This is a genomic window from Pleionea sp. CnH1-48 (assembly GCF_024124665.1).
GTDB lineage: Bacteria > Pseudomonadota > Gammaproteobacteria > Enterobacterales > Kangiellaceae > JAMXSB01.
The window spans coordinates 57,672-115,342 of the sequence record NZ_JAMXSB010000019.1; the positions used below are offsets into that span (position 1 = coordinate 57,672).

A 57,671-nucleotide genomic window follows, 5' to 3' on the forward strand; every position below is an offset into this window, starting at 1 on the left:
TGGATAAAGTGTACCTTGTCAGGAATCATTGTGGGTTTGATTGCTATCGGTATACCGCAAGTCATGGGCATCGGCTACGACTCTGTTAACGCCACCCTGCAAGGCAGCTACGGCTTTGTCATTATCGCTTTATGTCTGGTGGGCAAATTTATCGCGACTGTCTGCTGCTCTGGCATGTCGATGCCAGGGGGGGTTATTGGCCCAACGTTCTTTATCGGCGCGATGACCGGAGCGCTGGCAGGCATTATCGGTAACTGGCTGTTCCCTGAATATGCGTCTATTTATCCCTTCTATGCCATGATCGGTATGGCCACCATGATGAGTGCCTCACTGCAAGCACCATTGGCGGCACTGATGGCACTGCTGGAATTGACAGGAAACCCAGGCATCATTTTGCCAGGTATGCTCTCGGTGGTTATCGCAAACCTGATGGTGAGCCAGGTATTTAAACAAAAGTCGATCTTTTTAACGTTAATGACTGCCCGTGGAAAAGAACTCAAGATCAGTCCATTAACCCAGTTTTTGCGTCGTGTTGGTGTCGCTGGTGTGATGGAGCGGTCTATCGCCGTTCACGATCGTCAGACCAGCATAGCCGAGGCCGAAAAACTGCTGGAAGAAACACCTCGCTGGGTACTCATTCGCGAAGACAATGTCCCCATTGCACTGATGTCAGCCAATGAGCTGGCCATGTACCTGGTAGAGCTCAAAGAGTCCGAAGAGGAAGTGCCCAAACAACTCGACCTGCTGAAAATACCCGCTAATCGTCAAGAGCTCAGCTCGGTCTATTTGCAAGCCACGCTGGAAGAAGCACTGGATACCATGGACCAGAAACAGGTAGACGCGGTTTATGTTTATCGTACAACCGCACCTTTGACCGAAAAGATCTATGGCTTGCTGACACGAGAGTCCATTGTTTCTCATTACAGCTACCGAAAATAATATGAAGCCCCTTATATCCAGAGCATCTCAAAATGGGTGCAGCCAATACCGCTGCACTTTGAAAAGCGGCGGATTATAGAGGTTTTCATTTGCTTCGATATAAGCTAACGTGACGAGAATCTTTGGTTTAAGAGTCTGAAAACACTATGTACTTTTGGGTAAAAGCCTTCCATCTTATTTTTGTTGTTAGCTGGTTTGCAGGGCTATTTTATCTGCCACGACTGTTCATTAATATCACTCTGTCCGATGAGCCAGCGGTGAAAGATCAGCTCAATATTATGAGCCGAAAACTGTATCGGTTTGTCACCCCCTTTATGTTCCTTACGATCATTTTTGGTGTCTGGATGGTTTGGCTTAATCCACAAGGCTATATGGCGTCTGGATGGTTTCACGTCAAAATGACTCTGGTTTTGCTGGTGGTGATCTATCACTTTATTTGCGGTCACTATCGTAAGCAACTTGAGCAGCATACTTGCCAGAAATCCTCGCTTTTTTTTCGTATATTCAACGAAGTATTAGTGCTGTTATTGTTCGCCATCATCATATTGGCGGTAGTGAAGCCTTTCTAATGATCTAGCCACCGGCAGCAGGTGTCTTAAGCACACCTGCTTTTACTCTCTACTCAACCGAGACAACAAGAGCCAAAATCATTACAATAGCCGCAGTTTTAGCTAACAAGGTGTCTCTCGTGAATCTCGCAGGCCAACACGTTCTTTCCGTCAAAGACTTTTCGCTGGATTTAATCAATCATCTTTTTAATATCGCCGAGCAAATGCGTCCTTATGCGCGCCGAGAAAAAATCACCCGCGTACTCGAGGGTGCCATATTGGGCAATATGTTTTTCGAACCAAGCACACGAACCCGTGTCAGCTTTGGTTGTGCCTTCAATCTGTTAGGTGGCGAAGTACGAGAAACAACGGGGATGTCTAACTCAGCTTTGGCCAAAGGCGAGTCTTTGTATGACACCGCAAGAGTACTATCCGGTTATAGCGACATCATCGCTATGCGCCACCCAGAAGCAGGCTCTGTTGCCGCATTTTCTGAAGGCAGCCGTGTTCCGGTGATTAACGGCGGCGATGGGCCCAACGAACATCCCACGCAGGCGCTACTGGATTTATTCACTATCCAGCAAGAACTGGCCTCTCAATCACTCAGTATTGATCAGCTACACCTAACCTTAATGGGTGACTTAAAGTTTGGACGAACCGTCCACTCACTGTGTCAGCTGTTGGCGTTATACAAAAACCTGACTATCAAACTCGTCTCGCCAGAAGCGCTGTCCATGCCTACCAAGTATGTGGATATACTGGAAAATGCCGGACACAAAGTCACTCAAACTCAAGATCTGGAAGCCGGTTTAAAAGATTCTCACATTGTCTATCAGACTCGTATTCAAGAAGAACGCTTTACCGATCAAGAAGAAGCCGATAGGTATCGCGGCAGCTTCCGTCTAAACAAACACATTTATACCGAATTTTGCCAACCTAACACGGTCATTATGCATCCATTACCCCGAGATTCTCGCAGTCAGGCCAACGAGCTAGACAACGACTTGAACCAGACCGAAGGCTTGGCTATTTTCCGCCAAACAGATAATGGTGTTCTGGTTCGCATGGCGCTGTTTGCGGCCATTCTTGGTGTCGATGGACAAATTAAAAACAGCGAAAGAAATGTTAACTGGTTTACCGGCCTTGCCAACCAACGCTCTTAATTTAAAGGATGTCTCATGAGTTTGTCTAAATCTCTCTATCAAAGCGCTGCGAATGTTATTCCAGGCGGTGTTAACTCCCCCGTCAGAGCATTTAATGGCGTTGGTGGAACGCCTCTGTTTATTGACAAAGCCGACGGCGCTTATGTTTACGATGTCGATGGCAAAGCCTATGTTGATTATGTGCTCTCCTGGGGCCCCATGTTACACGGCCATAATCACCCGGACATTCGCGAAGCAGTGATCACTGCGGCAGCCAATGGCCTGAGTTTTGGTACACCGACAGCGATTGAAGTCGAGATGGCCTCAGCCATGACTCAGTTCATTCCATCGATGGAACAGGTGCGCATGGTGAACAGTGGAACAGAAGCCACCATGTCGGCCATTCGTCTTGCCCGAGGTTTTACTGGCAAGCAGAAAATCATCAAGTTTGAAGGGTGTTATCATGGTCATGCAGACTGTCTGCTGGTAAAAGCGGGTAGCGGTGCACTTACGCTTGGAGAGCCAACTTCACCAGGTGTACCCGAAGACTTTGCTAAGCATACTCTTACGGCCACATTTAACGATATCGACAGCGTCAAAGCCTTGATGAGCGCCCATGCTGAAGATATTGCCGCGATTATCGTAGAACCCATTGCAGGTAATATGAACTGTATTCCTCCTGTTCCTGGCTTTTTGGAAGGATTACGTTCTTTGTGTGACGAGTACCGCTCGGTTCTTATCTTCGATGAGGTCATGTGTGGATTTCGAGTGGGTGCTGGCAGTGCTCAGCAGCTCTACAAGGTGACACCAGACCTGACAACACTCGGCAAAGTCATCGGCGGCGGCATGCCCGTTGGCGCTTTTGGTGGGCGCAAAGACATTATGCAACACTTAGCGCCTGCAGGTCCGGTTTATCAGGCAGGCACCTTGTCGGGTAATCCAGTGGCAATGAGCGCTGGCCTGGCATCATTGGAATTACTGCAAGAAGAAGGCTTCTATGAGCCGATTTACCAACATACCAACACTTTGGTGGAAGGCTTCCAACAAGCTGCACAAGAAGCTGGCGTTCCACTAACAACCAACCATGTTGGCAGTATGTTTGGTTTGTTCTTTAGTGAAGAATCTCACATCACAGGTTACCAGCAAGTTGCTAACTGCAACATTGAACGTTTTCAGCAGTTCTTCCACGGCATGTTAGATCATGGTGTGTATCTGGCGCCTTCGGCTTTTGAAGCAGGATTTACTTCGAGTGCGCACAATGATTCGACACTCAATAAAACGCTTGATGCGGCACGTAGTGTCTTCAAATCTCTTAAATAAATATCAGAACACAATCCACGGCGACCATGGAGTCGCCGTCTTCTCTCCCTAGAGCTGGCATTCCACCTCACTCATCTTTTTGCCTTCAATAACAATATTTTGAAAATAAATACTAAAAAAGTGACATTAAGATCATAAGAATTTCATCAAAGATTCAAATAATAGGAAGCACCCACTTCTATCAAAACCGTTATTAAATCTAACTTCTTTGTTGTTAATTTTATTTTTTTGCTCAAGAGTCACGTATTACAAGTAATTTGAAAAAACAGGGGCTTTTGACTATATCTAGATACAGACCAATGATAACAAACTGATCCACACGGGCTTTTTCGATTGTGACAAACACTATACGGCATTATCTTTTACTGAGCTTTATCGTAATCAACAATCTGCTCCTAATTTTATACATCACCAGCAAGGTAGAGTCCGTTTCTTGGATACTTATCATGGGTGCGCTGGTGTTGGCGGGCGCAGCGATTGGTTTAGCGGTATTGACCTTTCAACGCCGCAAAGACTATTGTCGCAAAAATATCGAGGTACTGGATCTTTTGGCCTCCAAAGAGTCCAACTTAAATGTACGTGTAGAATTGTCTGACGAAAGTGACTTTAGAGAGCTTGATGAACATCTAAATAATACCTTCAACAATATGCAAAATCTGTTGATGGATACCAGCCAAATTGCCGAATTAGTTAACAAGAAAATAGCCGAAGCCGAACATAATATTGGTGCTCTCACCGGAAACACCCAAACCAGCTATCACTTAAGCAAACTGACCATTAAATCGGTCAAAGAAGTGTATGAAGTCAGTACCGAAATTGCCAGCCGCGCCGAATCAACCGCCGCCGCAGTTGCCGATGCAAGACAAGGCACCATTGATGGCAATCAACTGATGCATGGCACTTCTGATATCGCTCGTACGATGGGCACCCAAATGCAAACCCTCAAAGAAGACATGGGTGTATTTAATGATAAAAGCAGTTCAATGCTAAATGCGGTTGATGTGATCAAGACCATCAGTGATCAAACCAATCTACTGGCTCTTAACGCTGCCATCGAGGCCGCCCGCGCCGGAGAAGCTGGTCGAGGTTTTGCCGTGGTTGCCGATGAGGTACGACAGCTGGCTTCAAAAACTCAAATGTCCGCCGAAGAAATCACAGCAGTTCTCTCGGAGAACGTGACCCTTAACGAAAATCTGATGGCACAAATCGACTCGGCAGCAACAACGACGTTTAATATGCTTGATAGTCTCCAACAAACCCAGTCGTCCATGGAACACATTGCTCGCAATATAGAAACCATCAATGCTATGGCTACCAATATCGCCGAATCATCTCAGAAACAGTCTGACGCTACTCGCAATGTAAATACCATTGGTGAAACCATTGAGCGCTTATCAGGTGACACCAACGAGAAAATTCAGCAATTGCTGCAACACATGGAAGGCTTGATGATGTATTCACAAACACTGGATGAGCAGGTGAGCCAATTTAAAGCCGAAGAAGGACCGACCAGTGACGCAGAAAGCCTCGGTGCGGCCGATGACGACGACGAAGATACCGTCGAGTTATTTTAATAACTTCTGGTAAGGATACCACTCTGGATTTGTCACTCAGTTTCCGACAGAATAGCAGCCCTAAACACTTCATAACTCACCACTGACTGCCGGATTGGCAAGACCTGTCCCACAAAACACTCGCATCAGTTGGTGATCTATATAATGATAAAAAAGAGATAACTCCATGATGAATTTAGCACTCACAGGTAAACGCGCACTGGTTTGTGGCAGCAGTCAGGGTATTGGTCGAGCCATTGCCATTCAGTTAGCTAAACAAGGCGCTTCGGTCACTCTCTTCGCTCGTAACAAAGACAAGCTCACCAATGTTTTGGCCGAATTAGATAACTCTCAAGAACAACAACATCATGTATTGTGCGCTGATTTCAGCCAGCCAGAGCAAGTCTGCTCAGTCCTCGATGAGCATTTAACACAAGTGAGTGATTATCACATTCTTATTAACAACACCGGTGGACCAGCGCCAGGCCCAGCCAATCAGGCAGAAAGCGATGCCTTTGTGGCTGCTTTTAATCAGCATCTGATTAATAATCATAATATTGCTCAGCGCCTGTTGCCTTCGATGAAAGCCGCAAGCTTCGGTCGCATCGTTAATGTCATTTCGACTTCCGTAAAACAACCACTGCCTAATCTGGGTGTTTCTAATACTGTAAGAGGCGCTGTTGCAAACTGGGCCAAGACCATGGCAAACGAACTGGGTGAGTTTAATATTACGGTCAACAATGTACTGCCAGGAGCTACTAATACCGTTCGTCTTGAAGCCATCATTCAAAACAAAGCTAAGAAACTGGATAAATCCATCAGTGAAGTAGAAGTCATGGAAAAATCCATTATTCCGATGCGTCGTTTTGGTGAAGCAGAAGAATTTGCTAACGCTGTAGGCTTTTTGGCATCTCCTGCCGCCGCTTATATTACCGGTGTTAACTTACCCGTTGACGGTGGTCGAACGGCTTGTCTCTAACAGGAGTCGGTAATGGAAGCCTTATTAAATTATATTGACGGCGAACTCATCGCTCCGGCCAGTGGCGAATATCTGGATAATATTGAACCAGCGACAGGTGAAGTCTACTCCAAGATCCCACTGTCTTCCGAGCCGGATCTAGAACAGGCGGTTGCCGCTGCAGAAGCGGCTTTTCCTGCCTGGTCAGCAATGCCGCAGGAGCAACGCTCACGACTATTAATCAAACTCGCAGATGCAGTAGAAGCGGCCAGTGATCAATTAGCCATTGCAGAAGCTAGAGATAACGGTAAAGCCGTCACCTTTGCTAAAGCAGTTGATAGCTATCGAGCCTCCGCCAATATTCGTTTCTTCGCTAATGCTTGCACGCAGTTTTCTAGCGAAAGTCACGGCATGGGTGATGTGGGCGTTAATTATACCTTACGCGATCCAGTGGGTATTGTCGGCACCATATCTCCCTGGAACTTTCCACTTTATCTTTTTACCTGGAAAATAGCGCCCGCTCTGGCGGCAGGTAATGTAGTAATTGCAAAGCCGTCAGAGGTGACTCCGATGACAGCTTATTTGTTTTCACAAATCTGTCAGCAAGTGGGATTGCCTAAGGGTGTATTGAACATACTACATGGTGCTGGCGCGCAAATCGGTCAGGCTATTGTTGAACATCCTAGAATAAAAGCCATCAGTTTTACTGGTGGTACAGCAACCGGCAAAAAACTGGCAGCCACAGCAGCTCCTATGTTTAAGAAGTTATCACTGGAGCTTGGTGGGAAAAACCCGACGCTGGTTTTCGCAGACTGCGACTTTGAAACAACTGTCAAAGAAGTCGCTCGAGCAGCCTTTTCTAATCAGGGTCAAATCTGTTTGTGTGGTTCTCGAATTTATGTAGAACGTTCTATTTATGATCGCTTTAAAGAAGCCTTTGTTGCCGAAGTTGAGCGTATCAAAATCGGCGATCCTCTGGATGAGTCAACACAGCATGGCGCGCTGGTATCCGAAGCACACATGAATAAAGTGCTCTCTTATGTTCAGCTAGCTCTGGAAGAAGGTGGAACGCTACTCACAGGCGGAAAGCGTAGAATACTTGAGGGTCGCTGCGAGCAAGGCTACTTTGTCGAACCCACCGTCATCGAAGGGCTCAGCTTGCAATGTCGTACCAATCAGGAAGAAATTTTTGGCCCCGTATGTACATTGCAACCTTTTGATACTGATGAAGAAGCTGTAGCGCTTGCCAACGGCACTGACTATGGTTTGGCAACATCAGTGTGGAGCAGTAATGTGCAACGCTGTCACAAACTTTCTAAACAATTGCAGTTTGGTATTGTCTGGATCAACAGCTGGTTGTTGCGCGATCTTAGAACGCCTTTTGGCGGAGTCAAAGCTTCTGGTGTTGGCCGAGAGGGTGGCGAAGAAGCTTTACGCTTCTTCACCGAGCCCAAAAACGTCTGCATTAAGTACTAGCATCATAAGCCGATGGTGATACACCAAAGTGTGCTTTAAAACACTGTGAAAAATAGGTTGGCGATGCAAAGCCAACCTGTTCTGCCACATCAGCAATAGGGAGTTTTGTCACCAGCAGCTCCCGCGCTTTTTCTAAACGATAGATGCGGATAAACTCAACGGGTGTTAAACCGAGCACCGCTTTCATTTTTCGTTGCATCTGTCGCTCACTCATGGCCGCGGCCAGATATAACGACTTAGGGCTAAACTCTGTATCTTGGTAATTCTCGCTAACAATCGCTTTTATCCTCAAAACAAAAGCCTGCTCGGCTTCATCTTCTGAAGAATGAGCGGTGATTATGGAGCTTTTACTCTGCAACATTTCGTTGCTGACTCTTGATTGCAGCAGTTTTCTGATAGTTAAAATATTTTCTAGCCGAACAATAAGTTCTTCTTTATTAAAAGGTTTCGTCAGGTAGTCATCGGCCAGATAACGCAGTCCTTTTATCTTGGACTCAGAGTCATTAAGTGCCGTTAGTAATATCATAGGGATATGGCTGGTTGTTTCATTGCTCTTTAATTGCTGGCAAAATTCAAAGCCATCCATTTCTGGCATCATCACATCACTGATCACCAGATCAGGAATATACTCTCTAGCATAGGCAAGCCCTTCTGCACCGTCGTAGCAGCAGTGGCTACTAAAACGCTCATCCAATAACAACTGTATATAGCTGCACATATCTGCGTTGTCATCAACAATGAGCACATGGAACTCCGCCAATGGATTGTTTTTTGACTGGTTAAACTCAGCCGACAAATCAATCGTATCAACTTCTAGTTGAATAGCTTTAACATCAACAGTCTCTTGTCTTTGACGATCATTGTGCCGCTTCTCCAGCGGCAGACTGACAGTAAACTGGCTTCCTATGTCGATATCACTTTCAACCATAATACATCCCCCTTTTGCTTCAACAATTTCTTTTACCAGAGCCAAACCTAAACCCGTTCCTGATATTTTTTCCTGATAACTGTCAGTTGATCGACTAAAGCGTTCGAAGATACGTGACAGATCTTTTTGATGAATACCAAGTCCAGTGTCTTTTACCTCAAAACGCCAAGTATCTTTTTGAATGTAGGACGAAACATCAACACACCCACCTTTTCTATTGTACTTAATCGCGTTAGAAAGCAAGTTAACAACAACCCTCTCTAACTCTTCTGATGATAAAGGCACACACAACTCTTCTTCGCTGCAAGATAAAGAGAGTTCAATGCGTTTCGATTTGGCAATGTCTTCAAAAGGTTCAACGATAACCTTTACCAGTTGGTTTACATCTCCAACATACTGCTCCTCACTCGATAAAGGTTTTGAGAAGTCGAGAAGGTGCTCAACTAAACGAGTCAATCTTAAAGCACTGCGATTGATCATACTCAACTGTCGATTAAGATAGCTCTCTGGCTGACTTCGTCCTACTAAGTCGGCTACCGGACCTAAAATTAGCGTAAGCGGTGTCTTAAACTCATGAGTGACATTGGCAATAAAGGTTTCTTTCGTTTCTAATAGCTTCGAAATTTCTTTATTCTTCGATGCAATTTCCTCGGTTCTATCGACAACCATTTTTTCAAGAGTCATCGCTCGCACAGAGAGACTCTTCAGTCGTAAGCGAAATAGCATAATGACGGTCAGGATAACAACTACGAAAATGGCCAGCTTAAACCACCAGGTTTGCCAGAAAAAAGGTAAAACCTGAACATCAATACTGACCGTATTATCAGACCACACACCATCTCGGTTTGTTGATCGCACTTGCAGCTCATAATCACCGGGAGCAAGGTTGGTAAAATGTAGATTACGTTCTTCAAACGAAAAGGGCTGCCACTCTGATGAGAAGCCTTTTAAAAAATACTGATAGTGAATTGTGTAAGGATTTACATAGTCTAGTGCGATCACATGTGTCGAGAATCCGGTACGCTCTGGTTCCAGAGTCAGTCTAAACCGAGGTGACTCTCTGCCTATGTAGCCGCCTTCCAACAAATCATTTTTGCTGCCATCTTTTTTTATATTTCTAAAAATAATAGGAGGGCTGTATTGGCTAATGTTAGGTTCATGCTTATTAAAGAAGTAGACACCACTAATACCACAGAAGTAGACAGTTCCATATTGATTAGAATCACTACAACCCATCCAGAAGCCTGCGGTCTTCACAGATGATATTTTCTTTTTATTATCACCAAATGCCACATACATTGAGTTGATGTCGGTATACCAGATTTTGTCATCATCCACTTCGTATATGCCGGCCTCAAAGCCTTCACCGCCAGCGGTAATCTTTTCGTATTGCTGGATCTCAGGGAAGTATCGATACAAAGCATCAGAAAAAAACAGGATATTTCCTTTACCATCAGATTTAACCAGATTAACTAAAAAATTAACAGAGGTTTGATGAAATGAGTCGCAGACTGAGTCATACTGATAGAGTCCATTTTTATTACCAAGATAAAACTCATTTCTTTCTCGGTCATAATACATAGAAACCATTCCGCCATCCTTTAACAGCGGTAAACTTTGAGTATCGTAGTAGGTTACTTCCTCTGTTCTTTTATCAATAGCAATCAGATTTTCTTCTGCTTGCATCCATATATCAGTCGATGTTTCTTCGATGTCAAAAATACCTTCATTAATCGAAGAAACGGCCCCTTCTCCTAAACCTGATTTATCAATCACACCATAGTGATAAGGATTGACTAAAGTCAGCCCACGCAAACTGCCTATCAATACAGAGCCAGAATCAAGTTGTGCAATTTTCATAACATATCCAGGGGCCAGATTGTTTTTGCCATATTGCTCATTGGAGATATGCTTTAGCAGCTGATGATCTTTTCCATATATATAAACTCCGTTACTTGTTCCTACCCATAAATTATCATTGATGACTTTGACCGAAAATGCTTGAGATGTTGAGCCAGTATTGGAGCTAAAAGTCTCAATATGCCCAACGTGTGGTTCGTTTAAATCCAACCGACTTAAGCCTCCAGCAGTGCCTATCCAGACAACACCATCTTCTGTTTTATGCAATGATAAAATTCGATTACTGTACAAAGGAGAGTGCTGACTTGACACATCAATCATTCGTGTTTTAGTACTACCATCAACAGAACATAGAGTGAGGCCTTTTTCTGTTCCTACTATTAAAAATTTGTCGCCGAGTATGGATGCTTCGAGAGTCGCACTGGGCCTGCCGTTTACTCCACAAGTGAGATATTTATTTAACCCATAGGAACTCCCGAAAGAAGCTTCGCTGATTAGTAGGTGCCAATAAAAAGCCAGGCTTTCATTGTAGCTATGATATTTCTGCCGTTCGATATCATGACTTTTTTTGGAGTAGTTAAATACTCCTCGACACATAGCAAAGGAAATATCGTTTTGAGTCTCAAAAAACGCACGAATAACAGGGCGGCCACAGTGTTCTTGAGCATCTGTGATCTCAGGATTTAAATAGGCGAATTTTTCAACAATGTGCTTGCTAGTGTTGAAGCGATAGATATATTGTTCGTCCGCATCGAACCACAACATACCGTTATCATCCAGATGCATTTTCATTCGATACTGAGGAGGAAGAAACTCAAAGGAAATGAGCTTTTTCTTATGCGGATTCAATAGCTTAATACCAGCGTCGGTATTTAGCCAGAGCGTTCCCTGACTTCCTTTTTGAATACCACGGATAATCCGCTCACCGACGGCATTATCACTATCTTGAAACTGAATAAAGCGCTTTCCGTTGAAATACCAAAGCCCTAAATTTAGCCCGACCCAAAGAACGCCGTTTTCGTCTGAACCGATTGCTCTCACGTAGCCTCGACCAAAACTGTCGACCACTTTCTCAATACGGGCACTGGTTATACTGCTGTGTCCAATGGTATAGACCAAGCAGATTAGAATAATAATGCGAATCACTTACAACTTGCCTCATCAGTTTATCGAAACACTGCGAACTTCGTAATGACAAACTTATAGACTGGACTCTATGAGTATTGACCATAAAAAAGTGTCCGCCCACCTGTAACTAGACGCACACCAGATAGAAAAAGACGCACATAATGAACAAAAAGTATCCCGTCAACCATGGGACGGATCTTTGTCGCATCGAAAACAGGAACCTATGATTGCTCGATGAGCTCTCATCAATACACTAACGTTTGAACTCAATCGTTATTCCAATTTAGAACACAATAATGACTACGAGGGATATAGAAACAGGAAACTTATGGGCGGTAGGCGATACTACTTAGCCACATTAGGTAGACCTCTTTTGAGTGAAGCGAAACTCTATACACGCGACGAAACACCTTTTTATTAGAAGTTAGAATATTTGGTAAATAGAACAGGCCTAACTTAAGTAATTGAAATATAAATATTTAATTATTGTGATTCTTTATCTTAAGAATTCCTTCATAAAATTTCTAACAAAGCTCTTTTTTAAGATCACAGACAGGGCACATTAAAATCACGCTTTCTTGCGTGATCTGTCTATAAATCAACCACATTTAATAAGGAATATAGATAGGAAAAACTTGGTTCATGTCGCTCGACATGAACCAATAAATGAGCTCAGCTTATCAGAGTAATTACAACTGTGCCTTAATCCAACTATCCACTTTCTCTTCAAGTACTCGCATAGGCATCGCACCACCAAGCAGCACCAGATCGTGAAATTGACGGATATCGAACTTATCACCAAGCGCTTGCTTTGCCTGATTGCGCAGATCAACTATTTTTAACATGCCGAGTTTATAGCCCAGTGCCTGACCAGGCCAAGCCATATAGCGCTCAATTTCGGCCACCACATCAGAGCGCGCGGTTCCTGTTGTTTTCTCCATGTAGTCGATAGCTTCTTCTCGTGTCCACTTTTTGTAGTGAAGTCCTGTATCGACAACCAGGCGAACCGCTCGAAACAGTTCGGCTTTTAATCGCCCAAGATCACCGAATGGATCATCCTTGTACATCCCCATTTCCCAGGCTACCAGCTCAGAATAAAGTGCCCATCCTTCGACATAAGCATTATAAGGTGCAATGCGCCTTAATACTGGCAGACTATCTAACGACATATTCAATGCAATTTGCCAGTGATGCCCAGGATTGGCCTCGTGATAAGTTAAGGTTTTTAGATCGAATCTAGGGTTGGCTTTCATGTCTCGCAAATTAATCCAGTAGATACCTGGAACACTGCCATCTAACGTTGGTGGTGTGTAACGTCCACCAGCTTCACCGTCCTGTGTTGCAATTGGGATGCGACGAACTTCTACAGGATAAGGGGGTTTGGTAGCAAACAACTCCGGCATGCGTACATTAATTTCTTCAATCATGGTATTGAGATCTTTTAACAGCTGCGCACGTCCTTCGTCGGAATCTTCATACAAAAAACGCGGCTCTTCATTGAGTGCTGTCATACGTTCGCCAACAGTACCCTCTTTATAACCTTGAGCCAGTAAAATACGATCCATCTCTGCCGTGATTCGTTTTACTTCATCCAACCCAATTTGATGTATAGCTTCGGGTGATAGATTGGTATCGCCTAATTGCTTAACCGCATCACGATAAAAAGTTTCACCATTAGGTTGCGCCCATATCCCCGCTTCAGCTCTTCCTTGTGGCAATAGCTTGCGCATCGCTTCTGCCACCAGACGATAGCCTGGATAGACGGAATGTTCTACTTCGTGCTCAGCGAGCTTGATAAGCTTCTGCTTATCTTCAGCAGAGATACCCTCGACCTTGCTTAATTTTTCGACAAAGTTACTTACAAGTCCATGCTCACTCACCTTGGTTTTGGTAAATCCGTCAAGAAAGTGTAATGCCTTTTCGATAAGCACTTTTGGCGGCAACCAGTTTTGTTTGGCATCAGCCATCAACTTGGCTCGAATGCTTTCCATGAGTTGCTTAAAACCATGCAAGCGTTGAATGTAGTCTTCTGCATCTTGCAGATTGTGAATCACGTGACTGTTCTGCATGAAGTTAGGAATATCAATCGTTGGGCCATTAATTTGGTTCACAATAAAAGGCGAATGCCCCATCCAACCATCAATGTAACCTACGTCAAAGCCCGGTGCCCCAGAGTAATAACGAGCTAGATTAGCCATCACACGAACATTATCTGCAAGTTCGGTGTCAACATTTTGCAAAGCCACGTGTTTTAACTTTTGTTCATAACCCTGTAGAGCGGCGCGAAACTGTTGTTCTTTTTCTGGCGTATAGTCTTCTAAACGATGACTGAACTTTCCACCAGCATCTTCGGCAGACAAACCAAATAGCGTTGCGGTCAAACTTCGATCGCCAAAAAAAGCATGCGTCGTTTGCTTAAATAATTGCTCAATATGTTGAGTTGATGACGAGTCTTTATTCTCTACAGCATTCTCTGCCGTTTTATCTACTACAGGTTTAGTGGTACCTGACTCAGGCGTTGATGGTTCACAAGCCGTCAACATTAGACTGGCTAAACCAACCCCCACCATATAATGCTTTTTCATTACCCAAGCCCTCAGAATTTGAATGGTCGCAAAATTTAACATCCTAGTCTGTCATAATGAGATAAATAAATCGATATGACGAATTTCCGGTTTCACCAAAGATAATCTCATTAACGAGATTCATATCCACCCAAATCCTCTGGATGCCTGTTCAATCCAGCTATTGCTCGACTCCTCTGACAAGCACTTGCAACTGAAAATAATTGCTTTATCCTTGTGTCTAGTCCTAATAACTAGAGAAAAACCATGCCTTCTTTTGATTTAGTGTCAGAAATTGAGTTGAGTGAAGTTCGTAATGCTGTTGAAAATGCAAACCGAGAACTGGACACCCGATTTGACTTTAGAGGGATAGAAGCCAGCTTTGAGTTCAACAAAGACAGTGTCAAACTAAAAGCAGAAGCCGAATTTCAATTGAAACAAATGTTGGACATTTTGCGTTCAAACTGTGTGAAGCGAAAACTAGATCCACGTTGCCTGGATACTTCAGAAATCGACCATACGGGTAAAACCTTTAGTCGTAACGTAACTTTTAAACAAGGCATTGATAAAGACACCGCAAAGAAAATTGTTAAGATGATAAAAGAATCTAAATTAAAGGTCCAAGCGGCCATTCAAGGTGAGCAAGTTCGAGTAACTGGAAAAAAGCGTGATGATCTGCAAGCTGTCATGGCATTAGTAAGAGATTCGGATCTTGATCAGCCATTTCAGTTTAATAATTTTAGAGACTAAATTAAAAGTTCAGCCAACTCTTATTTTATAGAGTTGGCTGGTCGAGCTGTTAAATATCTTCAACGACTACCGCAGTGCCGAATGCGAGCAATTCTGCAGCACCCTGCGCCATCAAGCTGGTAGTAAAACGAGTCGAAACAATCGCATTAGCTCCCATTGAACGAGCTTCATCGACCATACGATCCAACGCCTGTTCACGACTTTCTGCCATAAGCTTTGTGTACTCATGAACTTCACCACCAACAATGGTGCGTAATCCAGCGAGAATATCTCTTCCAACATGGCGAGCTCTAATAGTATTGCCTCTCACCAAGCCCAATGTTTTTACTATTTTTTTGTTTGCAATGTCATCAGTGGTAACCACTAGAATATGACTCATAAATCTACCCCCTTATAACGATCCGTTTTTCGAGCAATAAGACGCTGCCTTAAAACACTGATAAACAAAAAGAACAATCCGCCAAAAATGCCACTGTAAATAAGCTTCAAAAAGATTGGAATGTCGCTGCTAAAGAAAAAATGAAAACCACAAAAAGCAACAAGAAAAGAGCAACCAACACTCAACAAAAACCAGCCAATGGTTTGCATCGAACGAGCAGGTGCATCTTGCATGATTTCATCCAATATTTCTTCAGGCATCGCGGGTTTCTCCATATTACCAACATTAACTTTCAGTTGTTTTAGTTCCTCTAACATCTTCCTGCAATCGTCGCAGGACGATATATGCAAATGAACTTTCTGTGACTGCTGCTGAGTCAACTCGCCATCTATATAACCCGATAGTAAGGTTTCAATTTGTTTACATTGCTCAGTCATAGTTTTAGCCTTTCAACGTCTTGTGATCGGACAACATAGCCAGCTTTTCTCTCAAAGCCATACGTGCTCTGTGCAGTCGCGACATCACAGTGCCATTTTCTACCCCTAAAATTCTGGCAATATCGGCATAACTAAAGCCTTGCCAATCTTTTAATAGAATAATTTCTCGCTGTGCTTCGCTTAATTCGCTTAGCGCCTGTTGAATCTGTAGCTGTACCTGCTTTTGATGCAAAGAGGCCTCAGGCTCGTTGCATTCGGCCGCAGTCAAGGAGGCTTCCTCTGCATCGACGGTTGGACGGCGCTTACGAGTACGTAATCGGTCAATCACTTTATTACGCACAATCGTATAAAACCAAGCTTTAAATTGACCCGATTCTGTCGGTACCGCCGAGTGCTTCAAAATGGTATGCAGACTATCCTGAACAACATCTTGAGCATCCTGCTGGCAGCCCAGCATTTGGGCTGCTAAAGCATAAGCCCCTTTTGAGTGCTCAATGTAATATTGATTCAGTTGCACCAACGAAATACTCCTGCTTCTTATATTTAATCGTTACTAATAAAACGCAGCCGACACCATTTTATTCCCTTATTTATGGATTTTTTTTCTGTTCATCATTCAGCTTCAATTGCTTGCGCATTTTTTGTACATCTAAATTTGCCAAGAGTTGGGGCAAATTGTCATAGATCTTATGGAAGCCATAGCTCCCTAGCAACATCTCCTCAATGGCTTTCTCTTTACTCCAACCCTGCACAACAATACGGTAGGCAGCGGCCACAGCCCCGGTACGATCAGAGCCATGCCAGCAATGCCACATGATGGGTTGCTTGCGTTGAGTAATTACCTTTAAAGCCTGTAATAGCTGTGCTTCGCTTACTGTTGCAGCATTCATCTTGATGCGGTGCAAATTAAACGCAAATTTTTCTGCCTCATCATCGTCAGAATGGAATTCGCGCAAATTAAGGACTTCACGTACTCCCAGACGCCAAAGTTCATCAAATCCCTTTTTATCAGGCTGGCCGCAACGATACACTCCCTCATCCAGTTGAAAACAATTTTCCAGCTCTTGTGTCACTAAAGGCTGAGCCCACTCAGCGGGTCTCACAAACGGCTTGCTAACATCATCTTTTGACCAGCAAGATGCAGTAAAGGTCGTTAAGACCATTAATATCAAAGCAAAATTCTTAATCTGGGGAAAGTTCATCTAGCTCTCCAAACGACTCTATTTAGCACAACCTTAGATCGATGAGATAGGAATAGCAAATACGGTATCGCAGAGCCAGAACGCCCTTAACTCGCGCTTTGAATGCCCTTTCTGCTCCTGGTCAAACCTTAATCGAGCCACAACTCAAATGCTTTACAAAAGCTCGTTTTCGCAGTATAAAACCGCTATGAATATGTTTATGTCAATCAACAAAACATCCAGCTCTATTTTTGCCAGCCGCAACGGCTGCAAAAGCGTACTGAGCTAACCCCATTCATACGGCAATCTTGCTGTAGATATCTTTTTGCAATATCGAACGGCTAAGTTCGACTTCTGCAACTATTCTTATTTTCCATAACAACAAATAATGTCTGGTAGTTAATGTGCCAATCACTTTACTGAGCACAGCTATCAATAACATCTAAGGAATCCATTATGAGTCACAGTGATCGATTTGATTCGCAAAAAGCCCCAGAACCCGTTGGACTTTACCCCCATGCACGAAAAGTCGGAGACTTGTTGTTTTTGTCTGGTGTCGGCCCACGTCAACGAGGTACCAAAGACATTCCAGGCGTCACTCTGAATGAGGCTGGCGATATTGTTGATTATGATATTGAAGCTCAATGTCGTAGCGTTTTTGATAATGTACGCATGATTCTTGAAGAGTCAGGATCAAGTTGGGACAAACTGGTTGATGTCACTGTCTTTTTAACCAATATGAAAGATGACTTTAAAACCTACAATAAAATTTATGCCGAGTATTTCCAGAGCAACCAACCTTGCCGAACAACGGTAGAAATCAACTCGCTTCCAACGCCTATCGCAATCGAATTAAAGTGCATCGCCACACTTTAAGCCAGCAATAAAAAGGACCAGAACCATGACAGCACCGATGCAAGTAATAAACTTTCAACAGTGGATTGACGATAACCGCGACAAACTCAAGCCACCCGTATGTAACAAAGAAGTTTATCGTGAAGGCGACATGATCATTATGGTCGTCGGTGGGCCCAATGGCCGTCGAGACTATCACTTTAATGAAGGTCCAGAGTTCTTTTATCAACTAGAAGGCGAAATGCTGCTGAGAACGCAACAGAATGGAAAAATTGTAGACTACCCCATCAAGCAGGGAGAAATCTTTTTACTCCCTGCCAAAATTCCTCATTCTCCCATTCGCTATGCAAACTCTATTGGTTTGGTGATTGAGCAAGTTCGACGTCCCGAAGAAAATGATGGGCTTATGTGGTTCTGCGAAAACTGCAATCACAAACTGTATGAGGAGTACTTTCATCTTACCGATGTCGAGAAAGATTTTTTCCCCGTGTTTGACCGTTTCTTAAATAGCGAACAGCATCGCACTTGTGATCAATGCCAAACGGTTATGCCAAAGCAAAATAAACTACAGCTTGAAGGCGTCGCTCCAGGGACTCCAATCTAATGCTAACTCTTGATAGTCATGCCTTACCGAAATGGTCGGGTATCGATAGATCCATATTGATGGAGAGCAGACAATGAAACTGCAACTAGAGCTGAACCAACAGCGTTATCAGATTCGCTGGGACCAGGCACAGAGTCTTTCGATCCCATTAGCCTTTAATGGTGAACAGCCGAATCATTTTGGTGTCCCTCCTGCTACAGCCAAAACTCTTGAAGCCGTAGGCTTTGTGGGTGACACAAGCCGTGGTGGTAGCTGTAATGTGCGCACTCTTGAGCTGATACCTCACTGCAATGGTACTCATACAGAATCGGTTTCTCATATCGTAAATGATGATGTCATGGTTGGAGATTTGGCCACAGAGTTAATGCCCGCCACGCTTATAACCGTGACACCTCAAGTAGCAAGCTCGATTGATGAAAGTTACCAGCCACCGTTGCAAGATAATGACTTAACAATTTCTCGTGCAATGTTGGAACAGGTTTTAGCAACTACATCATCGTCCTGGCAAAAAGCACTTATTGTACGAACACTTCCCAATCCAACTGAAAAACAAAGCTGGGTATATAACTCTGATCGTGAACCGCCCTTTTTTACCAATGATGCCTTATTGTATCTATTAGAACGCGGTGTAGAACATTTGCTTGTCGACTTTCCTTCTATCGACAAAATGTACGACGATGGAAAGCTCTCTAACCACCATCACTTTTGGCAGGTAGCAGCAGAAACTCATGCTCTAAGTGCAGACTCAAAAACTCAACGAACGATTACCGAGTTGATTTATGTGTCCACTGCCGTAACTGATGGCAACTACCTGCTTAGCTTGCAACTACCACAATTTTTGTCAGACGCCGCTCCTAGCCGTCCGATTATTTATCCTCTGGAGTTAATAGAATGACTTTCGAAAATAGTTTAGCTTACGCAAAAAAAATGGATACCAATGATCCTTTGGCACCGATGCGTGAGCAATTTCATATCCCTAAGCACAGCAATGGTGAAGATGAAATTTATCTTTGTGGAAACTCTTTGGGCTTACAGCCATCAAGAACACAAGAGTATTTAAATTACGAATTATCGCAGTGGCAAAAGCTGGGAGTGAAAGGACATTTTTCTGGCGACTTTCCCTGGATGCCCTATCACGAATTTCTCAGTGAAGGCTTTGCAGATCTGGTAGGAGCCAAGACCAGTGAGGTGGTTGCCATGAACTCGCTCACTGCCAACCTGCACTTTATGATGGTAAGTTTCTATCGACCAACGGCAACACGACATAAAATTCTTATCGAAGATCATGCATTCCCTTCTGATCATTATGCGGTTGAATCACAGATCCGTTACCATGGTTTTAATCCTGACGAGTCGATGTTACTGATTAAACCTCGAGAAGGCGAAGAGCTGATCCGTGACGAAGATCTCATGGCCTTAATCGAAGAAGAAGGTGATTCCATTGCATTAATTATGCTACCTGGTGTTCAATATTACACAGGGCAGGTGTTCGATATGGAAGCCATTACCAAAGCAGGACATAACAAAGGGTGTAAAGTGGGTTTTGATCTGGCTCATGCCGCCGGAAACATTACCATGTCATTGCATCAGTGGAATGTAGACTTTGCTTGCTGGTGTACTTATAAATACCTCAACTCAGGGCCCGGCTCTGTTGCAGGATGTTTCGTACACGAGCGCCATCACAGTGACAAATCTTTGAACCGTTTTGCTGGCTGGTGGGGACACGATAAAGAAACACGCTTTAAGATGGCCAATCACTTTATTCCTATGGAAAGCGCCGAAGCCTGGCAAGTATCTAATCCCCCCATCCTTTCTTTAGCGGCTATTCGCGCCTCGCTGGATACTGTCAAACAGGCTGGCGGTATCAAAGCGTTGCGAGAAAAATCCTTGCAGCTCACTGGGTTCTTGCGCTTTTTGTTGGAGCAGGAGCTAGGTGAAGACATTAATATTCTGACACCGACAGAAGACAAAGCCCACGGTAGCCAATTGAGTTTAACAGTCGATACTCATGGCATTGATGGCAAAGTGGTTTTTGAGCGTATTGAAGCGGCAGGAGTCACCGGTGATTGGCGCTATCCGAATGTTATTCGTGTCGCTCCGGTGCCTCTTTATAACAGCTTCGAAGATTGTTATCGCTTTGTACAAATTCTTAAACAAAGTCTGCAACCAGAATAAGCCGGAGCCCATAACATGTCAGATAAAAACATTACGCTCATTGGCGCTGGCTTGGTAGGAAGCTTGCTCGCTGTTTACCTGGCGAGAAGAGGTTTTAATGTCGAAATATTCGAGCGCCGCCCAGATATGCGCAAAGAAAACATTTCTGCTGGCCGTTCCATTAACCTGGCGCTAGCCAATCGAGGCATTTATCCATTGCAACAAGCAGGTTTGATGGATCATGTTAGCCCTATGCTAACACCAATGAAAGGACGCATGATTCACGATAAATCAGGAAACCAGAGCTTACAGCCTTATGGGCAACGTCCTGAAGAGGTTATCTATTCTGTCTCCCGAGCCGACTTAAATAAGCTTTGTATGACTCAGGCAGAGCAGTTAGGTAACGTATCCATTCGTTTTAATCAACGCTGCGAAAGCATCGACTTTGATAACAACGAACTGCTACTTGTGGATGAAGAAAACGGCAACCAATATCGACATACTTTTACGCGTGTTATCGGAACTGATGGCAGCGCTTCGGCCATTCGAGAATCTATTCAGCAAAAACAAAATGGCAAAAATAGTGTTGAGCCTTTAGACCATAGCTACAAAGAACTCTGTATTCCACCATCGCCCAACGGTGACTTTCAGATGGAACCGAACGCCTTACATATATGGCCTCGTGGTGGTTATATGGTCATTGCCTTGCCGAATATAGATGGCAGTTTTACAGTGACCCTGTTTATGCCTAACGAAGGTCCCGTAAGCTTTGAAAGTATTAAAGATAAAACCTCTCTGGAAACCTTCTTCGCCGAGCAGTTCCCCGATGCAAAAGCGTTGCTTCCTGACTTAGAGTATGACTACTTCAATAATCCAACAGGTCGTTTGGCTACGGTACGAACTTCTCCCTGGTACTATCAGGATAAAGCACTGTTACTTGGCGACGCGGCTCATGCGATTGTACCTTTTCATGGCCAGGGAATGAATTGCGGTTTTGAAGATGTCTGGGACTTCGATCAATGCATTGAGCAATTTGGTGATGATTGGCAGCAAGTTTTTGCCGAAACAGAAAAGCGACGTATTGATAATGGCAACGCCATTGCCGATATGGCTCTAGAGAACTACATAGAAATGCGCGACTCTGTTAACGATGCTCGTTATCTATTAAAAAAGCAACTTTCTTTTGAGTTAGAAAAGCGCTGGCCCAATCACTTCATCCCAAGATATTCAATGGTGATGTTCCATCGGCTTCCCTACTCAGAAGCTTTTCAGCGAGGGAAAATTCAGAATAGAATTTTAGATGAGCTAACTGAGAATATAACAGATATTAAACAGTGCGATATGGAGAAAGCTCAACATTTGATAATGAGAAAGTTACCAGAAATAATTAGCTAACCTCTTTGCGGCAATGTAAGCAACAGTTTACATTGCCGTAAAAAAAGAAGTAAGCATCCCTTGTTCAGAAGCCCCTAAAAATCTCTTTCATCAATTCAGCACAAAAGTAGTAATAAATCACTGAGATTTACTCAGCATTTTTTGTTAGTAACTAAAAAAATAAGTTGATTTTGCGCACTTCCTAGGTATTTTGCTACTTCAAACATTAAAGATCACTCTTAACAAAAGGAAGTAATATGCGCATATCAATAGTTACTCTATTTTTCCTATTGGCATCCAATCTCTATGCATTAGATGACAGCAGAATGAAGTCTCTGACCGAGCTGATGGTTGTAGGGTGTTCGCTGGGACAAACTCTCGAGATAGAAGCAGGATTAAATGGGAAACTGTCTATTATAAAGCAAGGTGCTAAAGCGAACTTCAATGCTCGGCAATCAGAAATCCCCAGTATTATTCGTTTTATTGCATCCGACGAACTCAAAGGGGAGCAAGCAAATCAAACCAGGCAATGTATGCAGCATTATATGGATAAAATTTTCGCAGTTGTACTTAACAAAACCAATACTGAGTTCGTTTTGTCCAACAAGAATGGAGTTCTCTACAAACTCCATTCTTGTAATAAGATTGAGAGAAACAACCTTGAATGCCAGCTGACAATTACAAGTTCCTACCAAGATAGAGAACTGTCTACATTGGGAGAAATATTTGATGACTCTGGAAATCAATACTTTGCATCCAGTATTGCTATTGCCAATCATAAAAGGAGCGATAAGAAGATAAGTCGAGTCCCCCTTATCGCAGATGTACCGATGAAGATGTCTCTGACATTTAATAATGTTTCAACTAACGCCAAGGCGCTTTCTTTACTTAAAATATCAACAACGACTAAAACTAACGGAAAATTAGAAAGCAGTAGCGTTAGCTTTCGAGAAATAACGATCAATCAATAATAGAAAAAGCCAGCAGAGCCCTCCTCTGCTGGCACACCTATTTACTTAGCAGCCTGCCGAGTTAAAGTTTTAGACCAGTCAATGTTTCTTGTAAAGATCATCACTGATGCCAAAGCAAAAAACAGCAACATAGTTCCCGACAAAAAGGCATAGTCTTCCGACTGAATAATAAGATAAAGCGTTGAGTCTAATCCCGCCAACATGGCAATAAGAGAACTAAGCTGTTTGTTACATAATTTTGCCTTCATATAGAATGCGATAAGACTAATACAGGCAATGGATGAAATCACATAAGCCATGAAGAAGTTTGCTTGTTCCGAAATGGCTATCAACAATAAGTAAAACAAAGACAGTGCGAAACCTACCAGCAAATATTGAACTGCATGGATATGAATTTGATACATTAATTCAAATAAAATAAATACCACAAATGTCATTACGATCACTAAAAGACTGTACTTGATAGCTCGTTCGGATTGCACATAGCTATCAATAGGATTAATTTGCCTCACAGCTAACTCAAGGTTATTTAGATATTCACAATGCCCACCTAAACATGAGGTCAACGCATCGCTAATGGCAGAAGAGTACTCTCCTGTCTCCCAGGAGGCTTCATAACCGGATGCGTCAATGCTTCTGGTTTGGGGCAAAAAACGTCCGACAAAAGAAGGATGTGGCCAATTGGACTTCACTGCAAGTTGGGTGTGTTTCGCAGAAGGTATCCAGGCAATTTTTGACATACCTTTTAGTTTGAAAGAGGCGTCTATACTAAAAGAGTCAGAGTTGGGATTATCTAAGAAAACGTGGAGCCCAAATGGTGAGTGCGCTAGTTGACTCCCTGGTAAAAAATTTTTTTCTCTCTCATTAATCACTATTTTAGGGATATCAGAAAACCCACGTTTATCTGTCACGGCTATTGCTATAAATGGCTTTTTAATTTGGACTCTCTCGCTATTTTTTGCATCCTTTATAAACTGAGAATTTATCTTTCCGGATATATTTATATCGGCCATATAAACAGGAACATTAAAGATCCCTCGTTGCTGAGTCTCAGAAACCAGTTCGGTTGTTACATCGAGCATATCAAACGCTTCGTAGTGCAGTTTATGCTCAACAACTTTCTGTAAAGTATATTTTTCTAGCTTATTGTCCCAGCTTTTCTTTTGAGAAATGATTTTGTGAGGAATGACTAAAATAGGGAGCAAGATACTCTGTTCATGAGTCCAGCTTTCGGCAATTGACTGACGAGCTTCTTCTTGATATCCAGAGCGCTCATAGATTGTGCTTTCAATACTGCTCAGTAAAATACTTAATAAAATAAAGATTGCTAATAAAGCGCCAGCTTTAATAAAACTGATTTTGCTCACCACTTTTCTCCCCCAAAATAAAAACTAAAGATAGGGAGAAAAAGTGGCGAAAATATGGCAGAAAGAAGGGTAATCTATGATGAATCAGGCAATCAGATTTTGAGCCTTTAATTCTTGAATAATATTATCTATGGTCTTTTGCTGATGTTCTTGCTGATAGGCCAATGTTGGATGGGCTCCCCAAACAGGCCCAGGCCACGCTTTATCATCGGTGTTTCTGGCAATAACATGAATATGTAGCTGACGAACAATATTACCTAAAGCACCAATATTAAGTTTGTGGGGTGAAAAAAGTTTTTTCATTAATTGGCTGATTAATGCAATTTCTTCCCATAATTGGCGCTGATCAGATTTTGATAGCTCATACATCTCAACAATATTTTCTCGACGTGGTACCAAAATAAGCCAGGGGTATTGTTCATCATTCATTAATTGCAGACGACACAGGGTCATATCTGCAATAAATGCAGAATCATTGTCTAGCTGATTATCCAGTATAAATTCCATTATAAATATCCTTTTAAGTCACTCTCTATTCATGACGCCATAATTACCTTAATCCCAACACGAGTTCAAGAAAAAACAACGGTTTCATGCGGTTTTTCCCTGAATTTTGCAGAAATACGGCACTCTGATTAGATTTTACTCATAAACCTCCACAGGGCTGAGTCGCCGTAAAACTCCCTCCTTTGACATGAGGAATACAAGCCTCATCTGCTCTCCCCTTACGCCACTCAATAGCTCCAGGAGGCTGCAATATCAAAGCTTCTTGTTCTACTTCTGCAATCAAATCTCCCCAAACCTTCATTGCTCCGGTAGCACCAGTAAGCCCAGTACTTTTATTATCGTCTCGACCAACCCACACCACCGATAAAAAGTTTTCACTCATCCCGGCAAACCAACTGTCCTTCGTGTCATTGGTAGTGCCTGTTTTGCCAGCAAGATTAAGTTGCGGCAAACGCCAGTGTAGACTTTTGGCCGTTCCACGGCGCACCACTTGCTGTAATGTATGATTGATCAAAAATACACTGTCTTCTGATAGCTTCTTCTTTGCAATAACAGGATAACGACTCAGCAATTGTCCCTGGTTATTCATAACCGAGCTGATCACCGATGTGTCTAGAACCAGCCCACCCGAGGCCAACGACTGATAAAGCTTTAAAACTTCCCATGGCGACATCTCTTTCGCTCCTAGTGCCAAAGAAGGAAAAGCGATAAGCGGACGGGTATAACCCGCCTGACGCAGCAACTCAATCACTTCATCAACACCGACGGATAGTGCCAGATGCGCGGTAGCCAGATTGTAGGATTCAATCAAAGCTCGCTGTATTGAAACTTCGCCATGCTCTTTCCGATCATAATTTTGTGGTCGCCAGACACTGCCATCCGTTGCCGTCATACTAAAACTCTGGTCACTAAGAGATGAACTTAGCGAATACTTATCGGATGCTTGCAGCGCCGTTAAATAAACGAAAGGCTTAATCACAGAGCCTGTTTGGCGATACGCATGTAATGCTCTATTAAATCCCTGATAATTAGGCTGACGATCGCCCACTACAGCTAACACTTCACCACTAAATCGGTGGCTGACAACGACAGCCCCTTGTAATTGTTTCTGGCTATTGGCATCCAGTTTATTAAGACGTGATTGAAGTGCTTTTTCTGATTGCTTTTGTACAACAGGATCTAACGTTGTAAAAACCTTTAAACTGCCGTGTTCAAGTTGCTCTTGAGAATAATGCTCGCGCAACTGTAATCTTATTAGCTCCATCGCGGCGGGCATGCGTGATGACTTAATAGGAGATTTTTGACTAATCGCCAAGGATTTGCTTGTAGCTAATTCCCATTGTTGCTGATTGATGCGTTGTTGCGACAACATTAAATCTAGAATCAAGTTACGCCGCTTTAATGCCCGTTCGGGATGACGCCTGGGTTCATAATATGAAGGGCCTCGCACCAACGCAACCAAAGTGGCTGCTTGCGCCAAGTTGATATCTTCCAACTTACGATTAAAAAAGAATTCGCTGGCTTTGGCAAAACCATGAATGCTCAAGGCACCATCTTGCCCCAGGTACACTTCATTAATATACGCCTGAAGAATTTCGGATTTACTATAACGCCATTCTAGAAGCACAGCCATAATGGCTTCGGTTATCTTTCGAGTAAGCTTTTTCTCATTAGTTAAAAAATAATTCTTAACCAACTGCTGAGTGATGGTGCTTCCCCCTTGAACCGCTTTACCTTCGGCAAGGTTGCGCGAGAAAGCTCTGAGGATACCTGTAATAGAAAGTCCCCAGTGATGGTAAAACTGCCGGTCTTCAGAAGCGATTAAAGCTTCCATTAAATAAACAGGAACCTGCTGTATATTAACTACTTCTCGCTGTTCTTTAACCAACGGGTTAATCGAACCTAATAACAAAGGATCAAGACGCTGATAAGCAAGCGGTTGGTTAGTATCTAGAGAAGTCAGTTGAGAAATCTGCCCTGACTCTATGACCAGCGAAAAGCGTTGAGCTTTTTGTTGGCGATCAAAAAAATGAAAGCCTCTGCCATAAATAGCAAAATAATTATCGTAGCGCTCGTATTCCCCTGGACGAGTTGCTTTTACCTTTTTTCGATAACCCAACAACTGTAATTCTTGCTCTAGGTGCTCTGTCTGAATCAATAACCCAGAATAGAAAGTAAGAGGTCTTGCATAGACTTTGGCAGGTGCAACCCAACGATTTTCTGCAAATCGACGTTCAATCAAAGCATCACAATAGATAACGAAAAAAGAAAAATAGAGAAAGAAAATAGCCGCAAGACGCTGCATAAAACGCCGGAACGGACGATCTGTTGGGTGGCTCTTTGACGATTTTGCCATAGCGTCGAATTAATGAACTACGATAATATGGCTATTGTACTGTGTTATGGAATATTGTGCCAACGATTGCCTTAGCCTCCCAGCGAGATAAAACTTTGCTTAAATATGCTATTGTGAAGAGCTAGAGGTGTAATGCAACTATTCTGTGGTACCATAAAATACAGAATGATAGTTAATGCTCTGGTAATGAGCCACTGGCAACCGTTGCAGTGTTAGTTTTTTAAGGTAGTATCATGAGACTGAGTTCACGGGGTAAGCATCGCCTTTTTTTTGCATTGGATTTTGAACCTTCCTTTAAACAATCTCTGGCGCAATGGGCTCAAAGCATCGCTTATGATGGACGAGCAGTAGACACTTATAATTATCATTTGACTTTGCAGTTTTTAGGCACTGTAAATAACCATCAAGTGTTTGACATTATTGATGCCATTGGTGATAACAAGATTCGTTCCTTTTCTCTCAGTGCGAATAAAACGGGTTACTTCCCTCGCAATGAAATACTCTTTGCAGATATAGAGCAAGGCCTGGGTTCTATTAATGAGCTGGCCTCTTTTTTACAGAGCCAACTAAAATCGATCGACTTTATTAAACGTGAGAAAAAATCCTTTCATCCCCATATCACTCTATTTCGAGATGCTCCACCACCTAGCGAGAGCTTTGTAACCACAGAACTATCAACTCACATCTCTGATTTCGTATTGATGGAATCTATTAACGTAAAATCAGGGGTTCATTACGAAGTTGTTGAAGCTTGGCCACTCTACAAAGGCAGTATTAAAGAACAATTACTTGGCCGCTAACACTTTACCCTCTAAATAATCTTCTGCGCTTAAAATGTATTGGTGCCACTCATCGCCCTTATCGAAAAAATGATGGGAGTAACGAAACCCCAGCTTTTTTAGCAAATGAATAGAAGCAAGATTTGCATGGTGAGCTCGTCCGACAATGGTCGATAACTGATACCGACTAAACCCTAGTTGCAAGCACTGCATCGCAGCTTCTGTAGCAATTCCCTCATTCCATCGATGATGAACAACGCGAAATCCAAGATCCGTTTCGCCATTGGATTCTGAGAACTTTAGTCCACAGAATCCAAGATACTCTTTGGTCGCTTTATCTCTTAATGTCCAGCGACCAAATTGATGGTGCTGATAATGCGCATACTGTTGCAAAAAATCTCGGCAGGCTTGCAGCGATGCAAAAGGCTCATCCCCCGTATACTGCAATACCTGCGAATTTTGATTCATGGCAAAAAAACCTTCAGCGTCTTCTTGAGCAAACTCGGTTAAGATTAAGCGCTGAGTTGTTGCCACGATTTTCAATCCATATTACTCCTGCTCTAACAACGCTCGCGCCAAAGTTCGTATACCATGGCCACTGCCACCTGCCGCTAAATAGGCAGAGTCAGAAGCATTCATAGCAGAGGCTAAATCAACATGTAACCACTGGCAATTCTTGCCAACAAAGCGCGAAAGGAAACCAGCAGCATTACTTGCACCACCCGGACCACCACCTTTAACTGGACGACTATTAGCCGTATCCGCGTAAGAAGAAGGACAGTTTGTTGCGTGATGTGGATCCAGTGGTAAAGGCCAGTGTGCTTCGCACTCAGCAGCGGAGTAATTTAAATAGGCTTCTCGTAATGCCACATCAAAACTGAAAACCGCATTGTACTCATCACCCACCGCCGTGACAGCAGCACCGGTAAGTGTCGCGGCATCAAAAATATTTTTGGCTTTTGACTCTGTTGCCAAAATTAATCCATCAGCCAAAACTAATCGTCCTTCAGCGTCAGTATTAACAACTTCAACAGAAACGCCATTTTTATAAGTTAAAACATCACCCAGTTTATAGGCATGCCCACTCACCATATTTTCGGCACAACATAAATAAAGTTTCACACGCGTATTCAAACCACGAGCAATGGCTAATGCCAATGCAGCGGTTACGGTAGAGGCGCCACCCATATCGGCTTTCATGTGCAACATGGACTCGCTAGCCTTTAGACTGTATCCACCGCTATCAAAAGTAATCCCTTTACCAACTAAAGCCGTGACGGGTGCCTTATCTCCCCAACCAACGGGCGTAAAGTCCAACTCAAGCAACGCAGGAGGACGGTTGCTGCCACGTCCAACACCGTGAATGCCAACCCAGCCCTCAGTGGCCAAGTCATCCCCTTCAACAATACGATACGAAACCTGATCGGGAGCAAAACTCGATACAAAATCTGCAGCGTTTTGTGCCAGCACCACAGGTGATAAATCTTCAGGCGTGTGATTGATTTGCTGACGGCACCAATAGCTGGTTTTGATTAATGCCTGCAAGTCATTCGCTTCTTCGGCTTCTAACTCAGCCCATTCAACTTCAGGTACAAAACGGGCACTATACATAGCCTGCGCAAACGCAAACTGATGCTCTTTGTCCCAACCTTCTCCCACCAATTTAAATTGCTGAAATCCCATCCCCAAAAGTCGTCGACCAGCAGCCTGAATACATCGCAGACGCATCGCCTTCTTTAAATGAATAATGCCTTCATCCGCATCAAAGGACAGTAAAGAGCTAGCAGGCCAGATACCTTCTGGTGCCGATTCAGAGATTCGTAAGTGTAATTTTTGATTCATGGGATTCCATTTTATTTGTGTGATATCAATCAAGTTGATAATAGGGTAGAAAGACATCCTACCCTGATGTTTCCAGTCAATTTATAACAAATGGCCTAATTTGCCTGTTTTGGTATTTAAGTATTTTTCGTTATGAGGATTGCGGCCAAACTTCATAGGTACGCGCTCTGACACTTTGAGGCCAGCATCCACCAAAGTTCCCACTTTACGTGGATTGTTCGTCATCAGTTTCACTTCTTTAACCCCGAGAGCTTCTAATGTCTCAACGGCAATAGAAAAATCACGTGCGTCCGCATCAAAACCAAGACTCTCGTTAGCCTCAACGGTATCCATTCCCTTATCCTGCAAAGCGTAGGCTTTTATTTTATTCACCAGGCCAATGCCGCGTCCTTCTTGGCGTAAATACAAGAGCACGCCGCGACCTTCTTCGGATATCTTCTTGAGAGCAGCTTCTAACTGAGGACCACAATCACAACGCATGCTAAACAAAGCATCTCCAGTCAAACACTCTGAGTGGATTCGCACTAATACTGGCTCTTCGCCGGATAAATCGCCCATCGTCAGAGCAATATGCTCTTTGTCAGAATCATTATCTTCTAATGCGTGAATTTCAAATTCCCCCCAGGCTGTGGGTAATTTTGCGCTTGCAGCATCAACAAGTGACATAGTTTGTTCTTCATACAACATCATTAATGTCCCTATTCTACATCATTCAACCTCAGGGCTACAGTTTTTGGGTATTCGGTATAATGAATGCCATACTTTCTGAACCCCTAGACATCGACATTGCTATGACGCTACACCCACTTTGCCAAGTGACTGACATTGAGCCTGATCAGGCGATTAAGGTGCTCTATCAAGAGCAAGAAATCATCGTGGTTCGACGAGGTGAGCAAGCATTTGCTTACTACAATCGCTGCCCTCACGCAGGAGCTAAGCTGGATATGAATTCAGAAAACCTGATTTCTTTTGACCAATTTCATCTATTTTGCTCGGTCCACGGCGCTCTTTTTCATCCAGCAACCGGTTATTGTGTGGCAGGCCCATGCAGCGGTCAAAGCTTAACCCCATTGCCCGTGACAATCAGAGAAGGTAAGGTGTGCGTTTTTTCTGACGGCACCCATGATGAAGTTTGAATCAGGTTTGATTAAAGCCCGCTTAATTAAGCGCTATAAACGTTTTCTGGCAGATGTGGAGCTAGAAAATGGCGAGCAAATTACCGTCCATTGCCCCAATACAGGCTCAATGAAAGCATGTTGGGAGCCCGACTGGACAGCCTACCTACTGGATTCCAATAACCCCAAACGTAAATATCGTCATACTTGGACATTGGTTGAGAACTTTGCTGGAGAGAGGATAGGAGTAAATACTCACTTAGCAAATACTCTTGTCGAGGAAGCCATTGAGAATGGTACTATCAAGGAACTTGAGGGGTATCAGCAACTTCAGCGAGAAGTTAAATATGGTAACGAAAATAGCCGTATCGACTTTCTGGTGCACGATAAAGACAATCAGCCCGTCTATGTCGAGGTAAAAAGCGTCACTCTTAAAGAAGATGACGGCATTGGCTACTTTCCAGATTCCGTGAGTACTCGAGGACAAAAACACTTGCGCGAGCTGACCGAGCTGGCACAAACAGGCAGCGCGAGAGCCATTTTACTGTTTTGTGTTCAGCATACCGGAATAAACCACGTCAAGCCCGCGCAGCATATTGATGCTAAATACGCCGAACTCCTTGCTATTGCTATCGAAGCGGGAGTTGAAGTGATTGCTTACGGTTGCTCTCTCAGCTCAGAATCAATGGTTATTAAAGGCCCGCTTACCTTTACTCTGTAACAATTATTTTATGGAATAAGCGAATATGGCACTTGAAAGCTACAATTAAGTCCCCATAATGCCTGTTTACCGTTTATTGTTAAATATGGTATACAATCGACGGTTTGTAGCAAGCATAAACCGGACAGGCAGTCCAAACGATGACCTGTATTCAGGTTTAAGACGCAATTGACTATCGCAACTAAATGCTGGGAGCAGTAAATGGCTCGAAAATTTGAAACCACAGCAACCTCAACGACTTTGGGGAATTTAGGTATCGCGCCTTATGAAGAAAAAGAAGGCGAAGAATATATGAGCGAAGGCCAGAAGGTGCACTTCCGCTTAATATTAGATACTTGGAAAACACAGTTAATGGAAGAGGTGGACCGAACGGTTAACCACATGCAGGATGAAGCGGCAAACTTTCCAGATCCTGTCGATCGTGCTAGCCAGGAAGAAGAGTTCAGTTTGGAGCTTCGAACTCGTGACCGAGAGCGTAAGCTACTGAAAAAAATTGGTGAATCCATTCAAACTCTTGACGACGACGAATACGGCTACTGTGAGTCTTGCGGCATCGAAATCGGTGTTCGCCGTCTTGAAGCTCGTCCTACCGCAACTCTTTGTATCGACTGTAAAACACTGTCAGAAATCAAAGAAAAACAGTTAGGCAAATAACTTCTAATAAAGGGCGGAGCAGCGCCCTTTATTTATGACAGAGCATCTTGTGACTCATCAAGCAAATGGTGAGCCCCTAATGTGGCGGGGCCGTTTTGCGCCATCTCCTTCTGGCCGATTACACTTCGGCTCTCTTGTTGCAGCCTTAGCAAGCTACCTTGAAGCCCGTTCTCGCAATGGTGAGTGGCTGTTGCGCATTGAAGATTTAGATCCCCCAAGAGAACAACCTGGTGCAGCCGATGACATTTTGACGACATTGGAACACTTTCACCTACACTGGGACGGATCAGTCCTTTACCAAAGCCAACGTCATCAACGCTACGAGGAAGTTCTGCAACAACTTGCAGCTCAGCAGCAGATCTATGCTTGTGATTGCACCCGCAAACGCATCAAAGAAGCAGGAGGACTTTATCCTGGTTTGTGTCGATCACGCCATCTTGCTTTAGACTCAGCAAACACCTCCATCCGCTTAAAAATAGACAAGCCAATGACCTCCTTTAAAGATCGGATACAAGGTGAAGTATCCGTCTCTGCCCCTATAGCGGCCGAAGACTTTATTATTCGACGTAAAGACGGTTTGTTCGCTTACCAATTAGCGGTAGTCGTTGATGACATCGACAGCCAGATCAATCATGTAGTACGGGGAGCCGATTTGCTGGATTCCACTCCTCGTCAATTACAGCTATACCATTTGTTGGACGCAAACCAGCCGGATTATTTTCATGTTCCGCTGGCTTCTAATGTAGATGGAAGCAAATTCAGTAAGCAGAACTTCGCTACAGCTATCGATCCAGAGCAAGCCAGCAGTCAATTAACCAATGCTCTGATATTTCTCAATCATCCACCACCGACCGAGTTGCACAACGCATCCTGCGAACAACTTTTAACCTGGGCCCAAACCAACTGGAATCATCAGAATGTCACTGCAAGCTATTCTCAGACGGTAGATTCTTCTGGCAAAAGGCTTCCAAATAAACAGTGAGCTGGTATGATCCGTTTCTTTCGCTACAAGATAAGGGTGTTATGCTGAAGCAGTTCTGGCAAAAGCTATTTGGAAATTCCTCTGCAACGGAGAAGCAACGGGAAGTGGTTGTTGTTCCACGCTCAGAGCACAATATATCGCGCCAGGATATCAGCGTTAATGCGCTTAAAGTGCTTAATCGCCTACGAAAATCCGATTACGATGCCTATCTAGTCGGCGGTGGTGTTCGTGATATTTTGCTCGGTTTTCATCCAAAAGATTTTGATATCGCCACCAATGCAACACCTGAGCAAATCAAGCGCCTGTTCCGTAATTGCCGTATTATTGGTCGTCGTTTCAAGCTTGCTCACATTCTTTTTGGTCACGAAATAATCGAAGTGGCCACCTTCCGTGCCAGTCACAATGAAGCCAGCCCACACGGCGAGCAAAGCGAATCCGGTATGTTGGTGCGCGACAATGTTTATGGCTCAATAGAAGATGATGCCTGGCGCCGAGATTTTACCGTTAACGCTCTGTACTATTCTATCAATGATTTTAGCGTGATCGACTTTACCGGAGGCTTAGAAGATCTACGTAAAGGTCAACTACGTCTGATTGGCGATCCCATCACTCGTTATCGAGAAGATCCCGTCAGAATGTTGCGCGCCATCCGACTGGCCGCCAAGCTTGGCTTAAAGATTGAAGAAAAAACAGCAGAACCTATTTTTGATCAAGGTCAGCTTCTGACGAATGTTTCTGCCGCCAGATTGTGGGACGAAAGCCACAAGCTACTGCTAGCAGGCAAATCTCATGACACCTTTTTAGAACTAAAAAGATACGAGTTATTCAAACAACTCTTCCCAGCAACTCAAAGCGCTCTGGATGATGATCCTAAGCAGCGTTTTATTCGCTTTGTTGAAGCTTCATTACAAAGTACCGACAAACGCATTGCAGAAGAAAAGCCAGTCACACCTGCTTTCTTGTTTTCGGTATTTTTATGGGCTCCACTTAAGGTGCGCGTTAATGAGCTAACTGAACAAGGCATGTCAAAGAACGATGCTTATCACAAAGCTATGACTCAGGTGCTCACCGAACAAAGCCAATTCATTTCTATTCCGCGTCGTTTTTCTATTGTGATCCGTGAAATCTGGTCATTACAGCCCAGGTTAGAAAACCGCAGCCATCGAGCCTATAAGTTACTTGAGCATCCGCGCTTTCGCGCAGCTTATGACTTCCTGGTTTTGCGAGCTGTGGGTAACGAGCAATTACAATCGACTGCCAGTTGGTGGACACGCTATCAAGAAGCACCACCCGAAGGTCAACGCAAGATGACTCAGGCTCTGACGAAGTCCAATAAGCGCGGTGGTAAACGACGCTACAACCGCAAGCGTAAACCCAATAAGAATCCAACGGCACAATGACAGCGATTGCTTATATTGGTTTAGGTAGCAACTTGAGTGACCCAATAGCTCAAGTTAATAACGCTTTACAAGCATTAGAGACACTTCATGATAGTAAGTTACTCAATGCATCTGCTTTATACCGAAGTGCTCCCATGGGACCACAAGATCAAAATGATTACATTAATGCCGTTGCCGAGTTGTCGACATCTCTAGCGCCCATTGACTTGCTGGATGCATTACAAGCGATAGAGAATGAGCAGGGGCGCGTGCGTATTGGAGAGCGTTGGGGTCCAAGAACACTAGATTTGGATATACTCCTGTACAATAATAAGATCATCGAACATCCTCGATTAACCGTTCCGCATTATGGAATGAAAGAACGTAGCTTTGTGTTAATACCTCTGGCAGAAATTGCTCCAGAGCTGGTTTTACCCGATAACACTCCATTGTCCGATTTGGTTGCCAACCTAGCAAAAGATGACATAGAGAGAATAACGTGACTGAAACCTCTGCGAAAAAACTGATTGCCATTGAAGGCCCTATTGGTGTCGGAAAAACAACATTAGCCAGGCGTCTGGCAGAACACTATCAGGCAGAACTCCTTTTGGAAGGGGCAGAAGATAATCCCTTTTTGCAACGCTTCTATCAAGATCCAGAAACCGGAGCATTGCCAGCACAATTATTTTTTCTTTTTCAACGAGCCCAGCAGCTTAAAGACATTAAACAAAGTGATATGTTCATCCCTGCTCACGTGGCTGACTTTTTAATGGAAAAAGATCGCCTGTTTGCGCGGGTAACATTAAATGATGATGAACTTTCTTTGTATGAAAAAGTTTACGAAAATCTTACGATAGATACTCCTCAACCCGATTTGGTTATTTACTTGCAGGCACCCGTCGATGTTTTGTTGGAACGCATTCGCAAACGCGGACGAGCAATGGAAATGTCGATAGCAAAAGATTATGTACGCAAAATCAGTGATGCTTATATGGAGTTTTTCCATTACTACAACAACTCTCCATTACTAATTGTTAATGCTTCCGGTATTGATCTGGTCGCTAACGACAATGACTACCAGCAATTGCTGGAGCAAATAGAAAAAACCACGAGCGGTCGGCATTACTTTAATCCATGTACGATTCCGCATTAGATAGAGAGTGACCATTATGAAAAAAACGACTCTGCATACGCTTCATAGTTTAAAAGACAAAGGGGAAGCCTTTACAGTATTAACGGCTTACGATGCAACGTTTGCTCGTTTATTAGATCAGTGCGGCGTCGATGCCATTTTAGTGGGAGACTCCTTGGGCATGGTCATTCAGGGTCACAATACAACCGTACCTGTGGCCATGGAAGATTGCATCTACCATGTAGAATGTGTGGCCCGAGCAACTCAATCGGCTTTGATCATTGCCGATATGCCTTACATGAGTTACGCCACACCAGAACAAACCTTTCACAATGCAGCTGCTCTTATGCAGGCTGGTGCCAATATGGTAAAAGTGGAAGGCGGAGAGTGGTTGATGGAATCTATTGAAGGACTGGTTCAACGTGGTATTCCTGTATGTGCTCACCTTGGCTTAACGCCGCAATCGGTTGACGCTTTGGGAGGCTTTAAAGTACAAGGTCGTGACGAAGAAGGCGCGACAAAGATATTAAACGATGCATTAGCCCTCGAAAAAGCAGGCGCAAGTTTGCTTGTTCTTGAATGTGTCCCGGCAGAGCTGGCGCAACAAATCACTACAGCCCTTTCTATTCCGACGATTGGAATCGGCGCGGGCTCTGACTGTGATGCTCAGGTGTTGGTGCTACAAGATATGTTGGGACTCAATACTCAGTTCACCCCTAAGTTTGTTAAAAACTTTATGCAACAAGCCGGTGGCAGCGTGCAGGATGCAATCGACCTTTACATAAAAGAAGTTAAGGAGCGAAGCTTCCCAGCAGCGGAGCATACATTTGAGTAACCCCTCAGATAATCCCTATCAAGCGCCTTCTAGTGAGGGCGTTGATTTGGCCGATCAACTATTGCTCAACCAAAACTTGCTGGGTACTGCTGTTGGTACCGTTTCAGGTCTTGTCCCAGGTTTAATTGTCGCAGCACTATTGGCCCAATATCCTTTTGTCGCTTTTTTAATTCCTGGTATTGCAGCCGGTTTGCTGGCGCGTTTTTGTGGACGCGGCATAGAATTTAAACATGCATTACTCTGTGCCCTGCTAACCTTTTTTGTTTCTGCCGCTTTTCAATATTATTTGTTCCAAGACTTAAGCTCGATATTGGTGCTAATCCCTTCTGCCATTGTTGCCGCCTATTTGTCTAAGCGACGATTAAAAAGAGATGAAAGTGACGCCATCTATCGACGACTGACTCTTAAAAAATCTGAGTAACTTTATTCAAGCGATACACACTATGCTGATATTTAACAAAACACTCGAACTCCAGAATCATATTCACCAGCTTAAAAAAGCCGGAAAAACCATTGGCTTTGTTCCAACGATGGGTAACCTCCACCAAGGCCATTTGAGTCTGGTAAAACAAGCTAAACAGCATGCGGATGTAGTGGTTACCAGCATTTTTGTTAATCCCTTACAGTTTGGACCTAACGAAGATTTTGATAGTTATCCAAGAACAGAAGAACGGGATCAAGAGTTACTCAAAGCGGAATCAGCCGATGTTTTATTCTTACCTACCGTAGATCTAATTTATCCTCAGGGGCAAGAAGTTCACACTAAAGTTGAAGTCCACTCTTCACTTACGAATAAGCTATGTGGTGCTAGCCGCCCTACTCACTTTTTGGGTGTGACCACTATCGTCAATAAGTTATTTAATATTGTTCAGCCAGATGTAGCCATTTTTGGAAAAAAAGATTACCAGCAATTAATGGTTATCAAACGCATGGCTTCGGATCTTTGCCTACCAATAAACATTCTAGGCGGTGATATAGTACGTGAAGACAATGGCCTGGCGATGAGCTCAAGAAACCAATACTTAACCACAGAGCAAAAAGATGAAGCCTCACTATTGCAAAAAACTTTGCAATCTATGAAGCAAGCACTCGAATCAGGCAACCAAGATTTTGGTGCGATAGAAAACAACGCCAGACAGCAACTGGAAGAGCATGGTTTTAAAGTCGACTATCTAACGGTCTGTCGGCAGTTTGATTTGGAACCAGCCAGTAAGGAAGACAAAGAACTTGTTATTGCTGCGGCAGCCTGGTTAGGCCAACCAAGATTGCTGGATAATTTGGAAGTGAACTTAAGTTCTTAATACTCGAAAAGTAGAAAAGCACAAAAAAAGGCGCTTAAAGCGCCTTTTTTAGATTAGCTAGTGTAGCGAATCATTACTTCGCACTGCTAATCATATACTCGATAGCACCTTTGATCTCATCATCAGAACAATCGCTACAAGTACCTTTCGGTGGCATCGCATTGATACCGCTGATAGCAGTAGCAACCAGGCCGTCTAAGCCTTTGCTTGCCTCAAGATCGGTCCATTGCGAAGTGCCATATTTAGGCGCGTTTAGCAAACCAGAGCCGTGGCAGGCTGCACATTTGGTATTGTAAACATCTTCACCGCTACGAGGGCCTGTCGCTACAGGAGCCGCAGGAACTTTTGCTGCAGGAACATCATCACCCGCAACGTAAATTTTGCCAACAGGGCGAGTACGCTCGGCCACTTTTTTGTCACCAAGAAGCATATTTTCTTTTTTCTCAATATACGCTTTGCTCTTTTCTTCTTTTTTCTCTGCTGCAACAGCTGATCCGACTGTTATTGCGCTGCAGATTACTGCTAACAACCACTTGTTTTTCAAAGATTTCATCTCTAAAAGTGCCCTCAGTTAAAGCCTCAATTCAAAGGTCAAAAATTGTTCTATTGTCTCAACTGCCTCTATTATAACGCGAATTACGTAGCCCTTACAAAGTTCTGTACAGCAAAGCAGCAAAATCAATTTAATGAGCTTTGCAGGGCAACTAAGCTCTTTATGTCGGCTATGATTCAAGCGTGACAGAAACTTGCTCGATTTTAGCACTTCTGGCCGCATCCATAGCCGAAAGTACTCCCTGAGTGCTCGTATTTTCATGCACTTTCACAATGATCGTGGGATTTCTCTTATTCGCTTTCCAGCCCTCAATTCGAGCCTGTAACGCATCAATATCCGTCATCTGTCCAGCAACGCTGATTCCATCAAGTTCATCAATCTGAATCACCAAAACCGCGCTTTTCTCTTCGATGATATTTTCTTGGTGATTGCGACTACTCTTCAACAACTCAACACTCGATTCTTTAACAAAAGACGTCGTTACAATAAAGAAGATCAACATGATAAATACAATATCTAACATAGGCGTCATATCAACATGATGACTCTCTTCTTGATGCCTTAATCTCATACAACCCTCCAAGCTAACTTATTGTTATTCAGTCAAAATCATTCCTTTTATGCTGCAGTGCAATTTATTATCACTAGCTCACAAACCTCTCTTTCCCTCAATAAACATAACGAGTAGAGATGAACAAAAGGTCTAGCGCGACCAATACTTCCTGCACCGATTGCATTGGAGAGCCAACAAAACTATCTATAGAGCAGATAAATAAAACAATGTCATTTAGCCCCCCTTTAAGCCGCAACAAAATTGCATTAAGGTAGACCCCATCTGCTTATGTCTTTCCCCAGATAAAACACAGGGCCAATACTCAACGCCCTTAGAAAGACACTCATAATACAAAAAGAATCGGCAAGGAGATCGAATCAATGTCAGAAGCAAAACTCTATCCAGTTTCAGACGATTACCAACAACACACGCTGACGACAAATGCTCAATATCAAGCAATGTATCAACGCTCTATAGAGTCACCAGAACACTTCTGGGCAGAGCAGGCAGAATCTCTTATTGACTGGTTTGAGCCTTGGCAAAATGTCATGGATTTCGACTATTCAAAAGCCCATATTCGTTGGTTTGAAGGTGGCAAGGTGAACGTTTGCTACAACTGTGTCGACAGACATCTAGCAACTCGAGGCGACCAAACAGCACTGTTATGGGAAGGCGATGATCCTGGCAAAAGCCAAGCAATCACTTATAACGAACTGCACGAAAAAGTCTGCCGTTTTGCTAATTTATTAAAACAACGCGGTGTTAAAAAAGGTGATCGCGTTTGCATCTATATGCCCATGATCCCTGAAGTGGGATTTGCGATGCTGGCCTGCGCGCGCATCGGTGCCGTGCATTCTGTGGTTTTTGGCGGATTCTCTCCAGAAGCGCTTAAAAGCCGCATCCTGGACTCAGACTGCCAAGTGGTCATCACAGCCGATGAAGGCATTCGTGGTGGAAAAACCGTTCCTTTAAAAACGAATACAGATACAGCCATCCAAGACTGTCCTGATGTTCATTCAGTGATTGTTGTAAAATACACTCAGGCCGATACAACCTGGAATGACCAACGAGATGTCGATTACTACGCCGAGCTTGCAAAGCAATCGACAGATTGCGAACCCGAGGTAATGGATGCCGAAGATCCACTCTTCATACTTTACACCTCCGGCTCAACAGGTAAGCCCAAAGGCGTACTCCACTCTTCTGCCGGCTATATTCTTTATGCAGCAATGACTCACAAGTACGTTTTTGATTATAAAGATGGCGATGTCTACTGGTGTACCGCTGATGCAGGTTGGATCACAGGTCACTCCTATATTTTTTATGGTCCTCTGGCCAACGGCGCTACTACCTTAGTATTTGAAGGAGTTCCCACCTACCCTGATGCAGGGCGTTTCTGGCAAGTAGTCGATAAACATAAGGTCAATATCTTTTATACGGCTCCGACAGCCATTCGCGCGCTGATGGGTCAAGGCGATGATTTTGTGAAACAGGCTAAACGCAGCAGCTTACGTCTGTTAGGAACGGTTGGAGAGCCAATTAATCCAGAAGCCTGGGAATGGTACTATCATACCGTTGGTGACAGTCGCTGCCCCATTGTCGACACTTGGTGGCAAACAGAAACTGGGGGCATTTTGTTAACGCCATTACCAGGCGCAACGGACCTAAAACCAGGCTCTGCCACTCGCCCATTTTTTGGTATCAAGCCTGCGTTGTTGGATAACGATGGCAACGAAATCGAAGGCGCTGGTGAAGGTGCACTGGTAATGACCCAATCCTGGCCAGGACAAATGCGTACGGTTTACGGCGATCAGCAACGATTCTTTGATACTTATTTTTCTCAATACAAAGGCTATTACTTTACAGGTGATGGGGCACGTCGTGACGAAGATGGATACTACTGGATCACAGGACGTATGGATGATGTATTAAATGTATCAGGGCATCGTCTGGGAACCGCAGAAATCGAAAGTGCTCTGGTGCTGCATGATAAAGTGGCCGAAGCAGCTGTGGTTGGTTTCCCTCATGATATTAAGGGGCAAGGCATCTATGCCTACGTTACTCTGATGACAGGCGAGCAATCCAGTGATGACTTACAAAAAGCCTTAATCGATTTGGTAAATAAAGAAATTGGCCCCATCGCAAAACCTGAAATCATCCAATGGGCGCCAGGGTTGCCAAAAACACGCTCGGGAAAAATCATGCGTCGTATCTTGAGAAAGATAGCAGCCAACGAGTTAGATAACCTGGGAGATACTTCAACTCTGGCAGATCCTTCTGTTGTTGATGAATTAATAAAAAATCGAAAAAATCAATAATTCGAACAAGAGCCATGCAGCCAAAAAGTGGTAGCATGGCTCTTAATTTTGTCAATGATGTAAGACTGAATTGAGTTTTTCCGATCTGCACCATCAATGATTGTTGCAATTTATTAAAATCTTAATAAAAATCTGGTAGTCTCAGTCTGTAACAAAGCAAGCGAGCTATGTTATTGATTGATAGAGTTTAGTTGAAGAAGGAGCCTTTTTACTTAGCTATGATTATGCGCAATACCTTATAGAAACGAAGTATTTGGCACTAAATATGCAGTGTCATTTCTAACCAATAAATGGATGAGCAGTGCTGGAATGCAGCAATCTATCCTGATACACTGGTCAAAAAACAACAATAAACAAACGGTTGGGATGAGTGAATATGTCGGATGTACGCATTATAAAAAAGTACCCCAATCGCCGACTCTACGATACGGCGATCAGCAGCTATATCACACTAAACGATGTGAAGGAGCTGGTATTAAGTTATACATCTTTTAAAGTGATTGATGCTAAGACAAACGAAGACTTAACACGCACCACTTTACTCCAAATCATTTCTGAACAAGAAGACAAAGAAAGCCCTATTTTTACTGCAGAAATTCTCCAGAATGTTATTCGTTTTTACGGAGATTCTATGCAAGCCATGATGAGTCGTTTTTTAGAACACAGTATGAAGCTTTTTATGGAGCAACAAGCTGGATTCAAAAGTCCTCTCAACACTTTCCTTGGCACAAACCCAATGACGATGATGCAAAACATTGCCGAACAGAACTTGAGTATGTGGAAGTCAATGCAAGAAAACTTTTACACTCCTCAAGGTGAACAATCTGCTCCAGATGATAAAGCACCAACGCAAGAATCTACGACAACATCCGAAGATCAAAAAGAAAAGCAATAGTTCTATTTTTCTTAGCTCTCAGAATACTTGAGAGCTTTCTCTTCCCACTGACTATCGACAATAAAACCTCTCACTATTTCTTTATTATTTTTAATGGCAGCAATAGCAACAGGATAATCGCTATAGCGAGGTTCAATGGATCTTAAGGAAACACTTTCTTTCGGTTTCACAGGATAAGGTGACAACCACATACTTTTATCCAGTTCGATCCAATCATAGCTTTGCTCTTCAAAAATATTTAACCAGACATTTTTTTCTGCCCAAAAATGATGACCGCTTGATGGCATTAAACTAGAAGCTAACTGAGTAAATAGATTTCCTCTAATGATGCTATAAGATTCAATATCATTCCAACCATGGGATAACATCATCTGTTGGCTCTGTTCCATTTGCAGCAATGATAACTGATGATCTTTTAACTTACTCAGTTTATTGTCCAGACGATCTTGCAGACCAGGTCCAACCCAATGCTGGTGAGACGATGCGCTACCAACGCCCAAATAGAACTTCACTGCAAGTTCAAGGTGAAAGTGGCGCTGAGAAGGGATATGCAAAACCAGCAGATCCAACTCTCCTAACGTTCGTTCTTGAGTACGGATAGCAAAGTTGTTTGTTAGAATTGTGTAATCAGGATGCCAATAGAAAGCTAATTGCCAAAAAGCTTCAAAACGCTCACCTAGTCGTAGAGTTTTTAAAGCGGCTATAGCTTCGAGCAATTGCTGCAAACACGCTGCTTGATTCTTTTCGACAAAACGCCATAAGACATAAACAAAGTCTTCGAGACTCTGTCCGCTATCCGAAAAAAAGTCCTGACACATAACTGGTGGTGGAGAAGTTATACAGTGGCGCCACTGCGCCCATAGTAATTGTTGTTCGTAAGGTGTCGCTGTATCTAAGTAAAATAGCGTTTCGCTCATCAAGGGGTGTCCTTTATGACTAATTCCCATACCTGCTTTAATACATCAAAAACTTCAGTCGCAATGCTACTGCTAAAAAATACAATCAAACACATCAGAGCAATCATCATATACAACATGGAGTAAGTCAGAGCGGTGCGACCCGATTCGTTCTGACTAGATTGAGCGCGATACTTTCTATATTGCCTAATTGCCATCCACGTAAAGCCAATCACCGCACCGACAATAATAAGCAACGATTCTCGGCTCCCCTCAGGTAAAACTAACGCTGCTCCAACAAAGATACCGGGTAATAAATACAGGGGTGCCCACAGCAATCCAGATATAACATTAATACTCCAGAAAGTGGCAGGACGCATACCACTCACCCCGACCACAACGGGCAACAATGCCCGCACAGGGCCAATAAAGCGTCCAATAAACAATCCCATGATGCCATAGGTTTCAACTAATCTATCGGCTCGACTCAATACACTCTGATGTCGCTGAAACCATTTCCAATGACGAATAGAATCACGCCAATAATAGCCTAAACAATAACTGACGCCCTCACCAATCACCGCGCCAGTAAACATCGCAATGACAACGGTATCAAAAGGCAGCACCAAGGTGCCAACCAGAGAACCAATCCCCACCAATATCAGCCACCCAGGAACCAGAACGCCCACAACAGCCATCGATTCAAGAAAAGCAACGGTAGCGGTAACAATAAATGCCATTTCTGGGTTGGCTTCGATCCAACCTAATAAATTATTTGCCCATGTTTGGAGCATAGTAACCTGTATCCTACACAACACTGCTCCAGTTAGACAAATTGGAGTCAGCCAACCAAATAACACCCTTATTACGTTAAAATATGAGGTGACCTTGCGCTACTATTATCGCTAATATTTAATGAATGGTGTATCTTTTGATTCCATAGTTGGGCAAGTTGATAGAAAGCCTCTGATATATGAACGAAAATCAAACAAATCTGCCGATGGACAAGGGGATAGAAGCTTCTCCAAATACAACCAATTCCGTGACATCTCGTTGCAAAAATTGCAATACCCCGCTCACAGGTCCGTTTTGCCATCAATGCGGACAACCCAACAAAAGCGTGATTCGTTTTTGCGGCGAACTCATCAAAGAGCTGCTGGAAGATGTAATCAGACTCGATTCAAGAGCGGCGCGTACTCTATTTGCTCTGCTCTTCAAGCCAGGTTTCTTGACGCTAGAGTATCTGAAAGGGAAAAGATTCAGCTACATTCCCCCATTACGTCTATTTATTATCACCAGCGTTCTCTCTGTATTTGTACTTTGGGTGCAAAACAAAGTCAGCCCGCCCGACTTTAACATTGAAGACAGTGATAAACAGGAACAAGTAGAAACCAAAGAGACGCCAGAAACACCAGAGCCACCCGACGATCCACTTAAAACCGAGACTCAAGAAGCGGCATCAGTGGCAGAAGACTCGTCATCAAAAAACGACAAAGAAGCTAGCACCCCGAAAAATCAGTTTATCGGACTTCATATTGATGAGGACGGAAAAGTTACCACGGGCTTATCTGGCACTTCTGCTAATAGTGATGGCAAGGCAGAAGATTCAAAAAAAGAAGCTTATGAGGAAAAACAGCCTAAGAAAAAAGACGAGCCAGAAGCCAGTGACGATGAGTTTATTGGCGTACATGTCGACAAAGAAGGCGAAGTTCGCTCCAACATTCCGCTGCCATTTGTCGATGACGAAGATGCAAAAGAAATTAACGATAAACTGCGGGATAAGATAAAAGAAAAGATAGAAAAAGCGAAGCAATACCCTGACGATTTTGTCGAAGAGATGCTGGCCATGATCCCAAGAACTACGCTACTCATGATCCCATTTTTCGCTTTGCTAATGAAGTTATCCTATCCCTTCTCTCGTCGCTACTACATGGAACATATTATTAATGCATTGCATGGCCACTCGTTTTTATTTTTGGTCATCCTGATTTCTGCGACGGTCGGAGAATTAGGAGAGTCTCTCATTGACTCAGAAAGTACCGCTCTGAGCTGGTTCGGTAGCTTACTTAGCTTTGCTGATTCACTGCTTCGTATTTGGGTGCCTATTTATTTTCTCATTGCAATAAAAAGAATTTACCAGCAGGGTTGGTGGTTAACGACCTTCAAATGGCTCTGGCTGGGTATTTTGTACATTTTGATGTTTTCAATGTTTGCTTTGTTAATGTTTATTGTCAGCGTACTTCTTGATTAACAGAGCGGAGCAATTTCGGGATTTATTATGAACTTATATCACACTAGACAACAAGCTCTACGAGAGCACTTAAAACAGAATCAACTGGATGCAATTTTGGTATTCTCTCTCGAAAATCTTCGCTATTTGACAGGCTATTCGGGCGAAGCGGCTTATGGTCTTATTTCTCAAAGCGAGAGCTTTCTAATCACGGATTATCGCTTTATGGAGCAAGCCGAAAGAGAGTGCAATAATACTCAAATCATCTGCCGGGATCGTAAGAAACAGAGTTTAGGGGAAGCCATTGCCCAGCTTTGCTCTCAAGAAAAAATTAGTGCGCTGGCCTTTGAGTCTGCACACATTACCGTGCAAATGTGGCAAAGTATTTCTGACGCTCTATCAAACGTTAAGATAAGTGAACTTAACGGCCTTGTTGAAACCGCAAGAATGCGCAAAGATGCTCATGAGATAGAAAGCATGCGTTCGGCAGCAGCGATTGCCGACAAAGCATTGGCAAACTTACTCCCACAATTTAAAGAAGGTGTCAGCGAACGTGATATGGCCCTTGAGCTTGAATTTCAAATGCTGCGTCAAGGTTCTGAAGGACTCTCCTTTCCAACGATCATGTTATTTGCCGAACGCAGTTCTTTGCCTCACGGAATACCCGGTGATAAAAAGCTCCAGCGTGGAGATATTATTCTTATCGACTTCGGTGCAGTACAAAATGGCTACCGCTCGGATATGACACGCTCTTATATATTTGGCGAAGCGAACCAGCAACAGCATGAAGTTTATCATCTGGTACTTCAAGCCCAGCAAAACGCGATAGAAACGCTCACAGCGGGCGTGTCCACCAATATTGCCAATGAAGCCTCACAACAAGTCTTAACTCAATCAGATTATGCTCAATATGCAGGAGAAGGACTAGGCCATGGTGTAGGGCTTTATTTACACGAGCAACCACTGATTGGGATGGGACCAGAGCATGTTCTTGAAGCCGGTAATATAATTACGATAGAGCCCGGTATTTATATTCCTGACTGGGGTGGAATACGTCTAGAAGACGATATGCTAATCACCGAAAACGGTTGTGAGTACTTAACTCACTCTCCAAAGCCTTTTGAACTAGATGTATGAAGTCGTTAAAAAACTGTCTACGACTGAATAAAAAGATTCGAGTCATTGGTTTCGATGACTCTCCTTTTGATAAGCACCAATCAACAACGGTTAATGTATCAGGTATTGTTTGCTCCAATACACGCTTTGAAGGCATGCTCTGGAATAAACTGACAAAAGATGGAATGGATGCAACATCCGTCATCGCATCAACAGTAAAAGAAAGTAAGTTTTATGACCAACTCCATCTGGTATTAATTGATGGCGTTACAGTAGGAGGCTTTAACCCCATCGATCTGCCACTTTTAGCCAACACACTTAATATCCCCTGTATAGCAGTGATGCGCAAAGAGCCCAACCTGGATGCCATAGCCAATGCTTTAAAGCACTTCCCAAATACAGAGGAGCGCCTGGAAACTATCTTAAAAGCAGGAGAAATTTACACTCCCGAACCTTTTGTTTATCAATGCGCAGGATGCACCTCTGATGAAGCACACCAGGCACTGATAAAATTAACAGACAACGGAAACGTTCCAGAAGCGCTGCGCTTAGCTCATTTGATTGGCTCAGCGGTTATGACAGGACAAAGCAGTAATCGCGCTTAAAAAGGCTACCTAAGTAGCCTTTTTTGTCGGCTAGTGCAATCTACGCTGACGCATTCCAGCTAGCATGCCTAAACCCAGTAAGCAGAACATCCCTAAGGAACCACCACCGCCAGGGGCAGCATTGACTTTCAACCTCAATACAGCCTGTGACTCAGCGCCTTTACTATCTTTAGCATTAACGAATATCTGATAATCGCCAGTTGAACTAACCACTCCTTTCAATTGACTTCCAGCTATAGACAGACCATTTACGGATGCCATTAATTCGAAACTCATGGCATCGCCTTCAGGGTCAGAAAAAACTTGAGCCAAGTCGATTTCAATAGTCTCATTAACTGTCATAGTAAACGATGAGGAGCCTTCCACTGCAGGACTACCATTTACCAGAAACGGCACTTCAACCATTTTCTGTGCGCCTAATTCATCTTTCACCAATACTGACAGAGACTGTTGGCCAAAAGTTGTAAACTTGTGCTGTAGCACACCGTCAGAAGATAAAGAAAGGTTTTCGTTACCAGTCTCAAAATGAATACTGTGGCTCTCAATATCCTCAAACATAGGCTTTAACTCAACAACACTTTGAACGCCTTGATTCACATTGATTGAATCGATATCACTTTTTAACACCGGAGCGTTATTAAAAGTGATGTCAAAGAAAACCTGTGACTCTAACTCATCAGTTGATTTTGCGTTGATGGTTAACACCGCTGAAGCTTCTTTTTCACCAGAGAAAGATAATGAATCATCAACCAGCGTCATGGAAGCTGGCATCTCAACTTCTGAAAAGCTGATGGAGTCATCTAAATCAAAATCAACAACCCAGTCGCTAAGTAACCACTGCTGTTCCTGACCTTCGCTCAAGGTGATGTTCATATCTTTCCCAGACTCAACGACAGGTGCTCGATTGAAACTGAGCTTTCCATAAACACTGTCACCGGCTCTAAAGAACATAGACTGGCTATATACCGACCAATCAGAGACTTGATTATTGATAACGGGTAAGTTTAAATCACTAATATTATATGCTTTAAGGAAGTTGATTTTCTCATTTTTTCCAAGAGAAAATACATGAACTTTATTATGATCTATCACACCCAAATTAACTGAGTCGAAAGCAACGAGTTTTATTGAATGTCCTTGAACATCATGAATTGGAGTTACTGCTAACAGCTCCAGCTTTCCCTCATCATCAACGGTAACAGTATTCAAAAGCCAATTATTTAAGTAATAAAGATTATTATTAATAGCAACACGATTGCTATGATTTCTTAAATATGGGTGATTTTCAATATAATCTGTTTGCTTTAGCTTAGAGTCTAGAATTTTAAATACTGCACCACTATTGTTATTACCAAATGCAACAAGGTTATCGTCAATCAAGTAAGCTTGAAAAATATTATTGATACCTTTTACATCATCAGCACCATCAACTAGATAGTATTGAAAAACAAACTCATTACCTTCATTGAGAAGATATACAGCAAGTTTATCTCCACCTACTTTCGCTACCCACAAATCACCTTCAATATTATGAACACCAAAGTCAGATCTTAAGTATACATATTGACTATTTGCTCCACGAGTAACACCTTGATTTACTAATGATAACGACAGTTCTTCTTTATTTACCCTAAAAACATAGTAGTCGTTACTACTAAAAACAATAACGTCAGTATCATTTATTCGCTTCATTGTACTATTGCTATGTGAGTGCAACGAAAAAATTTCAACCTGAGAAACAGCTCGATAATCATTTTGAGGCTTAGATTCAACTAAAGAAACTTTTCGGTCTAAAATGACCAACTCAAGATTTTCATCAATCACAAGTCGATTATTAGACCTGACAAATGCATCAATATCTTCGTCTCCGAGTGTCAACTCATTGTTTAGAGACAAGTCACTTCCAGAAAAATGAATACTAGCAGCTTTATCGCTATACATTTCAACGAAAATAGTACCATCATTTAGAAAGTGCATAGTATCAATACAACAATCAACAATATCTCTTGCCGAGTACTTATTACGGCCAGCTATGGTATTGTCAGGGTTCAAATCTATCTTGATAAATGCATTACGATCATAGGACTCTCTAAGTATCAAACTATCATTATAGTAGAATGCACTATTGATATGATAACTATCAATTAGTTGATCTTTGGTATGTTGAACTTTATCAGTGACACTATTTGAGTTTATGTTGAACAAATATAGATTGTTATTATTCCCAACTAGAAGCTTATCTTCCGTTAAGTCAATATATGTATAACTTTCTCTTGTATTACTACAACTTACCTCTGATACTAATTTATAAGTGCTATCTTGTTTAGAAAAGTAATAGGCACACCTATTTTCATGGTGACTGTAACTTGGTCTAAATGCAACTCGCTGATTTTTCGAGTCGTACACTACACCAACAGCACTGGATACCAGAGTAGAGCTCCCCTCTCCAGTCAATGAAAAAGAACCATCCTCTGAGTTAATGGAAAAAGTTTGGAATTTTGAATTGCTTCCTTGATGCCATAGAATAAAAGCATCATTACTGATTGATGGCTCAATATTGATGTAAGAGTGAGACAAGCTAATCTCTGTCGACTGCTTAAAGCTCAATGTAGATGAATCATTTTCGAAAGTATGAATAAAGTATTTATAAGACCCGTTATCATATTGCCGATCAAAAAGATAAATATATTTATCTCCACTACTCACAACAACTTTCACAATGCCCTTAATGGTCTGTCCAAGCTCGCCATTATTATACTCTTTCAGGCTTTTAATATTACCGTTATCATCTAAGCTAATGAGAGAGAGATAATGCTGAGAATAAGCGACAACCAATTTATCTCCAGATACAAGCGAATTATGACGACCATATAACGTAGACTTCTGATAAGAACCCAATTGAAAACGGAATGGCTCTTCCGAATCATAAAGAGGGGTACTATCGGCAAGTTTTCGATAGTCAAACTTGGGACTAAGCTCAGCATGAGCACTTACAGCGCATATAATCGCTGATACCAAAAGGCCAGCCTTTTTAAACATTAAAATACTCCGAACGTAAAAAGTCGACGGAAACTACTGCCCGTTCTCAAAATTAAGTGTTAAATTGAACCAAAATTAACAAGCAAAAAAGAATGATGCTTTTTGCTTATATCGTCCTATGGAAATCTCATCATGCCATCCTGGCGAGATCGAGCGAGAAGATACTGGAAAGGTGCAATGAAGTCAACAAAGTGGTCAAAAAAAGACCACTTTAACTTAATGAGACTTCCCAATTAAGGCTTAATGACAGAAATAAGAAACTCTATACGCACCGAACGAAGGATTAATATCAGCATCCGATTCAATGCTCGCAGAGATCATTCCTCCTTTAGCCTGACTGCCCCATGAGACGAAGGTGTTTTGCTGCTCAATCGACTGTCCGGTGAGAACGCAATGTAGATTCTTCTTAGGCAATTTGACAGCACAACCTGCTGACCACGAAATAGTATTTTCATCGTGCTTAAGATACGACTCATGAGCACCAGAGGCTTTTTTACCTCCAGAGTGTACTTTGCAAACAGGCTTGGATTTAAAACTTAACTCGATAGAAACATGAGTTCCCTTGCTCGCGTAAGCATCAAAACTGCTTATAGCGGTTAGAATACAAACTATTGATATTAAGGCACTTTTTAGACTCATCATTAAAGCTCCATTTGTTTTTATTGGTAGTTCTCCCTTAAGATTAGTCAGAAAGTAGATAAAGTGCCATTAGACATAGTTAATTATTTAAACTCTATAAATTTCAATAAGTTATGAATTTCGCCTCACTATATAAACCAGCCGTTATGGGGTATGGAATGTTCAGAGTTTCCTTAGTGTGATAGAGTCCTTATACGGAATAGGATATTTCGCGTTAGATTTGGCACAACATGATAAATATAAAGGCGCTTAAATAAGCGCTTATTGGCTAAATTTTATTTGTTATAGGAATTCCATGAAATTTTTATTATCCCTTGTCGTGCTTACTATTAGCGCCTCTTCACTTGCTTCTAATTTTACTGCCTGCCAAGATGCCAATGACTTTTCGGAGTTAAAACAAAGTCAGTGTCGTTATGTAGAATCCCCTCTTTTACATACTGCAAAAGATGATCAGACCATCAAACTATTTGTACGCAAGTTTCCAGCAAGCGAAAAACGCCAAGGCTCGCTGTGGCTAATCGCTGGAGGCCCAGGAGAATCAGGCAGTAGCTTTTACCCTATCATTCGTTATTTTCAGCAATCCTTCCCAGCACTGGATATCTTTGTTCCCGATCATCGAGGAACAGGTGCATCAACAACGATTTGCAAAGAAGAATCTCCACAATCAACAGCTGGCACTTCACTGGTCGGGGAAGAATGGGGACAATGCTTTGGCTTTATGTACTCAAATCCAGATTACGTGAAAGCGTTTTCAATAACGAATGCAGCCAAAGATCTCAAGCAGTTGATTTCTCAATACAGCGGCGAAGGTAAGCGTTATGTCTATGGCGTTTCCTACGGCACTCAATTAGTACTACGTCTACTGCAATTAGAAGAACTTCAACTGGATGGTGTCATACTCGACTCTTTAATTCCTCATCAACTGAATAATCAATATGACTTAAGCCATCGCTCTCAAGTTGTAAACAACGTAGGACTGGAGCTTCTGGCACTTCACCAAACGCCAACAAAAACCAATCAAAAGAAAGGTGCTTCGCTGAAAGAGCAGTTAGCCCATGTTTTAAAAAATCCTCAATCACTGAACTCAGATTCTCAAAAATGGACACGAAATAAATTATCTTTGACTCTTGGTAGCATGCTTGATGTGCCGTCTGTGCGAAATACGCTTCCTCAGCTCATAGAACAACTCAGTGAGGGAAAAACCAGCCTTCTCCTTGACGGGCAAAGTAAACTCAATAAGTATTATAAAAATCTGTCGAAAGATTATTTTAACAAAGGCTACTCAATTCCCTTAGCTCAGGTCATTATTGCTAGCGAGAATAATTTAAGACCCAAACAAACGAAGCAAGACATTGAAAAAGAAAGCCAGTCATTATTATTTACTAGCCCACTGCCAGGATTAATCGCAGAAAACTCTTTGCCGACTTATGCCAAAGACCAGTACTTTGCCAAACAGCCAAAGCAAATTCCTCCGATGCTTGTCCTTCACGGCACACTGGATCCAAAAACTCATTATCGCGCAGCCGAACTTCATATCCAGAAACTGCGGCAAACAGGAAGTGTTCGCCTGATTACCATTAAGCAAGCACCACACTTTATCGCACTGACCGCGACAAAATGTTTTCAGCAATGGACAAAGCAGTTTGTAGCCAAACAAATCACTCAAGACGCTGAGTGCATAGAAAATGCGGCACTTGTTAATTTCCACCCATAAAAAAAGCAGTCGAATGACTGCTTTTTTCGCTAACTACAATAGTTATTAATCGACTTTTTCACCAGCCGCCTGTTTGTCCGCATGGTAAGAAGAACGAACCATGGGGCCACTAGCAACATTCGTAAAGCCAAGATCTTTTGCAATCTGCCCCAGCTCATCAAACTCAGCGGGTGGCATAAAACGCATTACCGGGTGATGGTGTTTGCTGGGTTGCAAGTATTGCCCTAAGGTCAACATATCAACGTCATGTGCTCTCAGATCTTTCATGACTTCGATGATCTCTTCGTTGGTTTCTCCCAACCCGATCATTAAGCCAGATTTCGTAGGAACCTCTGGATACAATTCTTTATGTTTTTTGAGTAGATCAAGCGACCACTGATAATCAGCACCTGGACGCGCCTGTCGATAGAGGCGAGGAACCGTTTCTAAGTTATGATTGAATACATCCGGCAAACCACCTGCCATGATCTCTAATGCGCGATCCATTCGACCACGAAAATCAGGAACCAATGTTTCAATTTTTGTGCTTGGAGACTGCTTTCGAACCTGATTAATGCAATCAACAAAATGTTGGGCGCCACCGTCACGTAAATCATCACGATCAACGGATGTAATCACCACATATTTTAGTTTCATGCTTTCAACAGAATCAGCAAGATTTTGAGCTTCTTCTGGATCGATAGGTAATGGACGTCCATGAGCTACATCGCAGAAAGGACAACGACGAGTACAGACCGCGCCTAAAATCATAAAGGTAGCCGTACCGTGACCAAAACATTCTGGAAGATTAGGGCACGAAGCCTCTTCGCAAACAGTATGCAGCTTTTTATTACGCAGCATATCTTTTATCTGAGTCACTTGATTGCCGCTGGGCAAGCGCACACGAATCCAATCAGGCTTGCGTGGCATTTCTTCGGTGGGTTCAATTTTTACCGGAATACGTGCCATTTTGTCTGCGCCACGTAGCTTCTTTCCGGGTTCAATAATATTTCTAGCCATTCACCAACATCTCATTATCATTTAAAGCACATGTTTAATCACTGCTTTGAGGCAGGCCGACATGTAATGTGCGCGCATTATACCCTAATCTGCTCATAATATGCTTAATCAAGACAGGTTCCACCTCATTCAGACTCTCAGGTCCGCCCAGTTGATGCATATCGACCATATTCATTCCCGCATATCCACAGGGATTAATACGAGAAAACGGCTCCAGATCCATATTGACGTTTAAAGCCAGGCCGTGAAAGCTGCACCCACGTCGGATCCTTAGCCCAATAGAGCATATTTTGGCACCTGTCTCTATGTATACGCCAGGAGCATCGGGTCTGGCACTGGCCGCGATATCAAAATCAGCCAGCATATCCACAATGCTTTGCTCAATAGCAGTGACCAGCTCTCGCACGCCCATACCTTTGCGACGCAGGTCAATCAGGATATAGGCTACCTGTTGCCCTGGGCCGTGATAAGTCACCTGCCCTCCCCTGTCTACCTGAACCACAGGAATATCTCCAGGAGCAAGAATATGCTCAGCTTTACCTGCTTGTCCCTGAGTAAACACAGGATCATGCTCGACCAACCAGATTTCGTCATGGGTTTGAGCATCGCGCTCATCGGTCAGCTTAGACATTGACTGCCATACTGGTTCATAAGACATACGTCCCAGCTGGCGAATAATAAGTTGATTTGTCACTAACTGCTCTATCTCTTGAATGCTGATTAAAGACACATTTTTACGTGCTCGACATCTCGAACGACACGATAAATGGCTTCAACCTGCTCTTTGTTTTCTACATAAAGACGCACCGATACCGAAATATAGGTGCCGTTTTTACTGGGTCGGGTTTGAGGAACATAGTCCCCCGGCAGAACCGACTGAATGGCTGCAATCACTGCATTTTCAACACCATCTTTGTTGTCAGCCATGGCTTTAAAAACCATGTCGCAGGGAAAATCCCATAACTCAGGATTGATTGTATTATCAGACATTATCTAATTTCACCTCGGTAAAGCTTATGCTTAAATGCTAAATAGTAATTGGCTAGCTGCCGCCATACTGGCCCGGCTTTGCCTGAGCCAATGGGTTGATCATCAACACGGATAACCGGACAAACCTCTCTTGTAGAACTGGTCACCCAGACTTCATCAGCGGCCAAGACATCATTTAAAGAAAACAATGTTTCTTCCAAAGGTATGCCATTGTCGCGAGCGATTTCAACCACCAGATCACGCGTGATGCCAGCCAAAATCTGATGGCTTTTGGCCGGTGTTTTGATTACGCCATTCTTTACAATAAAAATATTGGCAGCCGCACTTTCAATGGCGTATCCATCTCGAATCAACAGAGCGTCATCAGCCCCTGCCTGTACGGCCATTTCTTTCATCAAGCAGTTAGCCATTAGCGAAGTCGATTTTATATCGCATCGCTGCCAACGAATATCCTCGACACTTTGCAGCGAAATACCACTGTCATCGAGCGACGTCTGTATTTCGGGTAAAGGCAGCAACATAATATACACCGTTGGTGTGGCTGCAATAAGACGATGCTCTCTTTGCCCGGGCGCACCACGGGTCACCTGAAGATACACACAACAGTGCTTAGCACCGTTTTTTTGTAGCAAAGACTCGATGACGGCTTGCCAGTCAAAATTCAGCTCCAGATACACCGCTTCAAGACTTTGCTTAAGTCTTACCAAATGCTGCTCTAAGCGAAACAGTTGACCCGCATAGCAGGGGATCACTTCATAAATGCCATCGCCCAACAAAAAACCTCGGTCCATAACAGAAACCGAGGCTTGTGTACGTGGCAGATATTGACCATTCAGGTAAACAATATCCAATATCAGCTCCTGTTAGAAAGCCTCACTGATCCAACGACTCACGCCATCAGAAATCTTAGTCCAAAATCCACCTTCGACGACATCTTCCAGTGCCACTAATGGGGTTTCAGCAACATCTTTGCCATCGAGCTGGAAGAATATCTTGCCGACAACCTGCCCTTTGCTCACAGGAGCTTCTAATGCCCCATTAACCACATAATTGGCTTTTAACTGTTTGCGCTTACCTCTTGGGATAGTCAACCACACATCTTCTAAGGTTCCCAGCTGTGCAGACTCTACCTCACCGCCCCACACACGATCGGAGTGTACTTTGGTTCCAGCTTGTAGCGGCTTCACCGTTTCAAAGAAGCGAAATCCATAAGTCAGCAACTTTTTGCTTTCATTTTTACGCGCTTGATCACTGCGAGCGCCCATAACAACCGCCACCAGACGCATATCATCTTTGGTCGCAGAAGAAACCAGACAGTAACCAGCCGCTTCTGTATGGCCTGTTTTTAAACCATCAACATTGAGGCTACGATCCCACAGCAAACGATTACGGTTATATTGCTCAATATTATTGTAAGTGAATTTCTTCACTTTATAAGTTTCATATTCTTGAGGATAGTCTCGAATCAGTGCCGCTCCCAGAGTCGCCATATCGCGAGCAGTAGTGATATGGTTTTCGGCAGGCAAGCCCGTCGCGTTAACAAAATGCGTACCGCTTAAACCTAGCTTCTTGGCATGATGGTTCATCAGATCAGCAAAACCATCTTCGCTGCCTGCCACGTGCTCGGCCAATGCAACACTGGCGTCATTACCAGACTGAATGATAACGCCTTTAAGTAGGTCTTCTACAGAGACCTGTTTTCCAACTTCAATGAACATCACAGATGAACCAGGGAACTTAGCAGCCCAGGCATTTTCACTCACAGTCACTTCATCATGCAGCGATATATTGCCATCCGCCAGCTCTGCCGATACAGCGTAACTCGTCATCATTTTGGTCAAACTGGCTGGCTCTAGAGGTTCATCAGCATTTTGTTCTGCAATCACCTGGCCGCTGTTATAGTCGACCAAGATATATCCTTTAGCGCTCAACGATGGTGGCGCCGGAGTGACAGCGTGAGTCGATAGCGCCACGCTGAACAACCCAGATAGAATTAGATGCTTCAATTTCATTACTTTTACACTTGTCAGAAGGTTCATAACAACGGCGGCATTGTATCACAAGCCGCCGCTACGGGTTAGCTGATGCTGTTTTCAAGAGTTGTTGATGATACTCCGTTATCATTTCGGATAGAGTATCATCCTTTATTCAAAGACAATTTTTGGGGTGCCTAGCTCAGGTATCGTCAAAGAAGCCACCAACCGATTTGCAGCTTCTACCTGCATCACAGGGCCAACTCGAACACGATAAACTCGATTTCCATTGACCCGAAAAGGGGTAACCAACACACGCCAGCTCAACTCAGAGCGCAGCGCACTGGCAATCTTATTGGCTTTTGCTTTATCAGAAAACGCACCAACCTGAACATACATGGTTGAATTTTCAGGAATATGATTGAGTTGAGTCGTTTGATGTGATCCCGCAGGCACAATGGTTTCGATATGCACCTGGGTGGTCCCCTGCTTCATAAATCCTAGCTTTGATGCCGCAGCATAAGACAGGTCAATAATCCGTCCGGCCTTAAAAGGCCCGCGATCATTCACTTTAACAACAACGCTGCGCTGATTACTCAGGTTAGTTACTTTTACGTATGAAGGTAGTGGCAAGGTTTTATGAGCCGCAGTCATCGCATACATGTCGTAGGCTTCACCCGAGGAGGTTCTTTGGCCATGAAATTTAGTGCCATACCAGCTGGCAATTCCTTGTTCCTTGAAACCTCTGGCATCGCGGAGTACCCGATAAACAATACCGTCTTGTTCATAAGAAGCGGGATTACCATAGGGGCTCAACGGCTCAACCTGAGGAACCGCATCGGGCACATGCGAAACATCAACAGGTCGTGAAGGACCACTATCTTTGCGCTCCAACAACCCACCAGCACAACCACTGAGCAACAGCATTGCCAAAACGAGCAAGCTGCCAGGACGATATCCTTTTATGGCAGCAGATTTATTAACTAACATTCGATTTATCTATCCATGTACGTAAGAACGAGCTCGGGCGGCAATCACTTCCTGGCTAAATTGATAAACA

Annotated in this window: 57 protein-coding genes (2 of these 57 cut by a window edge); 31 read left to right on the forward strand and 26 right to left on the reverse strand. The window is 43.2% G+C overall.

The window, feature by feature from the left end:
* The 7 genes from NH399_RS23835 to NH399_RS23865 all read left to right on the forward strand — a co-directional run.
* Positions 1–939: the 3' portion of a chloride channel protein gene (locus NH399_RS23835; RefSeq protein ID WP_253043835.1), read on the forward strand. The gene continues 798 nt to the left of window position 1, outside the view; the window shows 939 of its 1,737 coding nt (coding positions 799–1,737); its start codon lies off the left edge, out of view; its stop codon occupies positions 937–939.
* A 146-nt stretch (positions 940–1,085) separates the two neighbouring features.
* Positions 1,086–1,508 carry a protoporphyrinogen oxidase HemJ gene (gene hemJ, locus NH399_RS23840; RefSeq protein WP_253043836.1) on the forward strand — a complete coding sequence of 141 codons (423 nt, stop codon included), beginning with the start codon at positions 1,086–1,088 and terminating at the stop codon, positions 1,506–1,508.
* Positions 1,509–1,627: 119 nt separating this feature from the next.
* On the forward strand, positions 1,628–2,650 hold the full coding sequence (locus NH399_RS23845) for an aspartate carbamoyltransferase (RefSeq protein WP_253043837.1): 1,023 nt from the start codon (positions 1,628–1,630) through the stop codon (positions 2,648–2,650).
* A gap of 15 nt (positions 2,651–2,665) precedes the next feature.
* Positions 2,666–3,949 (forward strand): glutamate-1-semialdehyde 2,1-aminomutase, encoded by a 1,284-nt coding sequence (gene hemL, locus NH399_RS23850; RefSeq protein ID WP_253043839.1) that lies wholly within the window; start codon positions 2,666–2,668, stop codon positions 3,947–3,949.
* 446 nt (positions 3,950–4,395) lie between these two features.
* Positions 4,396–5,523 carry a methyl-accepting chemotaxis protein gene (locus tag NH399_RS23855; RefSeq protein ID WP_253043841.1) on the forward strand — a complete coding sequence of 376 codons (1,128 nt, stop codon included), beginning with the start codon at positions 4,396–4,398 and terminating at the stop codon, positions 5,521–5,523.
* A 166-nt stretch (positions 5,524–5,689) separates the two neighbouring features.
* Positions 5,690–6,481: an SDR family oxidoreductase gene (locus tag NH399_RS23860; RefSeq protein WP_253043842.1), complete on the forward strand. Its 792-nt coding sequence runs from the start codon at positions 5,690–5,692 to the stop codon at positions 6,479–6,481.
* Between the two features lie 12 nt (positions 6,482–6,493).
* Positions 6,494–7,936, forward strand: coding sequence for an aldehyde dehydrogenase (locus NH399_RS23865; RefSeq protein ID WP_253043843.1), 1,443 nt, complete (start codon positions 6,494–6,496; stop codon positions 7,934–7,936).
* Here NH399_RS23865 and NH399_RS26040 read toward each other — a convergent pair.
* Both NH399_RS26040 and NH399_RS23875 read right to left on the reverse strand, forming a co-directional pair.
* The gene (locus NH399_RS26040) at positions 7,926–11,870 is read right to left on the reverse strand and encodes an ATP-binding protein (RefSeq protein ID WP_253043844.1); all 3,945 of its coding nucleotides are present in this window, start codon (positions 11,868–11,870) and stop codon (positions 7,926–7,928) included. The two genes, NH399_RS23865 and NH399_RS26040, sit on opposite strands and share 11 nt — an antisense overlap.
* Positions 11,871–12,541: 671 nt before the next feature.
* A complete protein-coding gene (locus tag NH399_RS23875) occupies positions 12,542–14,437 on the reverse strand; it encodes a DUF885 family protein (RefSeq protein WP_253043846.1) in 1,896 nt (631 codons plus the stop codon).
* A 246-nt stretch (positions 14,438–14,683) separates the two neighbouring features.
* Here NH399_RS23875 and NH399_RS23880 point away from each other — a divergent pair, with 246 nt between their 5' ends.
* Positions 14,684–15,166: a YajQ family cyclic di-GMP-binding protein gene (locus tag NH399_RS23880; RefSeq protein ID WP_253043847.1), complete on the forward strand. Its 483-nt coding sequence runs from the start codon at positions 14,684–14,686 to the stop codon at positions 15,164–15,166.
* A 49-nt stretch (positions 15,167–15,215) separates the two neighbouring features.
* Here NH399_RS23880 and NH399_RS23885 read toward each other — a convergent pair whose 3' ends face one another.
* The 5 genes from NH399_RS23885 to NH399_RS23905 form a co-directional block, all read right to left on the reverse strand.
* Positions 15,216–15,545, reverse strand: a complete 330-nt coding sequence (locus NH399_RS23885; RefSeq protein ID WP_253043848.1) for a YbjQ family protein — start codon at positions 15,543–15,545, stop codon at positions 15,216–15,218.
* Positions 15,542–15,982, reverse strand: a complete 441-nt coding sequence (locus tag NH399_RS23890) for an anti-sigma factor (protein ID WP_253043849.1) — start codon at positions 15,980–15,982, stop codon at positions 15,542–15,544. The genes NH399_RS23885 and NH399_RS23890 overlap by 4 nt, the downstream gene beginning before the upstream one ends.
* 4 nt (positions 15,983–15,986) lie before the next feature.
* The gene (locus tag NH399_RS23895) at positions 15,987–16,499 is read right to left on the reverse strand and encodes a sigma-70 family RNA polymerase sigma factor (protein ID WP_253043851.1); all 513 of its coding nucleotides are present in this window, start codon (positions 16,497–16,499) and stop codon (positions 15,987–15,989) included.
* A gap of 73 nt (positions 16,500–16,572) precedes the next feature.
* Entirely contained in the window at positions 16,573–17,184 is a 612-nt protein-coding gene (locus tag NH399_RS23900; RefSeq protein WP_253043852.1) for a tyrosine-protein phosphatase, read from the reverse strand.
* 274 nt (positions 17,185–17,458) lie between these two features.
* Positions 17,459–17,605, reverse strand: coding sequence for a hypothetical protein (locus tag NH399_RS23905; protein WP_253043853.1), 147 nt, complete (start codon positions 17,603–17,605; stop codon positions 17,459–17,461).
* Positions 17,606–17,619: 14 nt separating this feature from the next.
* Between NH399_RS23905 and NH399_RS23910 the strand changes: the two genes are divergently transcribed.
* From NH399_RS23910 to NH399_RS23935, 6 genes are all read left to right on the forward strand, one after another.
* Positions 17,620–18,039 carry a RidA family protein gene (locus tag NH399_RS23910; protein ID WP_253043855.1) on the forward strand — a complete coding sequence of 140 codons (420 nt, stop codon included), beginning with the start codon at positions 17,620–17,622 and terminating at the stop codon, positions 18,037–18,039.
* A gap of 25 nt (positions 18,040–18,064) precedes the next feature.
* A complete protein-coding gene (locus NH399_RS23915) occupies positions 18,065–18,622 on the forward strand; it encodes a 3-hydroxyanthranilate 3,4-dioxygenase (protein ID WP_253043856.1) in 558 nt (185 codons plus the stop codon).
* A gap of 73 nt (positions 18,623–18,695) precedes the next feature.
* Complete coding sequence (locus NH399_RS23920) at positions 18,696–19,517, forward strand: cyclase family protein (RefSeq protein WP_253043857.1); 822 nt, start codon at positions 18,696–18,698, stop codon at positions 19,515–19,517.
* Positions 19,514–20,797: a kynureninase gene (kynU, locus tag NH399_RS23925; RefSeq protein WP_253043858.1), complete on the forward strand. Its 1,284-nt coding sequence runs from the start codon at positions 19,514–19,516 to the stop codon at positions 20,795–20,797. Before NH399_RS23920 ends, kynU begins: the two co-directional genes overlap by 4 nt.
* A gap of 15 nt (positions 20,798–20,812) precedes the next feature.
* Positions 20,813–22,171 (forward strand): NAD(P)/FAD-dependent oxidoreductase, encoded by a 1,359-nt coding sequence (locus NH399_RS23930; RefSeq protein WP_253043860.1) that lies wholly within the window; start codon positions 20,813–20,815, stop codon positions 22,169–22,171.
* Positions 22,172–22,407: 236 nt separating this feature from the next.
* Entirely contained in the window at positions 22,408–23,121 is a 714-nt protein-coding gene (locus tag NH399_RS23935) for a hypothetical protein (protein WP_253043861.1), read from the forward strand.
* A 41-nt stretch (positions 23,122–23,162) separates the two neighbouring features.
* Here NH399_RS23935 and creD read toward each other — a convergent pair whose 3' ends face one another.
* The 3 genes from creD to mrcB form a co-directional block, all read right to left on the reverse strand.
* Complete coding sequence (gene creD / locus NH399_RS23940; RefSeq protein ID WP_253043863.1) at positions 23,163–24,488, reverse strand: cell envelope integrity protein CreD; 1,326 nt, start codon at positions 24,486–24,488, stop codon at positions 23,163–23,165.
* 84 nt (positions 24,489–24,572) lie between these two features.
* Complete coding sequence (locus NH399_RS23945) at positions 24,573–24,995, reverse strand: HIT domain-containing protein (protein ID WP_253043864.1); 423 nt, start codon at positions 24,993–24,995, stop codon at positions 24,573–24,575.
* 139 nt (positions 24,996–25,134) lie between these two features.
* Positions 25,135–27,351, reverse strand: a complete 2,217-nt coding sequence (mrcB, locus tag NH399_RS23950; protein ID WP_253043865.1) for a penicillin-binding protein 1B — start codon at positions 27,349–27,351, stop codon at positions 25,135–25,137.
* Between the two features lie 233 nt (positions 27,352–27,584).
* Between mrcB and thpR the strand changes: the two genes are divergently transcribed.
* The gene (gene thpR, locus NH399_RS23955; protein ID WP_253043866.1) at positions 27,585–28,151 is read left to right on the forward strand and encodes an RNA 2',3'-cyclic phosphodiesterase; all 567 of its coding nucleotides are present in this window, start codon (positions 27,585–27,587) and stop codon (positions 28,149–28,151) included.
* On the opposite strand, the gene NH399_RS23960 is transcribed toward thpR, so the two are convergent.
* From NH399_RS23960 to ribA, 3 genes are all read right to left on the reverse strand, one after another.
* Positions 28,137–28,664, reverse strand: a complete 528-nt coding sequence (locus NH399_RS23960; protein ID WP_253043921.1) for a GNAT family N-acetyltransferase — start codon at positions 28,662–28,664, stop codon at positions 28,137–28,139. The two genes, thpR and NH399_RS23960, sit on opposite strands and share 15 nt — an antisense overlap.
* A 15-nt stretch (positions 28,665–28,679) precedes the next feature.
* On the reverse strand, positions 28,680–29,972 hold the full coding sequence (pepB, locus tag NH399_RS23965) for an aminopeptidase PepB (RefSeq protein ID WP_253043867.1): 1,293 nt from the start codon (positions 29,970–29,972) through the stop codon (positions 28,680–28,682).
* Between the two features lie 81 nt (positions 29,973–30,053).
* The gene (ribA, locus tag NH399_RS23970) at positions 30,054–30,638 is read right to left on the reverse strand and encodes a GTP cyclohydrolase II (RefSeq protein WP_253043922.1); all 585 of its coding nucleotides are present in this window, start codon (positions 30,636–30,638) and stop codon (positions 30,054–30,056) included.
* A gap of 83 nt (positions 30,639–30,721) precedes the next feature.
* Between ribA and NH399_RS23975 the strand changes: the two genes are divergently transcribed.
* The 10 genes from NH399_RS23975 to panC all read left to right on the forward strand — a co-directional run bounded on the left by NH399_RS23975 (position 30,722) and on the right by panC (position 38,091).
* Positions 30,722–31,108 carry a Rieske (2Fe-2S) protein gene (locus tag NH399_RS23975; protein WP_253043868.1) on the forward strand — a complete coding sequence of 129 codons (387 nt, stop codon included), beginning with the start codon at positions 30,722–30,724 and terminating at the stop codon, positions 31,106–31,108.
* Entirely contained in the window at positions 31,095–31,808 is a 714-nt protein-coding gene (gene sfsA / locus NH399_RS23980) for a DNA/RNA nuclease SfsA (RefSeq protein WP_371876116.1), read from the forward strand. Before NH399_RS23975 ends, sfsA begins: the two co-directional genes overlap by 14 nt.
* Positions 31,809–32,009: 201 nt before the next feature.
* Positions 32,010–32,462: an RNA polymerase-binding protein DksA gene (gene dksA, locus NH399_RS23985; protein WP_253043869.1), complete on the forward strand. Its 453-nt coding sequence runs from the start codon at positions 32,010–32,012 to the stop codon at positions 32,460–32,462.
* 34 nt (positions 32,463–32,496) lie between these two features.
* Positions 32,497–33,444: a tRNA glutamyl-Q(34) synthetase GluQRS gene (gene gluQRS, locus NH399_RS23990; protein ID WP_253043870.1), complete on the forward strand. Its 948-nt coding sequence runs from the start codon at positions 32,497–32,499 to the stop codon at positions 33,442–33,444.
* Between the two features lie 41 nt (positions 33,445–33,485).
* The gene (gene pcnB, locus NH399_RS23995) at positions 33,486–34,844 is read left to right on the forward strand and encodes a polynucleotide adenylyltransferase PcnB (RefSeq protein WP_253043871.1); all 1,359 of its coding nucleotides are present in this window, start codon (positions 33,486–33,488) and stop codon (positions 34,842–34,844) included.
* Entirely contained in the window at positions 34,841–35,326 is a 486-nt protein-coding gene (gene folK / locus NH399_RS24000) for a 2-amino-4-hydroxy-6-hydroxymethyldihydropteridine diphosphokinase (RefSeq protein WP_253043872.1), read from the forward strand. Before pcnB ends, folK begins: the two co-directional genes overlap by 4 nt.
* Positions 35,323–35,976: a deoxynucleoside kinase gene (locus tag NH399_RS24005; RefSeq protein WP_253043873.1), complete on the forward strand. Its 654-nt coding sequence runs from the start codon at positions 35,323–35,325 to the stop codon at positions 35,974–35,976. Before folK ends, NH399_RS24005 begins: the two co-directional genes overlap by 4 nt.
* 16 nt (positions 35,977–35,992) lie before the next feature.
* Complete coding sequence (gene panB / locus NH399_RS24010) at positions 35,993–36,790, forward strand: 3-methyl-2-oxobutanoate hydroxymethyltransferase (protein ID WP_253043874.1); 798 nt, start codon at positions 35,993–35,995, stop codon at positions 36,788–36,790.
* Positions 36,783–37,211, forward strand: coding sequence for a hypothetical protein (locus NH399_RS24015; RefSeq protein WP_253043875.1), 429 nt, complete (start codon positions 36,783–36,785; stop codon positions 37,209–37,211). Before panB ends, NH399_RS24015 begins: the two co-directional genes overlap by 8 nt.
* 22 nt (positions 37,212–37,233) lie before the next feature.
* Positions 37,234–38,091 (forward strand): pantoate--beta-alanine ligase, encoded by an 858-nt coding sequence (gene panC / locus NH399_RS24020; protein WP_253043876.1) that lies wholly within the window; start codon positions 37,234–37,236, stop codon positions 38,089–38,091.
* 73 nt (positions 38,092–38,164) lie between these two features.
* Here the strand turns inward: panC and NH399_RS24025 are convergent, their stop codons facing one another.
* A complete protein-coding gene (locus NH399_RS24025) occupies positions 38,165–38,644 on the reverse strand; it encodes a cytochrome c5 family protein (protein ID WP_253043877.1) in 480 nt (159 codons plus the stop codon).
* Positions 38,645–38,813: 169 nt separating this feature from the next.
* Positions 38,814–39,215 (reverse strand): biopolymer transporter ExbD, encoded by a 402-nt coding sequence (locus tag NH399_RS24030; protein WP_253043878.1) that lies wholly within the window; start codon positions 39,213–39,215, stop codon positions 38,814–38,816.
* Between the two features lie 362 nt (positions 39,216–39,577).
* On the opposite strand from NH399_RS24030, the gene acs reads away from it, so the two are divergent.
* Positions 39,578–41,515: an acetate--CoA ligase gene (gene acs, locus NH399_RS24035; protein WP_253043879.1), complete on the forward strand. Its 1,938-nt coding sequence runs from the start codon at positions 39,578–39,580 to the stop codon at positions 41,513–41,515.
* A gap of 376 nt (positions 41,516–41,891) precedes the next feature.
* Positions 41,892–42,410 carry a polyhydroxyalkanoate synthesis repressor PhaR gene (gene phaR / locus NH399_RS24040; protein ID WP_253043880.1) on the forward strand — a complete coding sequence of 173 codons (519 nt, stop codon included), beginning with the start codon at positions 41,892–41,894 and terminating at the stop codon, positions 42,408–42,410.
* Positions 42,411–42,421: 11 nt separating this feature from the next.
* Here phaR and NH399_RS24045 read toward each other — a convergent pair whose 3' ends face one another.
* The gene (locus NH399_RS24045) at positions 42,422–43,327 is read right to left on the reverse strand and encodes a DUF1853 family protein (RefSeq protein ID WP_253043881.1); all 906 of its coding nucleotides are present in this window, start codon (positions 43,325–43,327) and stop codon (positions 42,422–42,424) included.
* The gene (locus tag NH399_RS24050) at positions 43,327–44,100 is read right to left on the reverse strand and encodes a DedA family protein (protein WP_253043882.1); all 774 of its coding nucleotides are present in this window, start codon (positions 44,098–44,100) and stop codon (positions 43,327–43,329) included. Before NH399_RS24050 ends, NH399_RS24045 begins: the two co-directional genes overlap by 1 nt.
* Before the next feature lie 179 nt (positions 44,101–44,279).
* Here NH399_RS24050 and NH399_RS24055 point away from each other — a divergent pair, with 179 nt between their 5' ends.
* From NH399_RS24055 to NH399_RS24065, 3 genes are read left to right on the forward strand one after another with little or no spacing between them, the layout of a single operon-like run.
* Positions 44,280–45,557 (forward strand): DUF3667 domain-containing protein, encoded by a 1,278-nt coding sequence (locus NH399_RS24055; protein WP_253043883.1) that lies wholly within the window; start codon positions 44,280–44,282, stop codon positions 45,555–45,557.
* A gap of 27 nt (positions 45,558–45,584) precedes the next feature.
* The gene (locus NH399_RS24060; protein WP_253043885.1) at positions 45,585–46,673 is read left to right on the forward strand and encodes a Xaa-Pro peptidase family protein; all 1,089 of its coding nucleotides are present in this window, start codon (positions 45,585–45,587) and stop codon (positions 46,671–46,673) included.
* Positions 46,670–47,257, forward strand: a complete 588-nt coding sequence (locus NH399_RS24065) for a DUF99 family protein (protein ID WP_253043887.1) — start codon at positions 46,670–46,672, stop codon at positions 47,255–47,257. Before NH399_RS24060 ends, NH399_RS24065 begins: the two co-directional genes overlap by 4 nt.
* A 30-nt stretch (positions 47,258–47,287) precedes the next feature.
* On the opposite strand, the gene NH399_RS24070 is transcribed toward NH399_RS24065, so the two are convergent.
* On the reverse strand, positions 47,288–50,296 hold the full coding sequence (locus NH399_RS24070; RefSeq protein WP_253043889.1) for a hypothetical protein: 3,009 nt from the start codon (positions 50,294–50,296) through the stop codon (positions 47,288–47,290).
* Between the two features lie 240 nt (positions 50,297–50,536).
* Positions 50,537–50,938 carry a hypothetical protein gene (locus tag NH399_RS24075; protein WP_253043891.1) on the reverse strand — a complete coding sequence of 134 codons (402 nt, stop codon included), beginning with the start codon at positions 50,936–50,938 and terminating at the stop codon, positions 50,537–50,539.
* A gap of 292 nt (positions 50,939–51,230) precedes the next feature.
* On the opposite strand from NH399_RS24075, the gene NH399_RS24080 reads away from it, so the two are divergent.
* Positions 51,231–52,649, forward strand: a complete 1,419-nt coding sequence (locus NH399_RS24080; protein WP_253043893.1) for an alpha/beta fold hydrolase — start codon at positions 51,231–51,233, stop codon at positions 52,647–52,649.
* A gap of 45 nt (positions 52,650–52,694) precedes the next feature.
* On the opposite strand, the gene lipA is transcribed toward NH399_RS24080, so the two are convergent.
* The 7 genes from lipA to mltB form a co-directional block, all read right to left on the reverse strand.
* Positions 52,695–53,648, reverse strand: a complete 954-nt coding sequence (gene lipA, locus NH399_RS24085; RefSeq protein ID WP_253043895.1) for a lipoyl synthase — start codon at positions 53,646–53,648, stop codon at positions 52,695–52,697.
* 34 nt (positions 53,649–53,682) lie between these two features.
* Positions 53,683–54,342 (reverse strand): lipoyl(octanoyl) transferase LipB, encoded by a 660-nt coding sequence (gene lipB / locus NH399_RS24090; RefSeq protein WP_371876117.1) that lies wholly within the window; start codon positions 54,340–54,342, stop codon positions 53,683–53,685.
* 26 nt (positions 54,343–54,368) lie between these two features.
* The gene (gene ybeD / locus NH399_RS24095; protein WP_253043897.1) at positions 54,369–54,638 is read right to left on the reverse strand and encodes a DUF493 family protein YbeD; all 270 of its coding nucleotides are present in this window, start codon (positions 54,636–54,638) and stop codon (positions 54,369–54,371) included.
* Entirely contained in the window at positions 54,638–55,489 is an 852-nt protein-coding gene (locus NH399_RS24100) for a D-amino acid aminotransferase (RefSeq protein ID WP_253043899.1), read from the reverse strand. The genes ybeD and NH399_RS24100 overlap by 1 nt, the downstream gene beginning before the upstream one ends.
* 12 nt (positions 55,490–55,501) lie before the next feature.
* On the reverse strand, positions 55,502–56,650 hold the full coding sequence (locus tag NH399_RS24105) for a D-alanyl-D-alanine carboxypeptidase family protein (protein ID WP_253043901.1): 1,149 nt from the start codon (positions 56,648–56,650) through the stop codon (positions 55,502–55,504).
* Positions 56,651–56,782: 132 nt separating this feature from the next.
* Positions 56,783–57,601, reverse strand: coding sequence for a septal ring lytic transglycosylase RlpA family protein (locus NH399_RS24110; RefSeq protein ID WP_305885112.1), 819 nt, complete (start codon positions 57,599–57,601; stop codon positions 56,783–56,785).
* 9 nt (positions 57,602–57,610) lie between these two features.
* On the reverse strand, positions 57,611–57,671 hold the 3' end of the coding sequence (gene mltB / locus NH399_RS24115) for a lytic murein transglycosylase B (RefSeq protein ID WP_253043903.1). Its footprint extends 953 nt past the window's final position; 61 of the gene's 1,014 nt are visible here — the last part of the coding sequence; its start codon lies off the right edge, out of view; the stop codon is at positions 57,611–57,613.

Excerpts from the sequence above, each read along its gene's own strand:
- hemJ (WP_253043836.1), top strand. The coding sequence starts at position 1,086 with ATGTACTTTTGGGTAAAAGCCTTCCATCTTATTTTTGTTGTTAGCTGG.
- hemL (WP_253043839.1), top strand. The coding sequence starts at position 2,666 with ATGAGTTTGTCTAAATCTCTCTATCAAAGCGCTGCGAATGTTATTCCA.
- NH399_RS23855 (WP_253043841.1), top strand. The coding sequence starts at position 4,396 with ATGGGTGCGCTGGTGTTGGCGGGCGCAGCGATTGGTTTAGCGGTATTG.
- NH399_RS23860 (WP_253043842.1), top strand. The coding sequence starts at position 5,690 with ATGATGAATTTAGCACTCACAGGTAAACGCGCACTGGTTTGTGGCAGC.
- NH399_RS23865 (WP_253043843.1), top strand. The coding sequence starts at position 6,494 with ATGGAAGCCTTATTAAATTATATTGACGGCGAACTCATCGCTCCGGCC.
- NH399_RS23875 (WP_253043846.1), bottom strand. The coding sequence starts at position 14,437 with ATGAAAAAGCATTATATGGTGGGGGTTGGTTTAGCCAGTCTAATGTTG.
- NH399_RS23880 (WP_253043847.1), top strand. The coding sequence starts at position 14,684 with ATGCCTTCTTTTGATTTAGTGTCAGAAATTGAGTTGAGTGAAGTTCGT.
- NH399_RS23885 (WP_253043848.1), bottom strand. The coding sequence starts at position 15,545 with ATGAGTCATATTCTAGTGGTTACCACTGATGACATTGCAAACAAAAAA.
- NH399_RS23890 (WP_253043849.1), bottom strand. The coding sequence starts at position 15,982 with ATGACTGAGCAATGTAAACAAATTGAAACCTTACTATCGGGTTATATA.
- NH399_RS23900 (WP_253043852.1), bottom strand. The coding sequence starts at position 17,184 with ATGAACTTTCCCCAGATTAAGAATTTTGCTTTGATATTAATGGTCTTA.
- NH399_RS23905 (WP_253043853.1), bottom strand. The coding sequence starts at position 17,605 with ATGTTATTGATAGCTGTGCTCAGTAAAGTGATTGGCACATTAACTACC.
- NH399_RS23910 (WP_253043855.1), top strand. The coding sequence starts at position 17,620 with ATGAGTCACAGTGATCGATTTGATTCGCAAAAAGCCCCAGAACCCGTT.
- NH399_RS23915 (WP_253043856.1), top strand. The coding sequence starts at position 18,065 with ATGACAGCACCGATGCAAGTAATAAACTTTCAACAGTGGATTGACGAT.
- NH399_RS23920 (WP_253043857.1), top strand. The coding sequence starts at position 18,696 with ATGAAACTGCAACTAGAGCTGAACCAACAGCGTTATCAGATTCGCTGG.
- kynU (WP_253043858.1), top strand. The coding sequence starts at position 19,514 with ATGACTTTCGAAAATAGTTTAGCTTACGCAAAAAAAATGGATACCAAT.
- NH399_RS23930 (WP_253043860.1), top strand. The coding sequence starts at position 20,813 with ATGTCAGATAAAAACATTACGCTCATTGGCGCTGGCTTGGTAGGAAGC.
- NH399_RS23935 (WP_253043861.1), top strand. The coding sequence starts at position 22,408 with ATGCGCATATCAATAGTTACTCTATTTTTCCTATTGGCATCCAATCTC.
- NH399_RS23945 (WP_253043864.1), bottom strand. The coding sequence starts at position 24,995 with ATGGAATTTATACTGGATAATCAGCTAGACAATGATTCTGCATTTATT.
- mrcB (WP_253043865.1), bottom strand. The coding sequence starts at position 27,351 with ATGGCAAAATCGTCAAAGAGCCACCCAACAGATCGTCCGTTCCGGCGT.
- thpR (WP_253043866.1), top strand. The coding sequence starts at position 27,585 with ATGAGACTGAGTTCACGGGGTAAGCATCGCCTTTTTTTTGCATTGGAT.
- pepB (WP_253043867.1), bottom strand. The coding sequence starts at position 29,972 with ATGAATCAAAAATTACACTTACGAATCTCTGAATCGGCACCAGAAGGT.
- ribA (WP_253043922.1), bottom strand. The coding sequence starts at position 30,638 with ATGTCACTTGTTGATGCTGCAAGCGCAAAATTACCCACAGCCTGGGGG.
- NH399_RS23975 (WP_253043868.1), top strand. The coding sequence starts at position 30,722 with ATGAATGCCATACTTTCTGAACCCCTAGACATCGACATTGCTATGACG.
- sfsA (WP_371876116.1), top strand. The coding sequence starts at position 31,095 with ATGATGAAGTTTGAATCAGGTTTGATTAAAGCCCGCTTAATTAAGCGC.
- dksA (WP_253043869.1), top strand. The coding sequence starts at position 32,010 with ATGGCTCGAAAATTTGAAACCACAGCAACCTCAACGACTTTGGGGAAT.
- gluQRS (WP_253043870.1), top strand. The coding sequence starts at position 32,497 with ATGACAGAGCATCTTGTGACTCATCAAGCAAATGGTGAGCCCCTAATG.
- pcnB (WP_253043871.1), top strand. The coding sequence starts at position 33,486 with ATGCTGAAGCAGTTCTGGCAAAAGCTATTTGGAAATTCCTCTGCAACG.
- folK (WP_253043872.1), top strand. The coding sequence starts at position 34,841 with ATGACAGCGATTGCTTATATTGGTTTAGGTAGCAACTTGAGTGACCCA.
- panB (WP_253043874.1), top strand. The coding sequence starts at position 35,993 with ATGAAAAAAACGACTCTGCATACGCTTCATAGTTTAAAAGACAAAGGG.
- panC (WP_253043876.1), top strand. The coding sequence starts at position 37,234 with ATGCTGATATTTAACAAAACACTCGAACTCCAGAATCATATTCACCAG.
- NH399_RS24025 (WP_253043877.1), bottom strand. The coding sequence starts at position 38,644 with ATGAAATCTTTGAAAAACAAGTGGTTGTTAGCAGTAATCTGCAGCGCA.
- NH399_RS24030 (WP_253043878.1), bottom strand. The coding sequence starts at position 39,215 with ATGAGATTAAGGCATCAAGAAGAGAGTCATCATGTTGATATGACGCCT.
- acs (WP_253043879.1), top strand. The coding sequence starts at position 39,578 with ATGTCAGAAGCAAAACTCTATCCAGTTTCAGACGATTACCAACAACAC.
- phaR (WP_253043880.1), top strand. The coding sequence starts at position 41,892 with ATGTCGGATGTACGCATTATAAAAAAGTACCCCAATCGCCGACTCTAC.
- NH399_RS24045 (WP_253043881.1), bottom strand. The coding sequence starts at position 43,327 with ATGAGCGAAACGCTATTTTACTTAGATACAGCGACACCTTACGAACAA.
- NH399_RS24050 (WP_253043882.1), bottom strand. The coding sequence starts at position 44,100 with ATGCTCCAAACATGGGCAAATAATTTATTAGGTTGGATCGAAGCCAAC.
- NH399_RS24055 (WP_253043883.1), top strand. The coding sequence starts at position 44,280 with ATGAACGAAAATCAAACAAATCTGCCGATGGACAAGGGGATAGAAGCT.
- NH399_RS24060 (WP_253043885.1), top strand. The coding sequence starts at position 45,585 with ATGAACTTATATCACACTAGACAACAAGCTCTACGAGAGCACTTAAAA.
- NH399_RS24065 (WP_253043887.1), top strand. The coding sequence starts at position 46,670 with ATGAAGTCGTTAAAAAACTGTCTACGACTGAATAAAAAGATTCGAGTC.
- NH399_RS24070 (WP_253043889.1), bottom strand. The coding sequence starts at position 50,296 with ATGTTTAAAAAGGCTGGCCTTTTGGTATCAGCGATTATATGCGCTGTA.
- NH399_RS24075 (WP_253043891.1), bottom strand. The coding sequence starts at position 50,938 with ATGATGAGTCTAAAAAGTGCCTTAATATCAATAGTTTGTATTCTAACC.
- NH399_RS24080 (WP_253043893.1), top strand. The coding sequence starts at position 51,231 with ATGAAATTTTTATTATCCCTTGTCGTGCTTACTATTAGCGCCTCTTCA.
- lipA (WP_253043895.1), bottom strand. The coding sequence starts at position 53,648 with ATGGCTAGAAATATTATTGAACCCGGAAAGAAGCTACGTGGCGCAGAC.
- ybeD (WP_253043897.1), bottom strand. The coding sequence starts at position 54,638 with ATGTCTGATAATACAATCAATCCTGAGTTATGGGATTTTCCCTGCGAC.
- NH399_RS24105 (WP_253043901.1), bottom strand. The coding sequence starts at position 56,650 with ATGAAATTGAAGCATCTAATTCTATCTGGGTTGTTCAGCGTGGCGCTA.
- NH399_RS24110 (WP_305885112.1), bottom strand. The coding sequence starts at position 57,601 with ATGTTAGTTAATAAATCTGCTGCCATAAAAGGATATCGTCCTGGCAGC.